Source organism: Streptomyces sp. NPDC040405 (assembly GCF_055595765.1).
Window position 1 is genome coordinate 1 of the sequence record NZ_JBVIVI010000005.1, and the last position, 57,671, is coordinate 57,671.

Consider the following 57,671-nt stretch of genomic DNA (forward strand, 5'->3'; position numbering starts at 1 on the left):
GACGCCTTCGACTGGAACCGCGAGGTCGTCTACTACCGGCTGAACCCGCACTGGATGACCGTCTACGCCCCCGACCTCGACAAGCTCACCGGCACGTGACGCCGGGCCCGTCGACGAGGGCCTGCACCTGCGCGTACGTGGGTGCGGGGCCGGTCGACGGCGCGCCGTCGCGTACCGCCAGCGCCGTGGCGACGGCCTCGCCCAGCGCCCGCCGGTACAGTAGCGACCCGAGGCTGCCCCGCGCCCAAGCTCTCAACTCCTTCCCCAAGCTCTCAACTCCGCTTCGCTGCGTTCGAGCAGGGGGCCGCTCGGCGTCTTGCCGGTCCAGGGGACCAGGAACGGCAAGGTCGCGAGTTGGCCCCGAACCCACGGAAGCAACTCCGCAGAGCACGACGACGGACCCTTGAGTTCCCACCGAGAACCGTTCAGTTTGCGTGAACTTACAGGACTCTTGGCCCCGGTCTCCTATCTCTGACCCACGGGGCAAGGTAATGCCACGTCCGCTGCCGGTTCCGGCGACGTGCGGCGGGGTCGCGCTCCGCGAGATGCCGGGCGACCGCGTCGCTGGCCGCAGCCAGCTAAAGCTCCCTGCATGAGCTGGGGTGCGACGAGCATGCAGGCGAGCAGGATTCGCCCGAACTTTGCTCAGCCCTCCACGGTTTCGAGTCCTCCATCCTGCCCATGTGGGCCCGTTCCTTCAACGAGGACACCTGGTCACCGGAGGTGATCACCCTTCCCGAGGAGCCGCTGACCGTGCCCGCTACCGGCGAGGCCCGACGCAGCGACTTGGCGCACCGGTGGAAGCAGTACATCGCCGGCAGGCAGTGAAAGTGACTGACGTCAGTGCCGGCTGACGTCGGCCAGGCACCTGTCGGGCCTGGCCTTCCACGGGGAGGGCTGGGCCCGACAGGGCGGACGGCACCGGCTCAGCGGGTCTCGGTGTTGCCCTGCGGCTGCACCGCCTGGGTGAGCGTGGGGTTGGTGTCGCCCTTCATTTCGGTCCCGATCAGCGCCTGGTTGGTGAAGGTGTCGACGAAGTCAGGATCAGGCGCCGGGGCCGGTGCGGGAGGGGCCGGTGCGGGGGCGGGCTGGCCGCTGCCCTGGTTCTGTTCGTTGCTCATGAGGTTCAAGTGTGCAGCAGTAGTGCGACAGTCGACAGGCCAAGCCCCAGGACCAGCGACCAGAGGCTGATGGCCCAGTACCGGGCCTTCAGCTCGTGACGCTCCTTGTTTTTCTCGAAGATCGTCGCCCGGGACGCTGCCAGTTCAGCCAGCACCCGACTTCTGGGCGAGCGGACGTGTGCCACGAGCATCGGGCGCGCTTCCAAGTCCTTGTGTCCAGCTACCCGGATCGTCTGCACGCCGGTGAGCAGGGTGACGGCGTAAGCGACGAAGGCACAGTAGGCGAGGACGTCGTGATGCCTGTGCGTCGCCAAGAACTGTGCAGCGGTGGCCGCGAATCCGATCAGGAACACAGCCTTGGTGTCGATCTTTGCCAGCGAGTCCGACTGGCGAGCCAGACGCGAGGCAGCCTCGTCGTTGAGGAGCTCAAGCGTGGATTCCTGCGCCTCGAGTTCAGCCGGTGTCATCGTCATGCCGAGAGCCTAGAAGCCGTAGGTGGGGCAGATGCGCCCGCTGGTACCAGGAGCAGCACCCTCCACCCGAGTCCAACCAGCGAAGACAGCTCAGGCGCCCTCGGACACGTCGTCTATGCGGCGGACTTCGCACTTGTCGAGCAGACGGGCGAAGTAGCTGTAGGCCGCGAGTCGTTCCATGCCTTCCTGCTCACTCAGCTCGTCACGGGTATGCGTCGTGACATTTCTGACGGTGAGGTTCAATCCGGTCGCCAGGCTGTTCAGCGCCTTGGCTAGCGGCTCCAATCCGCCGCGCATGCTCTTGGCCGTCTTGTCAGTGGGGTCGCCGGGCCATGTGAGCTTGGGCCTGCCAGGCTCAGGATCGCCCGTCGAAAGGGTCTGCTGCCAGAACGGGGTGTCGTCCACGTCATGGCGGTCCAGACGTGTCTTCCAATGCACGGTCAGCGCCTCCGACGCCTCCCGCACCGCGACCCGGTACTGGTGAGTTGTCCAGTGAGCGGCTGCCGCGGTCCAAATGACCGGATGGAGCTGAGACGGAGCGAACCCTGGCAGGGCGGACTCTGCAGCCGTTTCGGCCTCGTCGATCATCATGTTCAACCGGCCCCGGACCGTCGCCGCCGTGTTGCGGACATCCTGCGGCGCGAAGAGCGCCTTCGGAGCCGACATGAGCGACCAGTTCCCAATCGGATCGAGGGTGCCGAGACCGGCGACACCAATATGCGCCCCAGTGACGGCCACAGCCCGTGCAGCAGCACCCGCGGTCTCCGCCACGCCGAGCTCAAGCTCCCGCACCGTCCCCTGATCCTGCCCGTCCTTGATCCAGACCGTAGGAAACAGGCCACGAGAACTGAGGAGATCCGACTCGACCTGAGTTTCCATCCAGCGCTCGAAGGCCCGCTCGAACGTCTCCACGGTGGCGAACAGCCGCTTCAGGTAGTCAGCACCATACGTTGCCACGCGCTACCCCTCCTATGGTCATACGTGCGTGATGCCGAGAGCCTAGGAGAACACCGCGCGACGGCTGCTTGGCCATATGTGGCAAGGCGGTTCTCACCTACGCAGCCGCCCCCCTGCACGGTCAGTGGAGCGGGCGAGTCGTCGTATCGTGCCCTGTGCTCGATTCCTCCGCAGACCGGGGCCGACGGCTGCCGGTCGTGCCCATGCCCCTTCCGCGTGAGTCGCTCCTCAGCTGGCTGGGACACCTGAGCGCGGTGTACGAGATCCCCCGCATCCCTATGGCCACGGCGTGCGGGCTCCTGCGCCTGGGCGACAATGCCGCGCGCATCGCCGACTCGGGGCCAACGTCGCTCGTGTACGGCCTCAGCGACGAGGATGTTCTTCGCGTGGAGCAGGCAACGGGTCTGGCAAGTGACGAGCTGCAGGCAATGACCTGGCTGCGTTTCCTCGGAACCGCTGTGAAATCTGATCCACTCAAAGCCTCCCCGCGGAATCCATTCCGGGCGATGAAAGCGAGCTGGATCGACCCGCGTGAATTGAAGTTCTGTCCTTCTTGCGTCGAAGAGAATGATGGACGTTGGCCTCTGGAATGGTGCACGCCATGGATGTTTGCGTGCCTGAGGCATAGCTGCTATTTGTTAGCCGCATGCCCTGAGTGCCACACCCCCCTACCAGGAGCGCACATTAACCTCGGTCAGGGAAGTTGTCACGGCTCAGAAAAACACCGCCTGACGGATGTCAAGCTCTGGCAGTGTGGTATCGAGTACAAGAAGTGGAAAGCCCCTGACCTGCAAGATCAAATACTTGCTGACCTGCAACGCTTTCTTGAGGATCGCCTCAGATGGGCGCGGCCGGAGGCGGTCCAATTGCGAGGCGTCTTTGCTGACCTGGCGGCAATGGCAGACTTTGCGTTGCATGTGGCTTACCCGGAACACTTCGACGGCGCCGACCTCATCATCGCAGACAGTTTTGCCGAGTTCTGTGCCAGATCACACCAGGGAAACTACCGGACCAGGGTTGATCCGAAATCGATGGCCCGAACAGCGGCTCTGCGAGTAGCCGCCCAGATCCTATTCAGCGGCGACCCTTGGTCTGCCGCTCGGGTGATCGTGGACTTTGCTTCCCGTCCACTTCCGGTTCGAGCACTGCCACTGAATCAAGCGTGGCGTAGAACGCCGCCGCGGGACACGACGCCCCGCCTGGCTCGAATCGTGGAGTCAGTGCGTGTCGCCGCTCCCTCGGTGCGTGGTCCCGACGGTCGGGTCCTCAGGTAGAGGTCGCCTCGTCGCACTGGGGATCGGACTGGCGTCGCCATGTTGTCGAAACTGCCACGCAACTTCGGTGCGCCAGACGCTCGTTGCCGCTGACTGACCTGTTCTGATCGCTGTGAGTGACTGACCTCCGAGAGCTGATCTGTACGTAGGTCGGGCACTGAAATCTTTCGTGCGGCGAATGTGATACAAGTCACCGCACAAAAGATTTCAGTGCCCTGGTCAACGACGTGCCGACTGAAAACTTTCCTGCCGTCCGACAGCTGCGGCACCGTCCACGCCAATACGGCGGGGGACGTACCGGCCCGGCTGGAGGCGCTCGGCTCGACCGCGGGCCTGGACCGGGCCGCGCTGCACAGCCAGTTGGCGGCCGCCCTGTCGGTCGTCGTCCATCTGGTGCGGGACCGCGGCGGGCGGCGCAGGATCGCCGAGCTGCATGTGCTGGACCGGGACGGCGCGGGCTTCGTCACCACCGTCCCGGCCGCCGTGTGGAGCCCGCGGGGCTTCGAGCGGGCGGCGGGCTGGCCGCGGCTCCAGCAGCTGTGCGCACGAGGCGGAGGGGCGTCATGACCGGCACCGGAGGGAATCCCGGGGCGCTGCCCCTCGGCGCGGCGCTGCTGTGCGCCGCAGTGGCCGCGTGGCTGCTCTCCGGGCGGGACCGGGAGCTGCGCCGGGCCAGACTGCTGTTCGCGGGTGGCGGACCCGTCGTGCCCACCGGGCCGGACCCGGCGCGGCGGCTGTCCGACACGGTCGCGTCGCTCAAGGAGCGCTGGCGGGTCAGGTACGGCGGGCGGATGGGGCGTGAGCTGCTGTGCCTGCCGCTGGGCTGCGTGCTCGCGGTGCTCGGCGCTTCGGTCCTGCCGCTGCTCGTCTCGGTGGCGGCCGTGCCGGTCGTCGGCCGGTGGCTGAGGGCCCGGGAGCGCGTCCGGACCTGCGACCGGCGTGCGGCGGGGGTGATCGACCTGTGCGGCACCGTGGCGGGCGAGCTGCGGGCCGGGCGGCAGCCCGGCGAGGCGCTGCTGTCCGTGCCCTCGGGAGACCTGGGGGAGCGATGGGGGCTGGTGTCCGCCGCCGCCCGGTTCGGCGGGGACGTGCCCGAGGCGCTGCGCAGGGCGGCCCGGCAGCCGGGCGCGGAGGGGCTGACCGGGGTCGCGGCCTGCTGGCAGGTGGCCGTCGACGAAGGCGCGGGGCTTGCCGCCGGGCTCGACCGGGTGGCCTCGGCGCTGCGCGCCGAGCGCGAGCAGCGGGAGATTCTGCGCGCCAGGCTGGCGGGGCCCAAGGTCACCATCGCGGTGCTGGCCGTGCTCCCCGCCTTCGGGCTGGTGATGGGCGCCGCGCTGGGCACCGAGCCGCTGCACCAGCTCCTGCACACTCCGGTCGGGCTGGGCTGTCTGGTGGGCGGCTGTCTGCTGGAGTGGGCGGGGTTCGCCTGGCTCAGACGGTCGATGCGGGCGGCGCTCGCCCCCGGAAAGGCAGTCCGCCGATGAGCGCCGCCCTTGTCCACAGGCTGGGGATCGCGCTGTCCCTCATGACCGCCGCCGCGTATGTGGCGATGGCGGTGGTGGAGGCCCGGCGGGACCGTGCCGCCGGGCGGCGTCTGACGGCACTGCTGCCGAGCGGGCGAACGGACGCGGAGACCAGCACGGCCCGGAAGCGGACCCGGGCCCTGGAGCGATGGCGCGCCCGGGCGGACGAGGGCGCGGTCCTGGCCTGGGCGGCCTCGCTCGGCGTCCTGCTGGCCGGTGTCGTCCTCGTCGGAGGGCCGCTGGGGTGCGTGCTGGGGGCGGCGGCCGCGTACGGCCTCCGGCGGTGGCAGCGGCGACAGGCCGCCGCCGGTCGGTCCGGCGGTGCGGGGAGCCAGATGGCCGAAGCGGTGGGGCAGATCCCGCTGGCCGCCGACCTGCTGGCGGCCTGCCTGGCCGCCGGGGCGGACCCGCGCACGGCGGCGGACGCGGTGGGCAAGTCGCTCGGCGGCCCGGTCGGCGAGCGACTTGCCCGGACCGCTGCGGAACTGCGGCTGGGAGGAGAGCCCGCCGATGCCTGGGGGCGGCTCGGCGCGTTGCCCGGCGCGAGCGGACTGGCGCGCGCCCTGGAGCACGCCGGGACAACCGGCGCCCCGGCGGTGGGGCCGGTCTCCCGGATCGCCGCCGACTGCCGCGCCGAGCAGGGGAGGGAGGCGGGCCGACGTGCCGACCGGGCGAGCGTGCTGGCCACTGCCCCGCTCGGGGCCTGCTTCCTGCCCGCGTATCTGCTGATCGGCGTGGCCCCGGTGATGACCGGGCTGGCGGGCGGGCTGGCGGGCCACACCTGAGCGCGGTGCCCCGGGCCCGGCGCGGCGCGGGGACCGGTTTCTGTACGGCAAATGACAGCTACGAGGGGGACCAGAATGATGAAGCAGTGGTGGGTCCGACGGCGGGCGGCGGCGCGTGCGCGGGCAGAGGCGGGCATGGCCACCGTTGAGTACGCGATGGGCACGCTGGCGGCGTGCGCCTTCGCCGCGGTGCTCTACAAGGTGGTGACGAGCGGGACCGTCAGCGGCGCGCTGCGATCGGTGATCGGACGGGCTCTCGATGCGCCGTTCTGAGGCACCGTCCACGGCGGGGCGGCCGGACGCGCGGGCCGGGCTCCGCACGGGGTCGGACCGGGGGTTCGTCACCGCGGAGGCGGCGGTCGCGCTGCCGGTGCTGGCCCTGTTCGCCCTGATGCTGATCTGGGGCCTGATGGCCGCGTCCGCGCAGCTGAGTTGCGAGGACGCGGCCCAGGCCGGGGCCCGGGCGGCGGCGCGCTCGGAATCGCGCGACGCCGTGGTGGCCGCCGCCCGGGCGGCCGCACCGCGCGGCGCGCGGGTGGACCTGTGGCGGGACGGAGACCTGATGCGGGTCCGGGTCCGGGCCCATGCCGTCGGCCCCGGCCCGCTGGCGCTCCGACTGGACGGGGAGTCGGCAGCCCTTGACGAGGACACGGTGGGCGCGGCTGACGCGGGGCGGGAGACGGTCCCGTGAGGCGTTCGGCACGCGGAGCGGGGGTCGGTCCCAGCGGTCCTGTGAGGCGGTCCGTAGGCGGGGCGAGGGGCCGTCCCAGCGGCCTCGTGAGGGGCTCCGTACGCGGGGCGGGAGACGGTCCCATGAGGCGTTCCGAGCGCGGGACGGGGGAGCGTCCTGCGAGGTGCTCCGTACACGGGGCGGGGGACCGTGGGTCGGCGACGGTGTGGGCGGCGTTCGCCGCGACGGCGCTGTGCGCGGTGTTCGCGGTCGTGCTGGCGGCCGGGCAGGTCATGGTGGCGCGCCATCGGGCCGGTGGGGCCGCCGACCTGGCGGCGCTCGCCGCGGCGGACCACGGCCTGGAGGGGCCGGGCGCGGCGTGCCGCCTCGCCCGGCGGGTGGCCTCCGCCCAGGGCGCGCGCGTGGTGCGATGCGCTCTGAGCGGGGAGATCGCGGACCTCACGGCGGAGGTGCGGGCGGGGCCGTTCGCCCTCCGGGTCCGGTCGCGGGCAGGCCCGGCCGACACCCCCGTACCCGGCCGCGACGGGGGCCCGGCGGACCGGGCCGTCCGGGAGCCGGAGGCGGGCGCCTGGGCCCGGTCAGCCCTCGGCGGGCGGCTGGTCCGGGGCTTTGGCCAGGAGCGTCGTCAGCAGGCGGATGGCGGCCCGTTTGTCGAGCGGATCGTTCCCGTTGCCGCACTTCGGGGACTGGATGCAGGACGGGCAGCCCGCTTCGCACTCGCAGACCGCGATGGCCTCGCGGGTGGCGGTGAGCCAGCGGGCGGCCGTGTGGAAGGCGCGCTCGGCGAAGCCCGCCCCGCCGGGGTGGCCGTCGTAGACGAAGACCGTGGGCAGCAGCGTGTCGGGGTGCAGGGGGACCGACACCCCGCCGATGTCCCAGCGGTCGCACGTCGCGAAGAGCGGCAGTATGCCGATGGAGGCGTGCTCGGCGGCGTGCAGGGCGCCGCCGAGGGCCTGGGGGTGGACGCGGGCGTCCTCCAGCTGGTCCTCGGTCACCGTCCACCACACGGCCCGGGTGCGCAGCGTGCGGGGCGGGAGGTCGAGCTTGGTCTCGCCCAGCACCTCACCGGTGATCAGCTTGCGGCGCAGGAAGGAGACGACCTGGTTGGTGACCTCGACGGAGCCGAAGCACAGCCGCGCGTCCCCCCACGGGATCTCGGTGGTGGTCTCCAGGATGGAGATCGCGGTGGTGTCGCGGGCGGTGGTCGAGTACGGCGGACTGGCCTCCTCCACCAGCGCGACCGAGTCCTCCAGGTCGAGCTGCCGCACCAGATAGCTCCGGCCCTGGTGCAGGTGGACGGCGCCCTCGTGGACGGCGGTGTGGGCGGCCGAGGCGTCCACGGTGCCCAGCAGCCGCCCGGTCGCCGCCTCCACGACCTGGACCGGGCTGCCGCCCTCCCCGCGGATGTCGGTGAGGTCGGCGGCGCGCTCGCGGCGGGTCCAGTGCCAGGCGGTCGCGCGGCGGCGCAGCAGCTTGCGCTGCTCCAGCTGCGGCAGCAGCTCCTCGGTGGCGGGGCCGAAGAGGGGCAGGTCCGCCTCCGTGAGCGGCAGCTCGGCGGCGGCCGCGCAGAGGTGCGGCGCGAGGACGTACGGGTTGTCGGGGTCCAGGACGGTGGACTCGACGGGCTGCCGGAAGAGGGCGTCCGGGTGGTGGACGAGATAGGTGTCCAGCGGGTCGTCCCGGGCGACCAGGATCGCCAGCGCCCCCTGTCCCGTGCGACCGGCCCGCCCCGCCTGCTGCCAGAGGGAGGCGCGGGTGCCGGGATATCCGGCCAGTACGACGGCGTCCAGACCGGCGATGTCCATGCCGAGTTCGAGGGCGGTGGTGGCGGCGAGGCCGAGGAGGTCACCGGAGTGCAGGGCCCGCTCCAGGGCGCGGCGCTCCTCGGGGAGATATCCGCCGCGGTAGGCGGCCACCCGGTCGGGCAGGGACCGGTCGACATCCGCCAGCCGCTCCTGGGCGATCAGGGCGATCAGTTCGGCGCCCCGCCGGGAGCGCACGAAGGTGACGGTGCGGACGCCCTGGACGGCCAGGTCGGTGAGCAGGTCCGCGGACTCGGCGGTGGCCGTGCGGCGGACGGGAGCGCCCTGCTCGCCGTGCAGCTCGGTCAGCGGCGGCTCCCACAGGGCGAAGACCACCTCGCCGCGGGGCGAGGAGTCCTCGGTGACCGCCGTGACCGGCACTCCGGTCAGCCGCGCCGCCGCCACGGCCGGGTCGGCGGAGGTGGCGGAGGCGAGCAGGAAGACGGGCGAGGAGCCGTAGCGGGCGCAGACCCGCCGGAGTCTGCGCAGCACCTGGGCGACATGGGAGCCGAAGACGCCGCGGTAGGTGTGGCACTCGTCGATGACGACGTAGCGCAGCGCGCGCAGGAAGGAGGACCACCTGGGGTGGCCCGGCAGGATGCCCCGGTGGAGCATGTCGGGGTTGGTGAGCACGTAGTTCGCGTACTGGCGGACCCACTCGCGCTCCTCCACCGGCGTGTCGCCGTCGTAGACCGCTGCCCGCACCCCGGTGCCGAGCGGGGCGGTGAGATCGGCCACGGCGCGGCGCTGGTCGGCGGCGAGCGCCTTGGTGGGCGAGAGGTACAGGGCGGTCGTGCCGCGCCCGCTGGGCTCCTCCGAGCCGTCCAGCAGGGTGCTGAGCACCGGGGCGAGGTAGGCCAGGGACTTGCCGGAGGCGGTGCCGGTGGCCACGACCACGGATTCTCCGCGCAGGGCGTGGTCGGCCGTACGTGCCTGATGGGCCCACGGGCGCTCGATTCCGGCGGCCCGGACGGCGCCGATCACTTCCGGCCGGATCGGTGAAGGCCAGTCGGCATGGCTGCCGAGACGCGGGGGCAAGTGCTCCGTATGAGTGATGCGCGCGCCTCGGCCCGCTCCGGTGCCGAGCCGGTCGAGAACGGCCCGGGGCGAGGGGCGTATGCCCGCCTGCCGCGGGAGTTGGTTGTGGGCCATCGACACCGAGTGTGTCACTGGTCTGACGGACAATGGGCTCAAGGCGTCGTGCACGCCTGCTGGTAAGTGATTGAATGCCATCGCGGCTGCCGATCCATGGGGGGCGACCGCTCGATGCAAGGTGCTGGAGGATCCGTGGACCTGTCCCTGTCGACTCGGACCGTTGGCGACCGCACGGTCGTCGAGGTCGGTGGCGAGATTGATGTATATACCGCGCCCAAGCTGCGCGAGCAGCTGGTCGAGCTTGTCAACGACGGTAGCTACCACCTGGTCGTCGACATGGAGGGCGTCGACTTTCTCGACTCCACCGGGCTCGGCGTGCTCGTCGGCGGGCTCAAGCGCGTACGTGCCCATGAGGGCTCACTGCGTCTGGTGTGCAACCAGGAGCGCATTCTCAAGATCTTCCGTATCACCGGCCTGACCAAGGTGTTCCCCATCCACACCTCGGTCGAGGACGCTGTCGCGGCGACTGACTGACCAGTCGCCGCGGGAAGACCACCAAGGGGGTTCCGGGCGGTTTCGCCCGGCCCCCCTGATCTGCACGCCCATACGCCCGAGGGGGATGGCATGGCCACTGTCGAACTCCGCTTCAGCGCGCTTCCCGAGCACGTCAGGACCGCCCGGCTGGTCGCGGCTGCCGTGGCGCGTCGGGCGGGGGTGGACGAGGCCGTGCTCGACGAGGTGCGGCTCGCGGTCGGCGAGGCCTGCACCCGTGCGGTGGGGCTGCACCTGAGCAACGGGGTGGACGCCCCGGTGCGGGTGGCGCTCACCGAGGAGGAGAAGAAGTTCTCCATCGAGGTCGGCGATGAGTCCCCGACCTCGGCCGGGCACGCCCCCGGCTCCCACCCGGATGTGGACGACGACGGTGAGAGCGAAGACGAGATGGGCCTCGCGGTCATCAGCGGGCTCGTCGACGACGTCGAGGTGACGACCAGCGAGACCGGCGGTGTGATCCGCATGAGCTGGCCGGCCTCACCTCAGTCCCTCGTGCCGTAACGATCCGCCGCCATTTCGCTCCATCTGCTGTGACCTCCGGGCCGGCCGTCCTCGTGACGGCCGGCCCGGTCGTCGTGCTCCGGTCCTCCTTCCGGTCGTCGTTCCGGATGTCCGGAAAACCGCTCTGATCAGCACTTTTCATAGTGCACCGAGATCATTTATGGAGATCATTCCACCCCCGTCAGTGAATTGTTGACCTTCCTCCTTCCGGAGGAATTCCCTGGCCCAAACCTATTGATCTTCGCTGGTGCAGGCGAATTCCCATTCCTGCGCCCTGTTTTGATCGTGTGACGCTACTTACAATCCGTCCACATCTTGAGCTCAGGACGCCTGAGCGTGGCGGCTCTTCTGCGGTCGCAGAACTGCTGCGCGCCCATGTGCCAAACGTCAAGGAGGACGAATGGCGGGGCCTCTCACCCCTCATCAGCTGGATCTCACCACGACCCTGGCCGCCGCGGAGCTGACCGACGACAACCGGGTGATCGTGATGGTGATCGCCGCGGTCGCGGTCGCGGCGCTGGCGGTCGCCGTGGTGCTGGTACGACAAGTACTCGCGGCCGGCGAGGGCACGGACAGTATGAAGAAGATCGCCGAAGCCGTTCAGGAAGGCGCGAATGCCTATCTGGCGCGGCAGCTGCGCACCCTCGGCGGATTCGCCGCGGTCGTGTTCTTCCTGCTCATGTTGTTGCCGGCGGATGACTGGCCGCAGCGCATCGGGCGGTCGGCGTTCTTTCTGATCGGCGCCGGTTTCTCCGCGGCCACCGGTTATATCGGCATGTGGCTCGCGGTGCGCAGCAATGTGCGCGTCGCCGCCGCGGCCCGGGAAGCGACCCCCGCGGCCCCCGCCACCCCGGTCAACGGGGATTCCGCTTCGTCCGCTCCCGGGGCTTCCGGGAAGCCGGCCGTGGATCTGACGGCGGTCTCGCACAAGGCGATGAAGATCGCTTTCCGCACGGGCGGCGTGGTCGGCATGTTCACCGTGGGCCTCGGCCTGCTGGGCGCCTCCTGCGTGGTGCTCGTGTACGCGGCCGACGCGCCCAAGGTGCTGGAGGGCTTCGGCCTCGGTGCCGCGCTGATCGCGATGTTCATGAGGGTCGGCGGCGGCATCTTCACCAAGGCCGCCGACGTCGGTGCCGACCTGGTCGGCAAGGTCGAGCAGGGAATCCCCGAGGACGACCCGCGCAACGCCGCGACCATTGCGGACAACGTGGGCGACAACGTCGGCGACTGCGCGGGCATGGCCGCCGACCTGTTCGAGTCGTACGCCGTGACCCTGGTCGCCGCGCTGATCCTCGGCAAGGCGGCCTTCGGCGACGCGGGCCTCGCCTTCCCCCTGCTCGTCCCGGCCATCGGCGTGCTCACCGCCATGGTCGGGATCTTCGCCGTGGCCCCGCGCCGCGCCGACCGCAGCGGCATGACGGCCATCAACCGCGGCTTCTTCATCTCCGCGCTGATCTCGATGGCGCTGGTGGCGGTCGCGGTCTTCCTCTATCTGCCGTCCAGCTACGCCGACCTCGACGGTGTCACCAACCGCGAGATCCTCGGCCACAGCGGTGATCCGCGCGTCCTCGCGCTGGTCGCCGTCGCCATCGGCATCGTGCTCGCCGCCCTCATCCAGCAGCTCACGGGCTACTTCACCGAGACCACCCGGCGTCCCGTGCGGGACATCGGCAAGACCTCGCTGACCGGCCCGGCCACCGTGGTGCTCTCCGGTATCTCGGTGGGGCTGGAGTCCGCCGTCTACTCGGCGGTGCTGATCGGGCTCAGCGTCTACGGCGCCTTCCTGCTCGGCGGCACTTCGATCATGCTGGCGCTGTTCGCGGTCGCGCTCGCCGGGACCGGTCTGCTCACCACCGTCGGCGTCATCGTCGCGATGGACACCTTCGGCCCGGTCTCCGACAACGCGCAGGGCATCGCCGAGATGTCCGGTGACGTCGAGGGCGCGGGTGCCCAGGTGCTCACCGACCTCGACGCGGTCGGCAACACCACCAAGGCGATCACCAAGGGCATCGCCATCGCGACGGCGGTGCTCGCCGCGGCGGCGCTCTTCGGCTCGTACCGCGACGCCATCGCGGAGGCCGTCGCCGACGTGCACATCTCGGTGGCCGGGCAGATGAACCTCAGCCTGGACATCTCGCAGCCCAACAACCTGGTCGGTCTCGTCCTCGGCGCCGCCGTCGTCTTCCTCTTCTCGGGGCTGGCGATCAACGCGGTGTCGCGGTCGGCCGGTGCGGTGGTCTTCGAGGTGCGTCGGCAGTTCCGGGAGAAGCCCGGGATCATGAACTACACCGAGACGCCGGAGTACGGGCGGGTCGTCGACATCTGCACCAAGGACGCGCTGCGCGAGCTGGCCACCCCCGGTCTGCTGGCGGTCCTGGCGCCGATCGCCGTCGGCTTCGCCTTCGGGGTCGGCGCGCTCGGCTCGTTCCTGGCCGGGGCGATCGGCACCGGCACTCTGATGGCGGTCTTCCTCGCGAACTCCGGGGGCGCCTGGGACAACGCGAAGAAGCTGGTGGAGGACGGGCACCACGGCGGCAAGGGCAGCGAGGCCCATGCCGCGACGGTGATCGGCGACACGGTCGGCGACCCGTTCAAGGACACCGCGGGTCCTGCGATCAACCCGCTGCTGAAGGTCATGAACCTGGTGGCGCTGCTGATCGCCCCGGCGGTCGTGAAGTTCAGCTACGGCGACAACGCGAGCCCCGGGCTCCGGGCGGGGATCGCCGCGCTGGCCGTCGCGATCATCGTCGGCGCCGTCTACATCTCCAAGCGGCGTGGAATCGCCGTGGGTGACGAAGGCAACTCCGAGCGCGTGGCGAAGTCGGCCGACGCGGCGGTGGTGTCCTGACCCGGGAGCGGTCACGGGGCCGTATGAGCCCCCGCGGCGTGGGGGGGGGGGGGGGGGGGGGGGGGGGGGGGGGGGGGGCCCTCCCCCCCCCCCGCAGCCGTGCCCGCCTTTCCGGCCGTTGACCCGGCGATCACGATGAGGCGGATGGCACACCGAGCTTGGTTCAAATGGCTTTAAAAGTATCCATACAGGATGCTCGGCAGACGGTCCGAGCGGCTTGGCCGTGTATGTTCCGGGGCCGAGAGCCATGGAAGGGACCAATCCGGTGAACAAGAAGCTTGTGGCACTGTCCGGCGGTGCGGCACTCGTACTGGCGCTGAGCGGCTGCGGCGGCGGCGATGATGGTGACAAGAAGGTCAACGACTGGGCCAAGTCGGTCTGTGACCAGGTGCAGCCGCAGCTGAAAAAGATTCAGGGCGCCAACGCCTCGATTCAGGCGGCGTCCGACGAGCAGGACTCCAAGAAGCTCCAGCAGACGGACTCCAAGGCGTTCCAGCAGATCTCCGAGTCCTACGCGGCGCTCGCGAAGGCCGTGCAGAAGGCGGGCGCCCCGCCCGTCGACAACGGCGAGCAGACCCAGAAGCAGGCCGTGAAGGAGCTGAAGGCCACCTCCGGGGCGTACAACGACCTGAAGACGACCGTCGACAAGCTGGAGACCTCGGACAAGTCCAAGTTCGCCGAGGGCCTCAAGGGCGTCGCCGACGAGCTGGACAAGCTCAGCAAGTCGGGTGACCAGGCCCTGAAGCAGCTCCAGGAGGGCAAGGTCGGCACCGCGATGTCGAAGCAGCCCGGCTGCCAGAAGCCGAAGACCGGCGCCACCAGCGCCACGTAGGGCGCGGGGACCCGGCTGCACGCCCCTGTTGTCGAGCTGTCGAGTTATCCACAGGGTGGCTTTTCCACAGGCCGCCGCCCGTCGTCGCCGACGGTCGGCGGTTGCCCCGACAATGGGGGCGTGAGTACGCACCAGCCCTCGTCCCGCCTCCCGATTTCCGACCCCGAGCGCACCACCCGCCTGCGCGAAGCGCTGCTGGCCGCCTCGTTCACCGCTGACGGCCTGCTGGATCTGCTCGGCGCGTCCGCCTACGCCGCCCTGGCCCGCGGCGAGACCGTCCCCGCGCTGCGCGCGGCCCGGGGCGGCAGCCCGCTGGAGATCCTGGTGCGGCTCTTTCTGCTGCAGCGCCCGGTGCCCCACGAACGGGCCACCGAGGCCCTGCCGGTGACGGACTGCCTCACCGACGGATGGCTGGTGCGGGACGGCTCCGAGGTGAGCGCCAGCGTGGATGTGCGCCCCTACGGCGGCCCCGAGGGCCAGGACTGGTGGATCGTCTCCGACCTCGGCTGCGCGGTCGGCGGCGCCGCGGGCATCGGCGGGCCCGGCGGCGCCCGTGAGGCCGAGGACCGCTCGCGGCTCGTCCTCGGGGTCGGCGGCGCGTCCACCACGCTGGCCGGTCTCACCATCCGTACGCCCGTCAAGCGGGCGCTCGACCTCGGCACCGGCTCCGGCATCCAGGCGCTGCACGCGAGCCGCCACGCCGCGCGCGTCACCGCCACCGACCCTAATCCGCGCGCCCTCGACATGGCGCGGCTCACCCTCGCCCTGTCCGGGGCGCCGGAGCCGGATCTGCGCGAGGGGTCGCTCTTCGAGCCGGTCGGCGGCGAGACGTACGACCTGATCGTGTCGAATCCGCCGTTCGTGATCTCGCCGCGCTCCGCGGAGGGCGACCGGCTGGTCTACCGGGACGGCGGCATGGCCGGGGACGATCTGTGCCGGACCCTCGTCCAGCAGTCGGCCGCTCATCTCGGCGACGGCGGCTGGTGCCAGCTGCTCGCCAACTGGCAGCACGTCCGGGGCGAGGACTGGCGCGAGCGGCTGGCCTCCTGGGTGCCGCCCGGCTGCGACGCCTGGATCGTGCAGCGCGAGGTGCAGGATGTCGCGCAGTACGCCGAGCTGTGGCTGCGCGACGCGGGCGAGCACCTCGCCGGGCCCGAGGCGTACGCGGCGCGCTACGACGCCTGGCTGGACGAGTTCGAGGCGCGTGGGACCACGGCCGTCGGGTTCGGCTGGATCACGCTGCGCAAATCCGGCGCCGACCGGCCGTCGGTGACGGTGGAGGAGTGGCCGCATCCGGTCGAGCAGCCGCTGGGGGAGGCCGTGGCGGCTCACTTCGACCGGCAGGACTTCCTGCGCGCGCACGACGACGCGGCGCTGCTGACGGCCCGTTTCCGGCTCGCCGACGAGGTCTTCCAGGAGCAGGTCGGGCTGCCCGGCGCGGAGGACCCCGAGCATGTGGTGCTCCGGCAGAACCGGGGCATGCGGCGCGCGACCAAGGTCGACACGGTGACCGCGGGGTTCGCGGGGGTGTGCGACGGCACGCTGAGCGCGGGCCGGATCCTGGACGCGATCGCCCAGCTGCTCGGGGAGGACCCGGTGGTGCTGCGCGATCGCACCCCCGAGTCCATCCGGCTCCTGGTCGAGCAGGGCTTCCTGCAGCCGGTGGCCGACGAGGTTCCGTAGCGCGCGCCGGGCGTACGCCGGGGGCGTGGCCTCGCGCCCCCTTGCCCCCGCCTGGCGGGAAGCCGCCGCCGGGCACGTGAACGCGGCCGGAAAGGGCGGTCGCGCACCGTTCATCCGGGGTTCGCGCGTACGCCTCCGGCGCGTGTCACGCTCCGGGCATGGAGAGCGGACCTGCGATCTTCGCCGGAGCGGCATTCGTGTTGTTCGGCGCGGCCCTGCTGCTGTGGACAGCGGTGCGGCTGCGGCTGCGCGCGCCGGTCGCCGACGGTGTGAGTCCCGTCGCTTCCGCGGCCCTCTCCCTTTTCTTCGCCGCCGCCGCTCTGGGCGGCGGGATCTGGTGCCTGGGTTACGCCTGACAGGGCGCCTTCCGCGAGGCTTGTGCCGGTCCGGGCGGCAGACAGGACGCTTGTCGGGTTACCGTTCGAGTGGCGTTGCGGGCTTTTTCCGTTTGACACGGGGGCGGGATGTACCGTCACACTCCGCAGCGTCACCGTAGAGGGGCGTGTAAGCGTTACCCGCGCTGCAGCGTCCGTTCACCGAGCGTCGACCGGAGAGAAGAGCGAAGTTGTCCCCGACCACCAGCGAGACCGCACAGGGCGGCCGCCGACTCGTCATCGTCGAGTCGCCTGCCAAGGCGAAGACGATCAAGGGCTACCTGGGCCCGGGCTACGTGGTCGAGGCGAGCGTCGGGCACATCCGGGACCTGCCGAACGGTGCGGCCGAGGTACCCGACAAGTACACCGGCGAGGTGCGCCGCCTCGGCGTCGACGTCGATCATGACTTCCAGCCCGTCTACGTGGTGAACGCGGACAAGAAGAGCCAGGTCAAGAAGCTCAAGGAGCTGCTCGCCGAGTCCGACGAACTCTTCCTCGCCACCGATGAGGACCGGGAGGGCGAGGCCATCGCCTGGCACCTCCAGGAGGTCCTCAAGCCCAAGGTCCCGGTCCGCCGGATGGTCTTCCACGAGATCACCAAGGACGCGATCCGGGAGGCCGTCGCCAATCCGCGCGAGCTGAACAAGCGCCTGGTCGACGCCCAGGAGACCCGCCGCATCCTGGACCGCCTCTACGGCTACGAGGTCTCGCCGGTCCTGTGGAAGAAGGTCATGCGGGGTCTGTCCGCGGGCCGCGTCCAGTCGGTGGCCACCCGTCTCGTCGTCGAGCGCGAGCGCGAGCGCATCGCCTTCCGCTCCGCCGAGTACTGGGACCTGACCGGCACGTTCTCCACCGGCCGGGCCGGTGACACCAGCGACCCGGGCACCTTCGGCGCCCGGCTGTCCGCCGTGGACGGCCGCAGGGTCGCCCAGGGCCGTGACTTCACCTCGCTCGGGCAGCTCAAGAATGGGCAGCGCGAAGCCTCGACTGAGGGCGGTGGTGGGCGACGGGAGGGCGGCGCGAACGTCCTGCACCTGAACGAGGCGGACGCCCGCGCCCTGGCCGCCGGTCTCGCGGACACCGCCTTCACGGTGCGGTCCGTCGAGTCCAAGCCGTACCGCCGCTCGCCGTACGCCCCGTTCCGTACGACGACGCTGCAGCAGGAGGCCAGCCGCAAGCTCGGCTTCGGTGCCAAGGCCACCATGCAGGTCGCGCAGAAGCTGTACGAGAACGGCTACATCACCTATATGCGCACCGACTCCACCATCCTGTCGGACACGGCGGTGGCGGCGGCCCGGGCGCAGGTCACACAGCTGTACGGTGCCTCCTACCTGCCGGACAAGCCGCGGACGTACGCCGGGAAGGTGAAGAACGCGCAGGAGGCGCACGAGGCCATCCGTCCCTCGGGCGACCGTTTCCGCACCCCTGCGGAGACCGGGCTCACCGGCGACCAGTTCCGGCTCTACGAGCTGATCTGGAAGCGGACCGTCGCCTCCCAGATGAAGGACGCGGTCGGCAACTCCGTCACCGTCAAGATCGGCGGCCGGGCGAGCGACGGACGGGACGCGGAATTCTCCGCCTCCGGCAAGACGATCACCTTCCACGGCTTCATGAAGGCCTACGTGGAGGGCGCCGACGACCCGAACGCCGAGCTGGACGACCGCGAGCGCCGTCTGCCGCAGGTCGCCGATGGCGACCGGCTCGCCGCGGAGGAGATCACCGCCGACGGCCACGCCACCAAGGCCCCGGCCCGCTACACCGAGGCGTCGCTGGTCAAGGAGCTGGAAGAGCGCGAGATCGGCCGTCCGTCCACGTACGCCACGATCCTCGGCACCATCCTCGACCGCGGCTATGTGTTCAAGAAGGGCACCGCGCTGGTGCCGTCCTTCCTGAGCTTCGCCGTGGTCAACCTGCTGGAGAAGCACTTCGGCCGGCTGGTCGACTACGACTTCACCGCGAAGATGGAGGACGACCTCGACCGCATCGCGCGCGGTGAGGCCCAGGCCGTGCCGTGGCTCAAGCGGTTCTACTTCGGCGAGAGCGTGAACGGCGTCGACGCCGGAAAGGGCGCCGCGGCCGAGGCCGGGAACGGTGACGGCGATCACCTCGGCGGCCTGAAGGAGCTGGTCACCGACCTGGGCGCGATCGACGCCCGGGAGATCTCGTCCTTCCCCGTGGGCGACGGGATCATGCTGCGCGTCGGCCGCTACGGCCCGTATGTCGAGCGCCCCTCCCAGACCGAGGGCGAGACCGGCCACCGCGCCGACGTCCCCGACGACCTGCCGCCGGACGAGCTGACCGTGGCGTTCGCGGAGGAGCTGCTCGCCAAGCCGAGCGGCGACTTCGAGCTGGGCACCGACCCCGACACCGGGCGCCCGATCGTCGCCAAGGACGGCCGCTACGGTCCGTACGTCACCGAGGTGCTGCCCGACGACACCCCGAAGACCGGCAAGAACGCGGTCAAGCCGCGCACCGCCTCGCTCTTCAAGTCGATGTCCCTGGACACGGTGACCCTCGCGGACGCGCTCAAGCTGATGTCGCTGCCGCGCGTCGTCGGCACCGACCCCGAGGGCACCGAGATCACCGCGCAGAACGGCCGCTACGGCCCGTATCTGAAGAAGGGCACCGACTCGCGCTCGCTGGAGAGCGAGGAGCAGCTCTTCACGATCACGGTCGACGAGGCGCTGGCGATCTACGCGCAGCCCAAGCAGCGCGGCCGGGCCGCGGCCAAGCCGCCGCTGAAGGAGCTGGGCACCGACCCGGTCAGCGAGCGGCCGGTGGTGGTCAAGGATGGCCGCTTCGGTCCGTACGTCACGGACGGCGAGACCAACGCGACGCTGCGCCGGGACGACGACGTCGAGACGATCACGGCCGAGCGCGGCTACGAGCTGCTGGCGGAGAAGCGGGCCAAGGGCCCGGCCAAGAAGACCGCCAAGAAGGCCCCCGCGAAGAAGACCGCGGCCAAGAAGACGGCGGCGAAGAAGGCCCCCGCGAAGAAGACGGCCGCCAAGAAGACCGCGGCGAAGAAGACGACGACCGCGGCGAAGAAGACCACGGCCAAGAAGACGGCCGCGAAGAAGACCACCGCGGCCAAGACGGCCACCACGGCCAAGACCGCCGCGGCCGGGAAAACGGCGGCAAAGGCGGAGTAGCCGCCCGGATCGTCCGCACGTCATCCGCGTGCCCCCGCCCGTTTGTTCGGCCGGGGGGACGTGGATTCACGTGATCCGGATAGGCTGGCGGGATGACGCGAGAGCAGCCAACGGACGTGACCCCCACTTCCGGCGCCCTTGCCGCGGATTCCCGCGAGCGTGCCGTCCGAGCCCTCCTGCGCTATCCGCCGCTACGACGGCTCTGGAGCGCCCAACTCGTCGGCGGTACCGCGGACGCGCTGGCCGTGCTGGTGCTCGTACTGCTGTCGCTGCAGGCCGCGGTGTCAGCGGGCTCCTTCGGCGGGGGGTATCGGGGCGCGGCGCTGGCGGTCGCGGCCGTGCTGGGCGTGCGACTCCTGGCGACCCTGCTGTTCGGGGCGGTGCTGCTCGGCCCGCTTTCCGCGCTCATCGGCGCGTCCGGCCCGCTGGACCGCCGCTGGACCATGATCGGCGCGGATGGGCTGCGGCTCGTCCTGCTGCTCATCGCGCCGCTGTGGATCGACTGGACGCCTGACGACGCCGTCGCCTGGCTGCTCATCACCACCTTCGTGGTGGGCGTCGCCGAGCGCTTCTGGACCATCGCCAAGGACGACGCGGCCCCCGCGCTGCTCCCCGCGCCGCCCGTCGAGGGCGCCGCCGTGCGCCCGCTGCCGGACCACATGGACGCGCTGCGCCGACTCTCGCTGCGGACGAACTTCCTCAGCGTGCCGCTGGCCGCCGCCGGGCTTCTCGTTGTCATGCTCATCGGGAGGCTGCTGGGGACGGGCGTCAGCTGGTTCCACGCCCATCAGGCGGCGCTCGGCTCGTACGTCGGCGCCGGGCTGTTCGCGGCGTCCATCTCGGTCCTCTACTTCGTGGAGCTGCCGGGCGCGCAGACGCCTCGTACGCGCTCCCCGCTCGAAGGGCTGCGCCGTCCGCGCGCCCTCTCCGGTACCGGCGCCGACAAGGGCCGTACCGGCGCCGTACCGCTGCTGATCCTCGCCTGCGCCGGAGTGGCCGCCGCGATCGCCGCGGCCGTCGGCGTCGCCGCGCTGCAGGCCGTCGACCTCGGCGGCGGCCCGGTCGGCTTCTCGCTGCTGGTGCTCGTGCTCAGCGGAGGCCCGGCGATCGGCATCCGCTCGGCACCCAAGGTCCTCCCGGGGCTCTCGCGGCGTCGGCTGCTCGCCATGTCGGTCGCGCTGACCGGTCTCGCGCTGCTCGCCGCGGGCCTGGTGCACGACGCGACGACCGTCCTGATGATCGCGCTGCTCGCCGGTCTGTCGGCCGGAGTCGCGGCGAACACCGGCCACTCCCTCCTGGACCAGGAGCTGGAGGAGTCCCGTCGGCCCCGGATGACCGAGCACCTGCAGGCCATCGTCCGCGTCGCCGTCGGTCTCGGCGCCGTCGCCGCGCCGCTGCTCGCCGCCGTGATCGGGCCGCACCGGCTCGGCAGCGGCGACTTCGTGTTCGCCCACGGCGGCGCGGCCTTCACACTCATGCTCGTCGGCGCGCTGCTGCTGCCCATCGCGGCGCTGGTCCTCGGCCGCACCGACGACCGGCAGGGCGTCCCGCTGCGGCGCGATCTGCGCGAGGCGCTGCTGCGCGGCGGGGGCGCGGACGAGGCCCCGGCCGCGACCGGCTTCTTCATCTCCGTCGAGGGCGGCGACGGCGCGGGCAAGTCCACGCAGGTCGAGGCGCTGGCCGAATGGGTCAGGGCCAAGGGCCACGAGGTCGTCGTCACCCGCGAGCCGGGCGCGACCGCCATCGGCAAGCGGCTGCGCTCGATCCTGCTCGACGTCTCGTCCGCGGGCATCTCGCACCGCGCGGAGGCGCTGCTGTACGCGGCGGACCGCGCCGAGCACGTCGACTCGGTGGTCCGCCCGGCCCTGGAGCGCGGTGCGGTCGTCATCTCCGACCGCTACATCGACTCGTCCGTCGCCTACCAGGGCGCGGGCCGCGACCTCGCCGCGACCGAGATCGCCCGCATCTCCCGCTGGGCGACCAACGGCCTGGTGCCGCATCTGACGGTGCTGCTGGACGTCTCCCCGGAGACCGCGCGCGAGCGCTTCACCGAGGCGCCCGACCGGCTGGAGTCCGAGCCCGCCGAGTTCCACCAGCGGGTGCGCTCCGGGTTCCTCGCCCTCGCCGCCGCCGACCCGGCCCGCTACCTGGTCGTGGACGCCGGACAGGTGCCGGAGGCGGTCACCTCCGTCGTACGCCACCGCCTGGACCAGATGCTGCCGCTGTCGGAGGCGGAGCTGACGGCCCAGGAGGAGGCGCGGAAGGCGGCGGAGGAAGAGGCGCGCCGCAAGGCCGAGGAGGAGGCCGCCCGCAAGGCGGAGGAGGAGCGGCTGGAGCGCGAGCGCCAGGAGGCGCTGGCCAAGGCGCGCGCCGAGGAGGAGGAGCGCAAGCGCCGCGAGCTGGAGGAGGCGCGGCAGCGCGAGGCCGAGCGGCAGGCGGAGGAGGCCGAGAAGCGGGCCGAGGACGCGCGCCGCCGGGCCGAGGAGGACCGTAAGCGCATCGAGGCCGAGGACCGCGCCCGCGCCGCCGAGCAGGAGCGGCTCCGCCGCAAGGCGGAGGCGCAGGCCCTGGAGCGGGCCGAGGCGGCGGCGCGCCGCCAGGAGGAGCAGCGCAAGGCGGAGGAGGCGCTGCTGCGGGCGGAGCAGGCACGGCTGGCCGCGGACGCTCCGACCGTGGAGACCGAGCTTCCGGCGGCGCCGGAAGCGACGGATGCGCGGGATGACGACACGGCGGCGGACACGGAGGCCGGTTCGGCGGCTGACGCGGCGTCCGATGCGGGGTCCGGTTCGGCGGCTGATGTGGCGGAGACGGTCCAGACGCCGCGCTTTGAACCGCAGGCCCCCCGTGATTCCCGTGGGCGCGGTGATCGCCGTGCGCCCGACGCGGACGCCGACGAGACCGCCGTCATCCCGCCGGTGCGCCCCCGGCAGAATCCGGACGCCGAGGAGACCACGCTCCTTCCTCGGTCGCAGGCGCCGGAGCAGTCCGCTCCGGGGTCCTCCGCGACCGACGAGACGGCCGTCCTGCCGCCCGTACGGGACGAGCCGTCCGTACGGGAGGAGCGCTCGGCCGATCCGGCCGACCGGGTTCCGCCGTGGATGTTCCGCAAGGAGGAGCAGGGGCAGGATCAGGGTCACGGCCAGGCGCAGGGGAACGACCGTACGCGCGAGATGCCGCAGTTCGACCAGGGCCAGAGCCAGAGCCAGGGCCAGGACCAGTCGCGTCGTCGGCGTCCGCGCCCTGACTGGGCGGAGGAGACCCCGCTGGACGACCTCCCGACGCTCGCCGACGAACTCCTCGGCGACAGTGACCGCGACGACGAGGGCGGCGGCAGGCGCCGCCGCTGACCGCCCGGCGGCGTTGTCGGTGGGGTGCCCCACAATGGGACGCGTTGGGCAGATACGGCGGAGGCAGCCATGGCGGTATGGGACGACCTGGTCGGGCAGGACCGAGTAGCGGCCCAGCTGACCGCTGCCGCGCGTGACGCGGACGCGCTGGTCACGGCCGGTGCGTCGGCCGCGCCCGCTTCCGAGCGCATGGCGTCGTCCAAGATGACTCACGCCTGGCTGTTCACCGGACCGCCCGGTTCCGGCCGGGCCACCGCCGCCCGCGCCTTCGCCGCCTCGCTGCAGTGCGTGAGCCCCGACCGGGCGCTCGGCGGCATCCCCGGCTGCGGCTTCTGCGACGGCTGCCACACCGCCCTGGTCGGTACGCACGCCGACGTGGAGGTGGTCCGTACGGACATGCTCACCATCGGCGTCAAGGAGACCCGCGAGCTGGTCCGCCGCGCCCAGCTCTCCCCGGCGGGCGGCCGGTGGCAGGTGATCGTCATGGAGGACGCCGACCGGCTCACCGAGGGCGCGGGCAACGTCCTGCTGAAGGCCGTCGAGGAGCCCGCGCCGCGCACCGTATGGCTGCTGTGCGCGCCCTCCCTGGAGGACGTGCTGCCCACCATTCGCTCCCGCTGCCGCCTCCTCACCCTCCGTACGCCCCCGGTGGACGCCGTCGCGGACATCCTCGTCCGTCGTGACGGCATCGACCCCGAGCTGGCCGCCTCCGCCGCCCGCGCCACCCAGGGGCACATCGGCCGCGCCCGGCGGCTGGCCACCGACGAGCGGGCCCGGACCCGTCGCAGGGCGGTGCTGAAGCTCCCGCTCCGCATCGATGACGTGGGGGGCTGCCTCAAGGGGGCGCAGGAGCTGGTCGACGCGGCGGCCGAGGACGCCAAGCAGGTCGCGGAGGAGGTCGACGCCAAGGAGACCGAGGAGCTGCGCGCCGCGCTCGGCGCCGCCGCCGGTACGGGCGGGCGGTTGCCGCGTGGCACGGCCGGGGCCATGAAGGAGCTGCAGGACCGCCAGAAGCGCCGCGCGACGCGCACCCAGCGCGACAGCCTCGACCTGGCCCTGACCGAGCTGACGGGCTTCTACCGGGACGTGCTGGCCCTCCAGCTCGGCTCCCGGGTCGCGCTCGCCAACACCGACGTGCAGGACGCCCTGGAGCGGGTGGCGTCCGGCTCGAAGCCGGAGCGGACGCTGCGCAGGATCGAGGCGGTCTCGGCCTGCCGCGAGGCGCTGGACCGCAATGTGGCGCCCCTGCTGGCGGTGGAGGCGATGACCATGGCGCTGCGCGCGGGCTGACAGCGGCGTGGCCGCCGCGGCGTGCGGGTCGCCCGTGGCTGCGGGGCGCGTGCGGCTGCGGGGCGCGTGCGGCTTCCTCACTCGTCCGAGTGACTCCGGGGCCGCATGAAGCGTAGTCGGACGGATACGCTCCGTATCGCTGGCGGCTCCTCGCCAGCACTCGCGACCCGAGGGATCCGCCGATGGCCATCAGCCGCAGCAGCACGCTCACCACCATCGGCGCCGCCGTCGCGGGCGCGGCCCTGCTGTTCTCCGGCTGCACCGCCGGAGCCTCGGCGCCGCGCGCCGCGTCCATGCCGACGGCCGTCCCCACCGCGCTCAAGCCGTACTACGAGCAGACCCTGACCTGGCGCAAGTGCCCCGGCGGCGCGGGCTTCGACTGCGCCACGCTGAAGGCCCCGCTCGACTACGCCAGGCCCGGCACCGGCCATGACCTGAAGCTGGAGGTCTCCCGGAAGAAGGCGACCCGCTCCGCCCGCCGCATCGGCTCGCTCCAGGTGAACCCCGGCGGCCCGGGCGGCTCCGCGATCGGCTATCTGCAGAGCTTCGCCGCGATCGGCTACCCGGCCCCGGTCCGCGCCCGGTACGACCTGGTCGCGATGGACCCGCGCGGCGTGGCCGGGAGCGAGCCCGTCACCTGCCTGAACAACCGGCAGATGGACGCCTTCACCCGGACCGACCAGACCCCCGACGACTCCGCCGAGACCCGTCGGCTCGTCGCCGCGTACAAGAAGTTCGCCCGCGGCTGCGCGGCCCGCTCCGGCCGCGTCCTAGGCCATGTCTCGACCGTCGAGGCCGCGCGCGACATGGACCTGCTGCGCGCCGCCCTCGGCGACCGCAAACTCGCCTACGTCGGCGCCTCCTACGGCACCTTCCTCGGCGCCACCTACGCCGACCTCTACCCGGCCCGCGTCGGCCGCCTCGTCCTCGACGGCGCCCTCGACCCCACGCTGACCTCGCGACGCATGAACCGCGACCAGACCGCCGGGTTCGAAACCGCCTTCACCGCCTTCGCCCGGGACTGTCTCCGCCGCTCCGGCTGCCCCCTCGGCACCGGCACCGTGGGATCCGCCCGCAAGCGGCTCAGCGCCCTCTTCCGCCGCATCGACTCCCACCCGGTGTCCACCGGCGGCTCCCGCACGCTGACCGAATCCCTCGCCACCATCGGCGTGATCACCGCGATGTACGACGAGGGCGCCTGGCCCCAGCTGCGCACCGCCCTCCGCGCGGCCCAGCGCGGCGACGGCGAGGGCCTGCTGAACCTCGCCGACCTCTACTACGAGCGCGACACCGACGGCAGTTACGCCAACCTCATGTACGCCAACCCCGCCGTCAACTGCCTCGACCTCCCACCCGCCTTCCGCTCCCCCGCCGACGTCCGCGCCTCCCTCCCCGCCTTCCAGAAGGCTTCCCCCGTCTTCGGCAGGTCCCTGGCCTGGTCCGCCCTGAACTGCGGCTACTGGCCCGTCCGCCCGACCGGCCGCCCCCACCCGCTCCGGGCCAAGGGCGCCGCCCCCATCGTCGTCGTCGGCACCACCCGCGACCCCGCCACCCCGTACCGCTGGGCCCGCGCCCTCGCCTCCCAGCTCACCTCCGCCACCCTCCTCACCTACGACGGCGACGGCCACACCGCGTACTCCCGTGGCAGCCGCTGCGTCGATACCGCGATCAACACCTACCTCCTCACCGGCCGACCCCCCACCCCCACCCACCGCCGCTGCACCTGACCACCCCGTCCGCCGCCCGGAACCCCGTACGAAGCACCCCCCGGGACTGTGTAAACTTGGCGAAGCTGCTGCTGCCGATCAGGCACCACCAGCATGCCGCCTTAGCTCAGATGGCCAGAGCGACGCACTCGTAATGCGTAGGTCAAGGGTTCGATTCCCTTAGGCGGCTCCACTGGAACCCCAGGTCAGGCTTTTGACTTGGGGTTTCTTGTTTCTCTTGACCTTGGCAGTCTGACTAATTCGTGGCGGGGGCCGCCGGTAGGTACAGCAGGCCAGGACGAGAGCAGTCACCGTGAGGGCCGCGAACCACAGCGCCTGCCGCCGACTGCCAGGGACCTCAGGTGTTCGGTACGGTCGGTTTGCTGGCCGCTGCCCATGCCCCCTGCACTCCCGCCCATGCCGCTCATCAGAGCGGCGAGCGGATTGCTGCTGTTGCTCTGCGCCGGATGCGACCCGGCCGTCCACGAGGAACCGACGCCCAGGGTCAGGAACACCGCAAGGGCGTTCGGGCGGGCAACAGGGCGTCGGCCGCACTGCTCATCGGCGGGCTCATGTCACCGCCACCACCGCCGAACAGGGAAGCCAGGCCGCCCACCGACCCGCCGTCCCCGGACACATCGGAACAGGCGCTGGCCGAACCGCCGACGGCAATGGCTGTCGGTGCCATGGTCAGCGTGGCGGATGCCAGAGGTTCGACTTCCCCGGACTCCACACGGAAACACCCATCCACTCTACGGAAATGTAGGGCGGAGGGACGTTCGCCTGCCCCGAAGAGAGCGGGATCAGGCGGGTCAGAGCCAGCCTCTGGCGCGGGCGATCCGGACCGCGTCGAGGCGGTTCCTGGCGTCAGTCTTCTGTACGGCGGACAGCAGATGGTTGCGTATGGTTCCGACGGACAGATGGAGGTGGCTCGCCGTCTCCTCGGGGCTCTCGCCCTCGGCCGCCAGGTGGAGGATCTCTGACTCCCGCGGAGTCAGCGGGTTCGGCGTCCGGGCGCTGCCCATGACGGCGACATCGGTGCCGACGACGCGCCGGCCGCAGCTCAGGTGCCTGATCGCCTCGACAAGTTCGTCGACAGAGGCGTCGCCGGATATCACTCCCGCCACGTCGGCATCAAGGGCACGTTGTGTGCCGCCTGTGGAGAGCGCTCCCATGACCAGAAGGATCGCGCTCACGCGGAAGGCCTCACGCGCTTCGCAGAGCTTCTCGAACGCGGCTCTGCTGCCGTCGGCAAAGCAGAGGACCACCACATCGGGACGCAGCCGTCTGCTATCCGGTACGGAGGCGACGTCCTCCGCGTCCCCGAGCACCCGGATACCCGCCCGGGCGGAGATCATGGCAGCGATGCCGCTGCGTGTGAGGGCTCCTTGGGCGAGAATCATTACGTCGATGGTGTCCGGTTCAGCGTCGGCCAGGTCACTGCCAGGCAGCCGGTCCGCAGTCAGCAACGAGGATCTCGCCCCATGCCCCGCGAGGCTCTGCCGACTTGCTCCTCTGTGCGCGATGTTCACGAGAATCCCCCAACTAGACAAAGTCAGGCACGTGCTCGGCCGAGGCCCGTGTCGGACGCTGCCGCCCCTTTGTGTCCGTCGACCGTTGATTGCATCAACTCTTGAGAGCAGCAACAGGAGTTGATGCGATCCACAGGACGCTAAGCCGCCCGTCCTTGCCCGTCAACTCATGTGATCGAGACAGGGCATCGACGTACACACGGGTGTGCAACTACATTGAAGCGAGTACGGAGGTGCGATGTGACTGACGTGGAGGGGGTCGGTGGGCGTTCGCTCGCCGCCAAGTTGAACCACCTTTTTGAGACAGTTGTGCCGGTGGGTCGCGGTCCTTACAGCACAGAAGAGGTCGCACGCGCCATCTCCTCGAGTAGCGTGTCCATCTCCGGCAGCTACATATGGCTGCTCCGCAAGGGACAGCGGGACAACCCCACCCTCAAGCACGTCGAGGGGCTTGCGCGGTTCTTCGGAGTGCCGCCCGCCTACTTCTTTGACGACCGTACGACTGAAGCTGTCGACTCTGAACTGGCGTTGATGGTCGCGCTGCGAGCCGCCGGTGTGCAGCACGTGGCGCTTCGGGCGGCCGGACTCTCTCCCAAGAGCCTCCGGAGCATCAAGGAGATCATCGAGCACGCCCGCGACCTGGAGGGGCTGCCGCGGACGGCCGCGCACGAGTAGCGCGCACACGGCAGCCGACGATGACATCAGGCCATCATCTTCGAGCGGGAGCCCACGGCGGCGGCTACGATCCCAGGGCTCAAATGTTTGTGCGGGCCGATGACTTCCACGGGCTTGGAGGGCGCATGCCGCAGGTGCGGATCCGGGAGCTGTCTCTCCGCAGAGAATGCCGCCGGGCCTTCCCTGCGGGCGAGAGCGGTCGGCGGCAGTAACGGTGTCTGCCCTGCCCCGATTATCCCGCTGGTGGTCCGACCGCAGGAGGTTCAAAAGGCTGCACCGTACCTCCGAAGAGCTCCTCGACCGCCTGGACCTGCCCACCGGAAGTGGCATTTCCACGCTCATCGACCGGCTGAGTCGCCAGCGCGACCGCCCCATTCACGTGATGCCAGCGGCGCTTGGCGCAGGCGAGCCGTGCGGGATATGGCTGGCGACGGAAAGCGTCGACATCATCGTCGTCGAGGCCGACACCACCCCGTTTCACCAGGACCACATCATCGCGCACGAGCTGGCGCACATGCTGTGCGCCCACTCCGACTCACTGAGAGCCGAACCGGAGAGCATGGCGCTCCTCTTTCCCCACCTCGATGTCCAGCGCGTCAACGAGGTCCTGGGCCGGACCACCTATCCCACCGAGGACGAACAAGCGGCGGAAATCGTCGCCTCGTTGATACTGGAGCGGGTCACACGCCCTCCGATGGAGTTCAAATGGGCGGTGCCCTCCGATGACGCGGCCACCGTCGCGCGGATCGACCAGTCGCTGAGGCCGCCGGAGTGAACGGTGTGAAGGGCGTGGTGTTTCCCCTCTGCGCCGCGATATGTCTGCTGGTCTTGCTCTACAAGGTGCGCGACATACGCACCCAGCGTAACGATCCGGCGCTTGTGGCCCTGCTCATCGCGTTCTCCTGCAAGGCGGCGTCCTTCACGCTGTCCACCCCGTCGGTGTCGGCGGCCGTGGACTCCCGCACCGGAATTCCCAATCTGGGCGCGCTCGGCATCCATCTCTTCGGCGGAGTGGCGTCCAGCGCGGCCCTGCTCATCGCGATCGCCTACTGGGTGTATCCACCCGAGGAGGCCCGCCGTAAGGCCTTCTGGCGACTGGCGAGCAGCGGGCTGTGCGCCGCCGTCATGCTGACGATGTGGTTCGTCGCCGGCTCGGCGGGCGGCGGGCGGGCCACCCACTATCTGCTCCAGCAGGCGCATCGGCCGCCGGTCGCCGTCTATCTGCTCGTGTACGTGACCGCCTTCGGCTCCGGAATGGTCGAGATCATCCGGCTGTGTCGGCGCTTCGGGCGCGTGGCGGGGCGTCAGTGGCTGCGCCGGGGGCTGTACACCACCGGGATCGGCGCGGCCGCGTGCCTCGTCTACTGCATTGATCGCGCATCCGCGGTGCTCGCTGTGCAGTTCGGCCTCGATCCGCTGCGCTGGGAGCTGATCACGCCGCTGGCAAACGGCATCGGGATCTTCTTCCTCGCGGTGGGACTGACCATGCCCTCGTGGGGGCCGACCGCCTCGGAGTGGCACCGCAGGGTCCACAACTTCATCAACTACCAGCGGCTGTACGCGCTGTGGCGCGCCCTGACCCAGGCATATCCGCACGTCGTCCTGGAGCCGCAGAGTTCTGCCCCGCTCGTCCGCATCATGCCCCGGAACATCAGTTACCGCCTCTACCGCGAGGTCATCGAGATCCAGGACGGACTCCTTGCCCTGCGGCCCTACATGGATGCGGAGATCACTGCGCGCGCCCGGCAGAGCGCCCGGCAGACGGGCCTGTCGGGAGAGGCCCTCCAAGCGGCGGTGCAGGCCACGGTGGTGCGTCAGGCCCTGCGGGCCAAGTACGCGGACCCCGGGCCGAGGTCCGGAGAAGAGCCGCCCGCCGTGGAGCCGTACGGAAGCAGGAGCGGCGACTACGGTGCGGAAGTGGCGTGGCTGCTCGGCGTGGCCCGGGCCTTCTCGAACCTCCCGTCCGACAGAAGGAGTTCTTCGTGAAACACCGCACGCTCGGCACCCACGGCCCGAGGGTGTCATCCGTGGGGCTCGGCTGCATGGGCATGTCCGTCGCCTATGGAGTGCCGGACATCGCCGAGTCGGAGCGCACCCTGGACCGTGCCCTCGACCTCGGGGTCGACTTCCTCGACACGGCGGACGCGTACGGACGCGGCGTCAACGAGGAGCTCCTGGGCGCCTGGCTGCGCCGCGGGTCCACCGAGCGGAGCCGCGTGGTGCTGGCCACCAAGTTCGGGCTGCGCCACGACCCGGAGTCGGGCCGTGTGGATGGCGTGGACACGTCGGCCGGGTACGTACGGACCGCCTGCCATGCGTCGCTGCGCCGCTTGGGCGTCGACCACATCGACCTCTACTGTGTGCACCGCCGCGATCCCGCGACTCCCATCGAGGAGACGGTCGGCGCGATGGCCGAGCTGGTGGAAAAGGGTGACATCCGGTACCTCGCCCTGAGCGAGGTCGGCACCGACACCCTGCGCCGGGCCCACGCCGTCCACCCCATCAGCGCGGTCCAGCTGGAGTACTCGCTCTTCACCAGGGATGTGGTCGAGGGCGACATGCTGGACACCTGCCGGGAGCTCGGCATCTCGGTGGTGGCGTACTCGCCGCTTGGGCGCGCCCTGCTGACCGGGAGCATCACATCGGTGGACGAGCTGGGCAGCGGGGACAACCGCAGGCGCTGGCCCCGGTTCGCCGAGGAGAACCTGGGGCACAATCTGACGCTGGTGGAGGCCGTGCACCGGGCCGCCGACGAGATCGGCTGCACGGCCGCACAGGCGGCCCTTGCTTGGCTGCTGGCGCAGGGCGACGACATCGTCCCCATCCCCGGTACGAAGAAGCGGTGCTACCTGGAGGAGAACGCGGCGGCCGCCGACGTGACCCTGACGAAGGAGCAATGCGAGCTGCTGCGTAACGCGGTGCCGGACGGCGCGGTGGCTGGCGGCCGTTATCCGGAGCAGGCCATGTCCCGCCTGGGCCACTGACTCCCCGTGGCCATACGGGGGATGTAGCCGATGCGCAACTCCCCATGGATAAACCACGATTGTGCCGCCGAGTAGTGTCCCGGCTGCCCGATCGACCGATCCTGTAGTGGCAGGACGCGTCGGATGAGGGGATACAGCGGCATGGGGTTCAGGGAAAGGACCGCGCAGGGTGGCGCCGCGTGGCGGCGCATCGGCGGTCTGCTCGTCGTGGTGGGGCTACTCCTTCCCGGCATTGGTCCGGCCTCGGCGGATACCGTCGGCCGCGCGCGGACTGCCGACGCCTCCGGCGCGCGCGAGCCCTCGATAGCCGTGCCCTACCGCGTGGATGAGCTGTGGCGGCACGGGATCACGGGCCGCGGCACCACGGTCGCGGTGCTCGTGTCGTACGGCGATCCGGGCCTGGAACGGTTCATGGCGGACTACGACGCGCAGTACGGGCTTCCCGCCGCCGACATCCGGCGGGTCGAACCGTTGGGCAAGCCACCGTCCTGCACCTCCCCCGGCGTCGACACGGAGAGCTGTCAGACCTGGGTGTCGGAGACCCGGCTCGATGTCGCCATGGTCCACTCGCTGGCCCCGCAGGCCCGCATCCTGGTCGCGGCCTCGCCCGTGGACGAGACGCAAGGTGAGAGCGGCATGCCCGAGATGATGAGCGTCCTGGACCACCTCACTCGGCACCGCCTGGCGGACGTGGTGTCCATGAGTTTCGGCTCCGTCGAGCAGAACTTCGCCGACCCCGCGTCCATGCTCGCCTACGGCGCCGCGTTCGACCGGGCCCGCGCGGCGGGGACCACCCTGGTCGCCTCCTCGGGGGACACGGGGGCCAGCGGCCCGCTGCGCGACCACCCCGATCAGCACCACCCCCGGCGCGTAGTGGCCTGGCCCGCGTCCGACCCTCGGGTGACCGCCGTCGGCGGGGTCCTGCTCCACGTCGATCCACAGGGCCACCGCACCTCTCCCGACACACTGTGGCCCAAGTCGGGGGGCCGGGCACTCGTCGCTGTTCGCCCGCCCGGCATGGCAACGCCCGGCTACGGCTGGTGATGTGGCACCCGGCCGTTCGGTTCCGGACATCGCGATGCAGGGAGCGGCCGGCACCTCCCAGTCGGCCCCGCTCTTCGCCGGTGTGCTCGCCCTTGCGGCGCAGCTTCACCACGGGCCGCTGGGCGACATCAACCCCACCCTCTACCGCCTGGGCGCGGCCGGGAGTGCCGCCGGGATCGTCGACGTCACCGAGGGCTCCAACACATACGCCGAAGTCCCCGGGTTCGCCGCGAGCCCGGGCTTCGACACGGCCAGCGGCTGGGGGACGGTCGACGTGCCCCGGTTCGTCCGGGCCCTGGCGCGAGCCGTGACGTGAACCGACCGGTGGGCCGCCCCGCGCCCGCGCTGGGCAAGACCGCGTGATGGTGGCCGTGCTATGACGAGCGGAGCCTTGTTGTGGGTGGCCACCGGTCACCGGGCGTACGTACGGAAGCGAGAGAGCGCACGTGAGTGAGCACGCAGGCGCCGGAGCCGGCCATGACTTAGGCCGGGCCGCACAGCATCGACCGTGGGGCGGCGCCGAACCGCCACCCGCGGAGGGACCCTGGGCGGTGCGCCTCGACGGTGTGCGCAAGGTGCACGGAAGCGGCAGGTCCGCCGTGACGGCACTCGACGGGGTCACCGCGCAACTGCCGTACGGGACGTTCACCGCCGTGATGGGCCCCTCCGGCTCCGGCAAAAGCACCTTCCTGCACTGCGCGTCGGGACTGGACCGCCCCGACCACGGCACCATCGAGATCGGTGGCCGGGACCTGGGCCCGCTGGGCGAGCGGGAGTTGACCGTGCTGCGGCGCGAGCGGATCGGCTTCGTCTTCCAGGGATTCAATCTGCTGCCCGCGCTGACCGCCGAGCAGAACATCACGCTTCCGGTGCGGCTGGCCGGCCGGCGCACCCGGCTCGACCGGCCCTGGCTGGAGCGGCTGCTCGACTACACCGGGCTCAGCGAGCGGCGCGGACACCGGCCGGCCGAACTCTCCGGCGGCCAGCAGCAGCGGGTGGCCGTCGCCCGCGCGCTGATCACCCGCCCCGAGGTGGTCTTCGCCGACGAGCCCACCGGCGCCCTGGACACCACCTCGGCCCGCAAGGTCCTCGAACTGCTCCGCGGACTCGTGGACGATGTCGGCCAGACGGTCCTGATGGTCACCCACGATGCCGTGGCCGCCTCGTACGCCGACGCTGTACTGATCCTGGCGGACGGCAAGGTCACCGAGACCCTGCACGGGGCGTCCGCCGGCACCATCGCCGAGCACATGGCGCGACTGGGGGCCTGAGTCATGCTGTTCCTCCTGGCGTGGTGGTCCATCCGCGCCCGCAAGGTCTCGTTCGCCGGATCCTTTGTGGCCATGCTCTGCGCGCAGACCCTGATCACGGCCTGTGCCGTGCTGCTTGACGCTGGCCAACGGGCCGCGCCGGGGCAGGGCGGCGCGGACGTGGTGTCCTTCGTCGTGCCCTTCGGCTTCATCTGCCTGTTCGTGATGGCCTTCGCGGTCTCGGGCGCCTTCGCCCTGTCCGTCCAGCAGCGGACCAGGGAGGTCGCCCTGCTGCGGGCCGTCGCCGCGACCCCCGGCCAGGTCCGTCGGCTCGTCGCGTACGAGGCGCTGGTCGTGACCGCCGTCGCCGCTGTCCCCGGCTGCGGGCTTGGCCTGCTGCTCGCCGTAGGACTGCGTGCCTGGCTGGTCGCCCAGGGCCTGATCCCCGGTGCCTTTCCTCTCGACTTCGGCCTGGTGAGCATCCTGATCGCCGTGCTGATCTGCTGGGTGACCGCCGAGGTCTCGGTGTGGAGCAGCGGCCGGCGGGCCTCTCGGGTGCGCGCCGTCCAGGCGCTGGGCGAGGCCTCGGTGCCGCGCCGCCGGGTGGGCGTGGCCCGCACCTGCCTCGGGTTCGCGGTCTTGGCCGGGGGTGTCTGGGGGCTCGCGGCGGTCAAAAGTTCGGAGGGCTCCGACGCGGCGAGCACGGCCGGGGTCATGGTCTTGGTTCTGATGACCGCTGTCGGGCTGCTCGGCCCCTGGGTCGGCAAGCTGGCCGGCGCGGTGCTCGGTCTGCTCTGCCAGGTCCTGTTCCCGGTGGTGGGGCTGCTGGTGAAGACCAACCTCACCACGGGCTATCGGCGGCTCGGCGCCGCGGCCACCCCACTGGCCCTCACCGTCGCGTTCGCCGCTGTGGCCCTGTTCGTACCGCAGATGAAGTGGCACGAGCTGTCGCAGCAGGACCGGCAGCGCATGGTGGCCGACCGGATCGTGCAGAGTGCCGGCGACGGACTTCCGGCCTCGGCCGCGTCAACGATCCGCGGCGCGGCGGGGGGTGGCGCCGCGGTCGCCACCACGGGCACCTATGTGACGGTCGTCGACGACTCCGAGTCCGCGCAGCTTGGCCCCAGCGGCAACGCGCAGGCCGTCTCGGACGGACCGCTGGACGAAGTCCTCCATCTGGGTGTCGTCCAGGGGCGGATCGGTCGGCTGGGGGCGCGGGACGTCGCGTTGAGTGAGGACCTGGCCCGGCGCGCCCACGTCCGGGTGGGCGACGAGGTGCGCCTCGCCTTGGAGGACGACCACGTGGAGAAGGTCAGGGTCGCCGCCGTGTACAGCCGCTCCCGCGGATTCGGTGACGCCGTCCTGTCTCAGCGTCTCGCAGCCGGGCACCTGTACCGCAGGCCGCTGCTCCTGGACGCCGTGTACGTACGCGCCCGGCCCGGCCGGGAGCGGCAACTGGCCGACAGCCTCGCGACGCTGCACCGGGCCGAGCCGTCCTGGCAGGTGCTCGACCGCGCCGCCTACCGGGCCGAGGCCCTGCGCCGTCAGGACGCCTCCATGACCGCCACCTATCTGCTCCTCGTGGTGGTGACGGTCTTCACCTCGATCTCGGTCGTGAACACCCTGGTGATGACCACGATGGAACGCTCCGGCGAGTTCGCGCTGCTGCGTCTCGTGGGCGCCACCCGCAGACAGGTCGCCCGCATGATGCGTCTGGAGAACGCGGTGATCGTGCTGGCCGCGCTCCTGGTCGGATCGCTGGTCGCGGGGGTCGTTCTGTCGGTGTTCAGCCAGGCCCTGACCGGCTCGTCGCGCCCGCGCCTCGACGGCGCCACGCTTGCCCTCATCCTGGGCGGCGCGGGCATCCTCGCCCTTACCACCGGCGTGTCCACCACGCGCATCGCCCTGCGCCAGCGCCCGTCCGCCGCGCTGCGCGGAGCCGAGTAGCGGGCGGGCGGCGCAGGCCGGGCAATACCGGGGCCGTCGGCCCGAGCGGTGAGATCCGTTCGGGCCGACGGCCTTTACGCTGCCCGGAAATCCACCCCGCGACAGATCTGTGGACCGGCTCGCTCCCCGCATGTGAAATCCATGTGTGCAATCATGAGGAACACGCTTGTTTGACGTCTCTCACCGATCGAAGATAGTCCCGTCAGCAAAACGCCGGGAGATCCCAGGGGGAATGGTGGACAAGCGCTACGACGTCTACTGTCTGGCAGACCGCTATTTCTACGACCTGTCGGATCGGAAGGCGACCGCCGACGAGCTGGCCAAGGTCGCCTTCGCCGCAGACGCCATCGAACTCCCCTCTGGCTGGACCAAGTTCGCCAAGGGGGACTGGACTGTCTGCAATCCGCCCGAGCAGCAGCTTCCGATGCAGGGATGGAAGATCCACGTCTCGGCCACAGGCGCGAACGCGGATGCCGTGCTGGAATCCGTGTACAGCTACTGCGTACCGCGCGAGATAGCCTTCAAATATCTCTCCGGACGCCACGTGCTGAAGAATCGGAATCTCAAGTACTCCGACCGCGGATCCAGCGGAAAATTCATCACCATCTACCCGTTGGACGAGAAAATCCTGCGGACCACTCTTGAAGAACTCGGCAAGGAGCTCGACGGCCAGGAAGGGCCGTACATCCTGAGCGATTTACGCTGGGGAAACGGTCCTTTGTACGTGCGCTACGGCGGATTCATCGAGCGGCACTGCATATCGGAGACGGGCGCACTCGTCAGTGCCATCGAGGACGACCACGGTGCACTGGTGCCCGACCGTCGCGACCCGGTCTTCCACGTCCCGGCGTGGGTCACCGTGCCGGAGTTCTTCGCCCCCCATGTCGAGGCGCGCAAGAGCGGCAACACGAACGACATCCCCTACACCGTCGAACGGGCCGTGCACTTCTCCAACGCGGGCGGCCTGTACGAGGCCCGTCACCGGGAGAGCGGTCGCAAGGTAATCCTCAAGGAGGCCCGCCCCCACGCAGGGCTGACCATGGATTCGACGGACGCCGTGCACCGCCTGCGCCATGAGCGGGACATCTTGGAGCGACTCGAGGGCGTCACAGGTGTACCCGAACTCATCGACTACTTCGAGTGGGGCGGCCACCACTTCCTGGTGCAGGAGTTCATCGAGGGGCAGCCGCTCAGCAAGACCTTCGCCCTGCGCTACCCGCTCAACGAGGGGGAAACCGACCCCGACGAGGCAGCGCGTTACACCGAGTGGGCCCTGGATGTGTCACGGCAGACCGAGGCCATCGTCGCCGAGATCCACGGGCGCGGCATCGTCTTCGGAGACCTGCACCCCTTCAACATCCTGGTGGGCGAGGACGGCAAAGTCTCGCTGATCGACTACGAGGTGGCGTCGGACGCCGAGGCGGGGGTGAAGCCCAGCCTTGTGAACCCCGCGTTCGCGGCGCCGGCCGATCGCGTCGGATTCGACCATGACCACTACGCGCTCGGCTGTCTGCGGCTCTCGCTGTTCATGCCGCTCACCACCTTGCTCCGACACGACTTCGGGAAGGCACACCACTTCGTCGAGTACATCCGGCAGGTGTTCCCGCTGCCCCCGGGTTATCTCGACGAGGCCGTCGAAAGGATCACCGGGGCCGGCCGGATGCCCACCACGCGTCGTCGGCGGGAGACCGCGCTGGACCGGATACCCCGGATCACCGCCGACCCCGAACAGTGGCCGCGGTTGCGTGACGCGCTCGGCCGGGCCATCGCGTGCAGCGCGACCCCCTCACGCGACGACCGGCTGTTCCCCGGTGACATCGAGCAGTTCCACACCGGGGCCCTGAATCTCCAGCACGGCGCCGCCGGAGTGCTCCTCGCGCTCCTCGACGCCGGGGTCGACTTCCCGCACGAATACCGCACTTGGCTCGCACACCGCGCCCTGACGCCCCGCCCGCAGGACCGACTCGGCCTGTACGACGGCATGCACGGGGTGGCCCACGCCATGATGAGGCTCGGCGACGAGGACACCGCACGCGAACTCCTCGCCGTGTGCCTCAAGGAGAAGTGGGAGATGCTCGGTGCCGACCTCAAAGGCGGTCTGGCCGGCATCGGGCTCAACCTCCTGGCATTCAGCGAGGTGACAGGCGACACCGAGTACCTGCGTGCTGCCGAGCTCATATCCGACCGGCTGGGCACCGCCGACTCCGTCGTCACCACCAGCGGGGGCGCGCACCCCCACGCCGGGCTGATGCGTGGCTCCTCCGGCCCCGCCCTCTTCTTCCTGCGCCTGTACGAGAGGACCGGCGACGGCGAGTACCTGCGGCTGTCCCGCACCGCCCTCGAACAGGATTTGCGCCGCTGCGTCACACGCGACAACGGGATGATGCACGTGAACGAGGGGTGGCGGACCATGCCGTACCTCGCGACCGGCAGCGTCGGCATCGGTCTCGTCCTGGACCAGTACCTCCAGCACGACGCGGACGAACGACTGGTCACTGCCTCGGACGCGATCGCACGCGCCGCCTCGGCCCAGTTCTACATGCAGTCCGACCTGTTCAACGGGCGGGCCGGAATCATCCTGTACCTCGCCGAACGCGGCAGGACGCGCCCCAGTGAGGCCGGGCGCGCCGATCTCGACCGTCAGCTCGGCCTCCTCAATCTGCACGCCCTGTCGTATGAGGACGGCCTCGCCTTCCCCGGCGAGATGCTCATGCGGTTGTCCATGGACCTGGCGACTGGAAACGCGGGTGTACTCACCGCCCTTGCGGTGGCCCTGGGCCGGGAACACCCCGGACTCCCCTTGCTGTCCGCCGCCCGCCCGAGTGGCACTCCCAAGACTTCCCGCCCGGTCCACGGGCGGGGCGGCACGAATCGATCCACGAAGGGAGGTGAACACGATGGCAATGCTCGATCTTCAGGGACTTGAGCTGCCCGAGGGCGACACCATGGCGCCCATGAGCAGCGTGAGCAACAACTGCAGCAACTCCAGCTACATCTTCTGCTGACTCCGAGTCGGCCCACGGCCGCACGGGGCGTGACGACGAGAGACGAACCGAGGGGAGGGAAAACCCATGGCGATCCTCGACCTTCAGGGACTTGAGCTGCCGGACACGTCCGCGCAGCCCCTGGGCAGCTCGAACAGCGCGACCTGCTCCAGCCACAGCTGGGTGTTCTGCTGAGGCTGATCGAGATGTCCGTCCGGGTGAACGGCGGCCCACCGTGACCGCTGCCCGGGCTTCTGGCAGCGCCTCGGGGAGACAAGAGGTCCCCCGAGGCGCTGGCCACATCAGGGGCCGGTGCACGGCCCCCGCGAGCCGCACGAGTGAGGTGGAGGCAAGTGGTGGGTGGTACGGGAACACGACTGCTGCGCACCGCGGCGCGCGCCCAGGCCGCCGGCGCGGCCGTGCTCGTCGCCACCGGGTGTGTGAGCGCCGCCGCCCAGCTCGCCCTGCCGGCCGTGCTGGGCAAGGCGGTCGACGCACTCATCGGAGGCGTCGGCTTCGGCCGGTGGCTGGCGGCGTGCTTGGCCCTGGTGGTCGTCTACGTGGCGTTCGAGGCGTACAGCGACTACCGGGCCGGCGTGGTGCAGGCGCGCTCCGCGCTCTTCTTCCGGCGGACGGCCGCCGGCCGGCTCGTGGGCGCGGGCCCGCGCGTCCGGACCGACGGAGGGTCGGGCAGCTTCGCGGCCTGCATCCTGGAAAGCGCGGCTGCGGCCGCCACGGGGACCAACGCGGCGGTGTGGCTGGCGCTTTCCCTGCTTCCGGCGCTGGTGAGCCTGTTCATGTTGTGGTGGACGGACGTGTGGATCGGGCTCGTCTTCAGCTGTGGCCTGCCCGTCGTCGCCTGGTGTCTCAGGTCGTTTGCCGTCGACAGCTCGCTCCTGGTCACCCGCTACCTGGAGGAGCAGAGCACGGTGTCGAGCCGGCTCGCGGAGGCGCTCGGCGGCGCCCGCACCATCGCCGCGTCCCACACTCTGGAGCGCGAAGTGGCCCGCGTGGTGGAGCCGCTGCCGCGGCTGCGCCGCAGCGGGGACGCGCTCTGGCGGCTCCAGGCCAAGGTCACCGTACAGAGCAATGTGCTCTTCCCCCTCCTGAACATTGCCGTCCTGGCCACCGCCGGGCTCGAACTCGGCCGCGGCCGCATCTCCTCCGGGCAACTGCTGGCCGCATCGGAGTACGCGGCCATGGGCACCGGCCTCGGCATGACCGTGCTGTTCGTCAACCAGCTCGCCCGTGCGCGGTCCGGGGCGGAACAGCTGGAGACATACGCGGCGCTGCCGCCCATGGAGTACGGCGCGGCGGAACTGCCCGGGTCCGCCCCTTCCACGGGCCTGGGCGTCGAGCTCAGGGACGTGACCGTGCGGCGTGCCGGGCGCACCGTACTGTCGGGCGTCGACATCGCCGTGCCGCCCGGGGGGATGGTGGCGCTTGTCGGGCGGTCGGGATCGGGAAAGTCCACGGTGGCGGCGCTCATGGGCCGCCTCTTCGACCCCGACCGCGGCTCCGTGCTCCTCGGAGGTGTGCCCGCCCGGACGCTGTCGAGGGCGGCGCTGCGACGCTCGGTCGTCTTCGCTTTCGAGCGGCCCGAGCTGATCGGTGACGACATCGCGGACACCATCGTGGCCGGTGCGCCGAACGCGACGCTCGACGACGTGGTCCGCGCCGCCGGGCTCGCCCGCGCCGCGTCCTTCATCGAGAAGACGCCGGACGGATACCGTACCGGCGTCGAGTCCTTGGTCCTGTCAGGCGGCGAGATGCAGCGGCTCGGCCTGGCCCGGGCCTTCGTACGGCCCGCCCGGCTCGTGCTGCTCGACGACGCCACATCGAGCCTGGACATGGCGACGGAATATGAGATCGACCGGGCGCTGGCCGCCGACACCTCGGGGGCGACGCGGGTGATCGTCGCCCACCGGGCCTCCAGTGCGGCCCGCGCCGATACGGTGGTCTGGCTTGATGCCGGGCAGGTACGCGCAACCGGAACGCACGGCGAGCTGTGGGCGCTGCCCGGCTACAGGGCAATATTCCAGGAACCGCCCGAGCCCCGCGCCCCCCTGGACGCGGTGGGAGCGACCCGATGAGCCCCGCCGGGAGCCGCACCGCTGCGCGGTACCTGCGGCAAAGGCTGCGCGGTGACGGCCGCAGGCTGATCCGCGTCCTTGTGTGGACGGGCGTTGAGTCCCTGCCCGCCTTCGTGGCCGGGCGCGCCGTGGCTCTGGCCGTCGACCGGGGGTTTCTGGCCGGTGAACCACTGGTGGGAGTCGGGTGGTTGGTCCTGCTCGCCGTGGTCTCGGCGGTGGGTGCGTTCGGGGCTCGCGGAGCGCTCCTGAGCACCGCGGCTATCGTCGAGCCCCTGCGGGACGCGCTGGTGACCCGCACGGTGGAGGCCACGCTGCGGCACGCGCTGATCAGCGGCCGCATGGAGCAGGACCGGTCGGGCGTCGCACGGCTCACCCGCCAGGTCGAGATCGTGCGGGAAGCGGCGGGCAGCCTGCTGGCGGTGGTGTGCCGCTTCGCCTTCTCCTTCATCGGCGTGTGCGTCGGCACCCTCACCCTGGAGCCGACGGCCGCCCTGCTGGTCTTCGCCCCCGTGGCCGTCGGCGTCGGCTGCTACCTGGTGTCCCTGCGCAGTGTGGTGCGCGCCCAGATGCGCAGCACACTGGCGACCGAGTCCCTCGCACATGAGGCCTGGCGGCTCTCCGCGGGACTGCGGGACATCACGGCGTACGGCCTGGAGGAAGCGGCTCTGCGGCGGCTCGACGACGCGGCGAAGGAGAACCTGCGCGCGGAGACCGCGCTCGCCCGCCTGACCGCGCTGCGCACCCTCGCCCTCGGAGCGGGCGGCTGGGTGCCGCTGGTCCTGGTCCTGATGTGGGCCCGGTGGGGCGGCCAGGGCATGAGCGCGGGCACGGTCCTGGGCGTACTGACCTACATCGCGCAGAACCTGCGCCCGGCGGTGCAGACCCTGGTCCAGGGCGTGGGCACCACGGGCATCAGGCTGTTCGTCACGCTCGGGCGGCTGCTGGATCCTCTGAGCTCGCGGCCGGGCGGCGCCGGGTCGGTGCCCGCACCGGCTGTCCCCGCCTCCGCGTCCTCCACCAGAGTCGGGAAGGAAGATTCCGGGGTCGAGGTGGTCCTGGACTCGGTGTCCTTCTCTTATCCGGGGAGTGAGAACGACATCCTCAGCGGCATTGACCTGCGCGTGGCGCCCGGCGAGCACATCGCGGTCGTGGGCCCCAGCGGCATCGGCAAGTCAACACTGGCTTCCCTGCTGGCTGGCACGCACAGACCCACCCGCGGCCGGGTCCTCCTCGACGGCGTCGACCTCACCTCGCTCGCACCCGGCCGGCAGGCCACGCTGCGGGTCTATCTGCCCCAGGAGGCGTACGTCTTCACCGGGACGCTCCGGGAGAACCTCGGCTACCTGGCAGACGATCGGGCGGACGACCGTCGGATCGACCGCGCGGTCACGGAGTTCGGCTTGGCGGACCTGGTGTCCACGACCGGCGGCTACGACGGTCTCGTGGATCCCGGTGCCCTCTCAGCCGGCCAGTGCCAGTTGATCGCCCTGGCACGTGCCTACCTGTCGCCGGCCCGGCTGATCGTGCTCGACGAGGCGACGTGCCATATGGACTCAGCGGCGGAGGCCCGCGCAGAGGAGGCGATGCGTGAGCGCCCCGGCACCTTGGTCGTCATCGCCCACCGGATCAGCTCGGCCCGGGCTGCGGACCGGGTGATGGTGCTGGACGGCGGGGCCCCGCGGATCGGGAGCCACGACCGGATGCTCGCGGAGTCCGATCTCTACCGCGATCTCGTCGGACTGTGGACTGCGAAGAGCGCCGCCCCTTGACCCGCGGAGATGTTCCTGACCGATACGGCCGCCGGAGGCGCTGTGGGCGTCTCGCGTTCTGTTCAGCCGCCCCCTCCGCCACCACCGCCGCCTCCGCAGCCACCACCGCCGCCTCCTCCTCCGCCTCCGCAGGACGAGCTGCCGCCGCAGGAGGAGCCGCCGCCGCATGAGGAGCCTCCGCCGCAGGAGGACCCGCCGCCGCCTCCGGCCCACCAGCCGCCGGAGCCGCGGCGGCGTCGGTTGCCACCGAGGGGGCTGTCCCTCGATCCGGTCTTGGACGCTTTCGCGAAGAGCATGATGATCACCACGAACGGCACGGCGATCAACACCGCCTTGAGCAGGGAACTCATCGAGTCCTCACCTTCCTTAGCTGGTCACCGTCGTAGACGAGTGAGGGAAGGCCGGTGGTTCGCCGCGACGTGGGGCCGTTGCGTGAAGGGTGCAACGGAGCTGTGGCGGTCAGGCGCCCTTCAGATGGCGCATCAGGCGCTCGAAGTCCTGCCAGCCCGAGAGGTCCGACGGGTCGCCCGGGAGGGGGTAGTAGAGGGCGGGGCGGGTGGCGGGGCCGAGTTGGACCGGGGCGTCGGCCAGGGGGGTGCGGCGGGCGCGGTCGCCGGGGAGTTGGCGGACTTCCTCCGCGCCGAGGACGAAGGCCAGCGGGACGCCGGGCCCCTCGAAGCGCGGGGGGACGGCCAAGTCCCGGCGGGCGTTGCGGAGCTGGACGAGCATCGACTGGAGGTGGTGGCGGGTGGCCAGGATCTCGGCGGTCCGGGGGAGGGCGTCCAGCGGCGGCTCTTCGTCGGGGCCGTAGCCGAAGGCCAGGGTGACGTCCTCCTCGACGCCCGCCGTCGTACGGCTGATGCGGACCGTGGCCAGGCCGGGGCGGGCGGGGGTGCCGACGACCACGAGCCAGGTGGGGTCGGGGGAGCGGTCGTGGGCCAGGTCGGTCAGCTGGCGCAGCGACCAGGGGAGGTTGGCGGGTTCGGCCGTGCCCCAGCCCGCCGGGGGTTCGCCGGTGAGTTCGCGCCAGACGGATTCCAGGGCGCCGCCGAGGACGAGGCGGTCGTCGGCGGGGTGGACGGTGCGGTAGGAGACGGCCAGTTGGCGCTCGCCGGTGTGCGCGACCTCCTGATAGGAGGCGGCCACCGGGGTGCGCGGGTCGTCGGGGGTCGCCTCGGCGGACTCGACGGTGGCGAACAGGCCGTTCTGCCAGGCCAGTACGGCGCCGGACAGGCCGTCGTAGTAACCCTCCCGCTCGTCCTGTACGACCCAGCGCGACGGCCAGCCGCTGAGGCTGTTGCGGACGGCGGGGGAGAGGACGGCGCCCGGGGAGGTGACGATCTGGAGGCCCAGTTCGGCCTGGCCCGCGGCCCGGTAGGCATCCGAGAGCCACGCCGTCATGGAGACTACGGGGCGGTCCTGGATGACGACCGCGACCTTGTCGGTGAGGACGTCGACGGCGGGCTGCGCCGCGGCGGGCGTGGGCGCGACGCTCACGCCGTCGGTCTTCACCACGGCGAGGGAGCGCGCGGCCTCCGGCGGCCACGCGGAGCCGCCGGTCAGGGAGATGAGCCGGGCGGCGAAGGCGCCCGCGAGCCGCTCGGCTTCCTCGACGCCGGTGGTGGCCCGGACCTCCGTCCACCAGAACGGAACCGGGGGCGCGGCGGCCCCGAGCAGCCGTTCGGCCTCGCCCGCGACCTGTACGAGCACCGGTGCCTCGACCGCGACGAGGGGACGGCCCTCCGCGTCGCAGAGCTGTACGACGGCGTCTTCACCCGTTGTCCCGACCAGCTTGTCGGGGCCTCCGGCGAGCAGCCCCGCGAGGACGCTCAGCGGGTCGGGCATGTTCGGGGTGAGGGCGATGACGTCCTTGGTCATGGGTCCTGTCCGGTCCTTCGTGGTCCGTGGTGTGGTCCGTAGCGTCGTCCGGGGAAGCCTCGATGGCGTGCGTGCGTGCGTGCGGGCGGGCGCCTGTGTGAACGCCCCCCGCGTCCTCACCCGTCCGTGTACACCGTCTGGATCAGGCGGTTCGGGCGGCCCCTGCGGATGAACACACCGCGCCCGGCCGGCTGCTGGCCCGCGTACACGCCGGGGAACAGCTGGCCCTCGCTGCGGTCGCCCGACATGAGGACGGCCGACGCCCCCGACTCGCGCAGGCCCAGCATCAGCGGCTCGTACATGCCGCGTGAGGCGCCCGCGACGCGGCGGGTCACGACGAAGTGGAGGCCGATGTCGACCGCCGAGGGGATGTACGGCAGGAAGGGCGTGAGCGGCGCCTGCCCCGCGGTGGTCAGTACGTCGTAGTCGTCGACCAGGACCACGATCCGCGGACCGCTGCCCCAGCTGCCCGGCTCCAGGTCCTCGGTGTCCGCGCTTTCGTCGGGCAGCCGCTTCTCCAGCTCGGTCGCGATACCGGTGGCGAGGCCCGCGCACATCTTGGCGTTGTACGCGTAACCGCCGCGGAACTCCTCGGGGATCGCGCCGCGCAGGCTGCGCCGCGGGTCCATGACGGCGAAGACCAGGTCGTCCTCGCCGTAGCGTTCGATGAGGCCCTGGGAGACGGTCTTGAGCAGGTTCGTCTTGCCGCATTCGCTGTCGCCCAGCACCAGCAGATGCTGGTCGTACTCGAACAGGTCGAGCAGGACGGGAGCGAGCGCCGTCTGGTCCAGGCCGATCGGCACCTGCTTCGGCTCGGCGACCAGCCCGGGCAGCAGATGCGGTTCCAGGACGCGCGGCAGGACCCGTACCGGCTGGGCCACTTCACCGCTCCAGGTGGCCCGGACGGTGCGGGCGGTGCGCTCCAGGACCGACCCCAGCGCCGAGGCGTCGGCGAGCCCGTCCGTGCGGGGCAGCGCGATCTGTGCGAACTGCTTGCCGTCGGTGAGGACGCGGCCGGGCTCGTCGGGCGACAGGGTCTGGGCGAGCTTGCGGTCGATGCTGGACTCGCTGGGGTCGTTCAGGCGCAGCTCGACGCGGGTGCCGAAGTTCGACTGGGCCGCGATGCGGACGTCGTTCCAGCGGAGCATGCCCGCGACCACGTGGATGCCGTAGCCGCTGCCGCGCTTGAGGATGTCCACGACGGCGTCGTCCAGCTCCTCGAAGTCGTCGCGCAGCGCGCCGAAGCCGTCGATGATGAACACGATCTCGGCCGAGGCCAGCTGGGGCAGCCGGCCCGCCGCGTGCAGGGTGCGCAACTGCTCGACGGAGTCGATGCCGTGCAGGCGGAAGAGGTCCTCGCGGGCCGCGAGCATGTTCCGCACCTCTTCGACGGTGCGCCCGGCGCGCTCGCGGTCGGCGCGGCCCGCCACGCCACCGACGTGCGGCAGGTCCGACAGCGCCTGCAGGCCGCCGCCCACCAGGTCGAGGCCGTAGACGCCGATCTCCTGCGGGGTGTGGGTCAGCGCGATCGACAGCGCGAGGGTGCGCAGCAGGGTCGTCTTGCCGGACTGCGGGCCGCCGATGACGGCGGCGTGGCCGCCCGCCACCGTGAGGTCCAGATACCACTGGCCCTGCCACTGCTTGGTGGGGTCGTCGAGCAGGCCGAGCGGGATCTGCAGCGGGCCGCGGCGGGTGGCGAGCTGCATGCCGCGGGCGCCGACCTCCACCGGGCCCGCGGCCTTGTCCAGGGCGATCGCCTCGGGCAGCGGGGGCAGCCAGATGCGCCGGACCGGCGCTGCGGCGTTCTCCAGCTGTCCGACGACGACGTTCATCTCGGTGGGGCCGGTCTCGCGGCGCCGCATCGACGGTCCCTCGCCCGAGGTCTCCGGCTTGGCGAGGGTGTTGAACGCGTCGTACTCCAGGGCGAGCGGACCGGTGTCCTCCTTCTCGGCGCGCTGCACCGGGCCGTGGTAGGCGCCGGACACATAGCTCGCCTTGAAGCGCTCGTAGTGCGTGGTGTCGACCTTGAGGTAACCGAAGCCGGGCAGCGGCGGCAGATGGAAGGCGTCCGTGGTGTCCAGGACCGTGCGGGACTCGTCGGCGGAGAAGGTGCGCAGGCCGAGCCGGTACGAGAGGTAGGTGTCCAGCCCCTTGAGCTTGCCGCCCTCGATGCGCTGGCTGGAGAGCAGCAGGTGCACACCGATGGAGCGGCCGATGCGCCCGATGGACAGGAACAGGTCGATGAAGTCCGGCTTGGCGGTGAGCAGTTCACCGAACTCGTCGATGACCACGAACAGATGCGGCAGCGGGTCGAGGTCGGGGCGCTTCTCGGCGCGCAGCGTGGCGTAGTCACCGATGTCGGCGACGTTGCCCGCGTCCTTGAGCACCTGCTGACGGCGCTTGACCTCACCGGCCAGCGAGGCGTGGACGCGCTCCACGAGACCGGCCTGGTTCTCCAGGTTGGTGATGACACCGGCCACATGCGGCAGGTTCGCGAACGGCGCGAAGGTCGCACCGCCCTTGTAGTCGACGAGGACCATCGCGAGGTCCTCCGGCGGGTGCGTGGCGACCAGGGCGAGGACGAGGGTGCGCAGCAGCTCCGACTTGCCGGAACCGGTGGCGCCGACGCACAGCCCGTGCGGGCCCATGCCCAGCTCGGACGACTCCTTGAGGTCGAGGAGCACCGGCTCGTGGGAGTCGCTGATACCGATCGGCACGCGCAGGAAGGCGCGTTCGCCGCGCGAGGCCCACTGGCGGGAGAGGTCGAGATCCGCCACGTCGTCGATGCCGAGCAGCCCGGCGAAGTCGACGGGGCCGGTCAGGGGGGCGTCGACGAGCGACTCGGCGGAGAGCCGCATCGGCGCGATCATGCGGGCCAGGCCCTCGGCGAACGGGATGCTGACCTCGTCCACGGTGCCATGGGCGTTGACCGGTTCCGGCCCGCGCAGGTCCTCGATGACCACCCGGCCGCCGTCGACGGTGATCCGGACGCTGACGTGCCCGGGCTCCTGGACCCGCTCCTGGAGCAGATGCAGGACGGTGACGCCCATGTCGCGCAGGCCGACCGCGTCGTCGGGGCGCGGCAGGTCCACGGCGTCCTCGCCGTGCCCGTCGGAGACGACGACCAGGCGGGACGACATGGCCAGGGCGTCCTTGTCGGACAGCCCCCGGCGCACCTCGGCCGCGTACGAGGCGCGGCGGCGCAGCTCAGCGCCGATCTGCTGGGCGAGCTGGGGCGGTGAGGGGGCGATACGGCGGGCGGCGACGGGGCCGTCGAGCTGGTCGGGATCGAGGAGGTGCGGCATCCACTTCGCCCACTCCCAGTCGCCGAGCCGCTCGCCGGGCACGGCGAGGGCCAGGCCCACGTCGTCCGGCGCGTGGGTGGCGGCGGTCTGGACGAGAAGGGCGCGGACGACGCGCAGGCAGTCCTCGCGCGGGCCGATGACGCTGACGTTGCCGACCCGGTCCAGGGGCGCGGTGAGCGGGAGTTCGGTGCCGGTGCGGAAACGGCCCCGGAGCGCCGACGCCTCGTTGAGCATGAACTGGTCGGGCGGAGTGAGGACCGACGAGCTCTGCTGGGCGATGTTCAGGTCGCGTACGGGTATCTCGCCGGTGCCGATGCGCACGCTCAGGAAGTCCCCGTCGACGCGGCGGCGCTCCCACAGCCGGGCCGGATCGCGCACGATGTCGTACAGGGCGTCGGGCGGCGGGTTGAGGACACCGGCCTGTTCACGCCGCTCGCGCTCCTCGCCGGACAGCTCCTCGCGCAGGTCCTCCAGATAGCTGAGGTACGCCTCGCGCTGGGTGCGGCGGGTGCGCTGTGCCTTGCCGCGCTGGGAGAAGACGAGCCCCAGGGAGCCGATGAGGGTGACGACGACGATGATCGCTCCGAGCCCGGCGAACTGGCTGTTGCGTACGACGGTCATCATCACGACGGACGACAGGACACCCGCGACGGGCAGCAGCGACATCGCGATGTTGCCCGTCTTCCCCTCGGGGAGGTTGGGCGGGGCCTCGATCGTCCGCGCCTCGGGCGGCGCGGCGGGCCGGGTGGTTCTGGCCGGGCGGTGGATCAGTCGGGTGCTCATCGTCGTCCGTCACTCACGGTCGGGCTCGGCATCGGGATCAGTGGCGCTGCTGGGAGAGCCGGAACACGTCCGCGGCGATACGGGTGGCGGCATCCCTGGTCGAGCGGGCGAGGAGTTCGCTGTGGATCGCGCCGCCGGACGCCAGATGGCGGTCGTACGGCAGCACCTGGACGGTCGCTCCGGTGGACGTGAGCTTCCGGGCGGCCTTGCCGAGGTCGAGGCCCGAGTGCGGCACGAGTTCGCTGAGCACGACGACCGTTCCGGCGATCACATGCGGGGGCAGCCCCTGCATCCATTGCAGCACCGAATGGGTGCTGGTGATGCCCTCCAGCGTGGCGGGAGCGGTCAGGATGCGGGACTGAGCGGCGGAGAGGGCGACCCGGGCGACCTCCGCGGGCAGCGTCTCGCAGTCGACGACGGTGACGCCGAAGTAGCGCCGCAGCGTCACCATGACCTGCTCGTACGCCCTGGTCTCCAGCATCGCGCCGATCTGGCCCTGGCTGCCGGGCAGCAGCCAGGCGTTGTTGGGGAGCTGGACGAGATAGCCGGTGACGTCGAGCAGCGACATCTGCGGTTCGAGGATGCCCGCCACGTCGCCGGTGGTCCAGCGCAGCGTCTCGGCGCCGAGCCGGATGGGGAGCGAGCCGAGCGACGGGTCGGCCTCCACCACGAGCACCGGGTCCTGCCGGTAGTGCGCGTACGTCATGCCGAGCAGCGCGGCGACCGTCGACTTGCCCGCGCCGCCCCGGATGGAGGTGACCGCGATCTGCCGACCGGTCGTCACGGGCTGCTGGAGGACTTCGGCGGTGGCGGTGGCGTCGGCGACCTCGCGCGCGGCCGAGGAGGAGACGGTACGGCGCAGGGAGCGCCCGATCCGCGCGGCGAAGGGCTCGCCGTGCCGCGGCTTGCGCCCGGTGACGGCGAGGTCGTCGGCCACCACGGGCCGGGAGTCGGGGGTACGCGGCCGGGGGCGCGCCCCCGGGGGGTAGCCGGTCCGGGTGTCCGGCGGCGGCTGGTGTGCGGGTGGCGTGGCGTACCCGGGAGGAGCCGCCTCGTGAGCCGGGGCGGCCTGGGCGGTGCCTTGTGCGTCGTGCATGCCCGGTGTGCCCTGCATGCCCTGCGTGCCCTGCTGCGGCGCGCCCTGTGGGGCGGCGCCGTCCCGCAGGGAACGCAGCACATCGCCCTGCCAGTTGTCTCCGTTGGCCATGTCAGCCCTTCTCCTCCACGTGCTGCCCCGCCCGGAGCGCCTCGCTCATTGACTCAGAACCTGTCGAGCAGCTGCCCGTACACGCCGAACGCGCCGACGGCGAGCGGGAACAGCGCGATGACGCCGATGGATTCGACCAGGTCGGCCACGCGTCGCAGCCGGACCTGCACATGCTCGGGTGGCCGTACCGCCAGGACCAGCAGGGGCAGCACCGCGGCCGCGCCCAGCACGACGAGCGGTCCGGCGCCCCCGGCATGCCCCATCCACAGCATCACGAGGCGTACGACGAGGACCGCGGCGGCGATGAAGAGCGCCACCACCTCGGCGACCAGCGGGAACGCGCGCGCCCGGGAGAGCAGCACCAGGGCCACGACGGCGGGGAGCGCCACCGTCCACACGGTCGGTTCGTCGGCCTGGGTGAGCAGCCACGCCCCGGCCGCGGCGGAGACCGCGGTGACGATCGTCGCGAGGGCCAGGCCCCGGTGGGTGGCCGCGAGTGCGTTGTTCACCTGGTGGCGGCTGACGGAGACGCCCCCGGAGCGGCGGTCGTCGAGCGCGGTGAGCCCGGAGGCCATCAGGGCGAGCCGCGGCAGCAGACCGAGGAGGATCACCGAGAGGACGGCCATCACGGCACCGAGCCGGGACGGGTCGCCCTGGATCGCGGCGACGGCCTCCCACACCAGGGCGATAGCGGCGGTCGCCGCGGCCCCGATGAGTCCGCCACGGCCGAGCGGTGAGAAGTAGCCGAGCATGGCCAGGGCCAGGATGAGCGCGCCCGCGACGGCGGCGAGCCGCATGGTCTCCGACCAGTCGTAGGCGTCGGCGGCCGTCCAGGCCGTGAGGGTGCCGAGCCCGCCGGAGGCGAGCAGGAGCGCCGTGGCGAGCCCGCGGTTACCCTCGCCGACCTTGGCGGCGAGCGCGCCGGAGGCGAGGAGGAGCAGCGTCACCACGGCGAGGACGCCCGCGAGGGCGTCGAGGGAGAACTCGCGGCGGGCGAGCAGCGCGGCGATCACCGTGAAGATGACGGTGGCCACGCCCGCCCCGGCCCGGCGCGTGGCGGGACGCCAGCGCCAGGTCTGCAGGTCCAGGTCGTCGGCCACGACGTCGGAGACATCGTGCACGACGGGGGCCGGGGGAGCCGCGTGGACCCGTACGAGCCGCAGCACGGCGCCGTCCGTGACCTCGGCCGACGACAACGTGCTGTCGTGCGGCAGCGCGGAGCCGTCGGACGTGATCAACTGCCGGGTCATCGGCCGCGACGCCGCCCGGTCGTCCAGCAACTGCAGGATGTCCGGCAGCAGCTGCCCGATCGGCGTGTCCGAGGGCAGGACGATGTCGGCCCGGCGTCGCTCGCCGACCAAGGTCACCCGGCTGAGTTGCGCCCGGGATGTCGTTGCTGTGCTCACCACTTACGGGAACCTATCGTCGCGAGGTTGAGGGCTCGGGCCCGTTCGGCGTGGTCATGTTACTCGTGCCCCCCGTTCCCCTTTTTTGCCTGGAATTCCTGGCCCGAGGTGCCGGAATCCCGTTCCGGGCACGTGAGTTGTGGGCCGCCGTAATGCTGAAGAGCGCTATGAATTCCCAGAATTCTTCGCACTCTTCCCTGGATCTTCCGGTTTCGATGTTTGCGCGGGCTGCTGGTACTGCTGTTCCTGGCGCTGCTGCTTCTCCTGCTCGGCCTTCTGCTTCGCCAGCGTGTGCTGGAGGAAGGACCACCCGACGCAGCCCGCGCACAGCACGGCCGCGATGGCGATCCCGGCGAACACCTTGCCGAGCCGCTCGTCCGCCGTACGCCGCGCCCGCTGCGCGCCGAACAGCAGCGCGTCCCGCATCCTGCGACGGCGTACCGCCACCGACTCCAGCAGCTGGCTGTCGTAATCCCGTGCCATCCGTCTTGTCGTCCGTTGCCTCAGTCGTGCGTTGCGTGGGTCGTGGTCTTTGGAACATATGGCATGGGCGAGTGAGCAGTACACCCCAGGGTCAGGACTGGGCGAGGCCCGGGAAGATCACGAAACAGCCCGTGGCTCGCCCGGGTGACGAGATTCGAGATCACCGTGAACGGCGCGCAATTGAACGGCGAGCACGGGCTCCACCAGCCCTGCCGCGCGCAAGGGCACGCGCGCGGCGGGCATTCCTCCACCGAACCTGTACGCCTTCTGCCCGGTCAGCTGGCCTTGGCGAGGGCCTCGACCGCGGCGGCGTTCGGCGCGTCGGCGAGGGAGCCGGAGAGGGGGCGGCCCTTGCCGGGCGGTTCCTGGCCGTACAGCTCGGCGAGGGTCTGGCTCGGGCGGAGGCCGCGTGCCTTCCTCTCGCGCAGCCGCTCGATCCAGACCATGCCCTCGTTCGCCGCGCGGGAGCCACCTGCCTCACGCGGTTCGTAGGCGGCGGCGTCGTCCTCGTCACCGGCCCACACGTAGCCGAGGACCGACCCGTCGTTCTTGTCGATCACGGTGAAGTACCGCACGGGCTTCTCGGTCCAGTTCTGGTAACGCGCCGGACCGCCCGGCTTCTCCCTGAACTGCATGTCTTCTTCGAAGCGCGACGGCTTCGGTTGCTCACTGCTCACAGGTCCACATTCCTTGAGTCGTCTGCCCGGCCGGGAATCCGGTTACGGCTTCGTCTTGGGCAGGACCTCTCCGTAGACCTGCCACTTTCCGGCCTCGTCCTTGAAGACGCGCGTCACCCTATATTCCGTACCACGAGCGAGGAGCAGCTCCCGCTCCCCCTTGTTCGCGGAGATGTGGTCGATCCAGAGAGCAGGTGTGCCCTTGGGCACCCGCAGATGCATCTGTACAGGCTTGAACTCCATGGCCGCGTCCTTGCCGAGCGACGTGGAGGTGTATCCCAGGTCGTCGTAGACATTGCCCTGCATTTCGAGTGGCGACCGCAGATCGAGGTGGTCGACCTTGGTGCCTCGGACCACCATGATGTCCTCGGGCACGGGGCGGGAGCCCAGGACCCGGTCCATGCTGTCGACGAGGTGCTGGATGTTGGGGTGCAGGTCCAACCCTTGGCGAAGCGGGCCGTTGATCTGTGTGTAGTAGAAGTCGCTGTACATGTGCAGCGCATTGTGGGAGTCGACGTCGAGGTTGTCGAGGTAGTCGTTCCAGTGTGCGTCGCCGTACGCCTGCCCTGCCTCGTTGCTGGAGCTGGGCCGGGGGTTCGTCCCCCGCTCCAGCTCCGCCGCGGCCGCCGCGTGCTTCTCCGCGTCGGTGGCCAGGTTGTTGAAGTCGGCCGACGACATGTGCGGCTTGTACTCGAACGGCTCTGCCGCACCGCTGCCCGGTACGTCCGCGCCCCCGTGGCCCGGGGCGACCGGCGTATCGGTGCCGTGGTGCGCGGCGGCTTCCGCCACGTCGTCCACGTGGTCACCGGCGTGCGCCGCGTCGTCCGCGTGACCGGGAACGTCGTGGTCGTGCACGCCGGGGCCGTCGTGGCCCGGGCCGTGCGGGGTGTCGGGGGTGTGCGGGTGGCCGGTGCCCGGGACATCGTGGGCGGGGACATGGGGGCCGGTGTGGCCCGGGACGTGGCTGCCCACGTCGCCCGGTACGTGACCGGCCGGGGCGCCAGGGACGTGGTTCGACGGGGTCTGGTGGTACCAGGGCGTCGATGTGCCGTGGCCGCCCGCGGGCACGTGTCCGGCGTTGCCGCCCGCGGCGTTGTCGAAGGACGTGGGGGCGGGACCGAAGGAGCCCGGTGCGTGCGCGGGGCCGCCGGTCGGCACGTGGCCGCCGGTGGGTACGTGACCGCCGGTGGGTACGTGCCCCGGGGCGCCGCCGGTCGGTACCTGGTGGTCCATGCCGCCCGGGACGTGACCGGTCGGGGTGCCCGGGACGTGGTTCGACGGGGTCTGGTGGTACCAGGGCGTCGATGTGCCGGGGACGCCGTGGGTGCCCGGCTGCTGGATTTGCCAGGAGTCCGGCAGGCCGGAGGCGCCGTGGCCCGTGCCGTGCGCGGCGGGGGCCACGTCGACGGAGCCCGGCGGCGGGGGGACGAGGTTGCCGTTCGGTTCCAGGAGGGATCCGTTGGGCAGTTGTACCGCGCCATCGGGGAGCGTGGGCATATCGACCTTGCCGATGCCCTTCAGTCCCTTGGCGATGTCGCCGATCTTGGACAGGCCCGCTCCGGCGCCCTTGGCGACGTAGGTCATGGGGTCGATGACCCGGCCCGCCTTGCCTGCGACGGAGAGGGCCTTGGCGACCGCCCCGGCCTTGCCCGCGCCCGCGGCGGCGCCGCCCGCGCCGCCGGTGAAGACGGTGGTGACGACGTTGAAGGTGACCGCGCCCGCCGCCCGGCCGGGGTTCTTGCCCCATTCGTCCCAGGCGACGAGGGCCTTGCCGGTCTCCTTCATCGCGGTGCGGGAGTCGCGGAGCCAGGAGGGGAGTTTGTCGTCCGGCAGGCCCCAGAAGGCTTCCCTGGCGCCGGGGATGGTGCTGATGGCGAGGCCGGTGCCCAGTTGGGCGAGGCCCTTCCAGGCTTTGCCCATGGCGTCCCAGCCGCCGCAGCCGACGAGGGTGCCCAGGCCCTTGATGGTGCCCCAGACGCCGTCGACGATCAGGCCGTCCCAGACGAAGGACTTGACCCAGTGGCCGACTTCCCAGACGTGGTGCTTCTCCTCGACCGGGTCGCCCCAGGGGAGCTTGGCGTTCTTGAGATCGTCGGCGTTGAAGCCGTACTGGTTCTTGGCCTTTGATCCGTCGCCCGCGACCATCTGGGTGCCGCCGAAGACGGCGGTGATCTTGTTGTGGCAGGTGCGTTCGGCGGCCCAGAACGCGGCGACGGTGGCGGTGATGTCGTCGCGGAGCTGGTTGTGCTCGTCGACCTTGTCGCCGTCGTACTCCCAGTCGTCGTCGTCCTTGTTCTCGTTGACGAACTTGGTCGCGTCGGTCTTGAGCTGGGTCAGCTTGGTGACCAGGGGACGGATCTCGGTGGCGTACTCCGACAGGGCGGAGGACACCGTACCGAGATCGTCGGCGAAGCCGTCGGCGCGGTCCTTGACCGGCTTGGTGGTGGCGAAGAGCCGTTCGGCTTCGGGGGCCTTGTAGTAGGCGGACAGGCCCTGGAAGTGGCTGTGGACATCCGCGCCGGTGTCGCGGATGTGCCCGGCATCGGTCTTGAGGTTGCCGTGGGCTTTTTCCAGCAGTTCCAGATTGCCAGTGTATTGAGGGATTTCCTCAGGCTTGATCATCCGGTCTGCTTCCCCGGCTTCTTCGGGTCCAGGTCCGGCGCGCTCAGAGCCTTGGTCTGGGCCTGCTGGGCCCGTTCGGCCATGTGCTGCCCGCCGTTGAGGTACGCCGTCGTGGCGTCCATCGCCCCGTTCAGCGACTTGCCCGCACGCGCCGCGATGAACTTCAGATCCGGAGTGGTGTGCTCCGCGAACTGGGACAGGGCGAGAGCGACGAGACCACCCTTGGCCTCTTCCCCACCCTTACCGCCGCCACCGCCGCCGTCGGCGCTGATGGTGCCCGCATGCTCCGCAGCGGACTGCAGATGCTTCCCGTACGACGTCGCGTGCTTCTCGATCTTCGCGGCGAACTCGCCCGTCGTCTTCAGCACGCTCGAAATACCCTGCGGCTGCAGGTCCCAGCCCGTCATGCGTTATCCGTGCTCCCCGTTACCGTCCGGCGCTCGCGCGCACCGGATCAGCCGATGTTGTCAACCGCGGACTTCGCACGCGAAAGCGTGTGCTGCGCCGTCCCGTCGTTCTTCTCCAGCACCGTCTTCAGCAGCTGGATGATGCTCTTGACCTCCTGAGAGGCACGGTTCCAGCGCAGTTCCTTGCCGTGGTACTCATCCGCCACGCCGTCCGCGGTGAAGTCGGCCATCGCCGCCTTCACCTGGCCATCGCGCGCCGTGATGACCTGCTCCAGCCGCGCGATCACCGACTGGATGTTGCCCTGGGCGTCCGCCGAAGCGCCCGTGTCGTACGAACGGCGGTCATTGCCAGCAGCCATCAGTCACTCACTCCCCGTCAAGTCCCGCAAAGATCAGCGGCCGCCGAAGCGGGCCGCATCGAAGTTCGCCGACGACATCTGCTGCCGCGCGTTGTCACCGTGCTCCTGGTCGCCCGTGCGGAACGCCGAGTCCATCCCCGACTGACCACCCAGGATTCCCGACAGCGAGCTCTGCAGCGACGACGCGATCTCGTCCGACCGCGCCTTGAAGGAGTCGAAGGCGGCCTTGCCGCCCCCGTTGAACTTCCCCTCCAGCGGCTCCGCCGCTTGCACCAGCTGCTGGATGAGCGTGCGCAGGTCGTCGCTCGACCCGCGCGATTTCGACGTCAGAGTCGAGAGGACCTGCGATCCCATGTCGAACTTCATCTGGACTCCCCCTGCCAGGCTGAGCGGCTATATATGCAGAGCCCATTTCTATCAAGGGCCGGAAGGGCGCTGCAATGCGGGTTGGCTGATTGTGACACGGCCATGGCTGATAGAGCAGTGGCCATTATTGCTCAATGGGGAGATATGTCTGGATTCTTTGGCGTAGTCGTGCCGCTGGGACGGCGGTTACGGGCGGAACGGCCGAGCGTCGTCTTTGACGGCGGTGACGAACGACGACCAACTGGCCGCCGGGAAGACGAGCGCGGGGCCGTCAGGCGTCTTGGAGTCGCGGACGGGGACGCCTGACGGGTGGTCGTCCAGCACCTCGACGCAGCTTCCCGCGTCGGACCCGCTGTACGACGACTTGCGCCACCGGCTCAGCGAGGATGCTTCCGGTATGGAGGGGTGCTCAGTCATCGTTTCCGTAGTCCTTCGCCGTCGCCCGCAACAGGGCCAGTGACTCCTTCAGCGGTAGTGCGTCGCCCAGTGCGAGATGGTAGGCGCCTTGAAGCTGTTCGACCATGGCTGGGGAGTCGACCACCTTGCCCATGTGCAGGGCCTCGATATAGGCCACCGGGGGCTGATCATCGAACCACATCAGCGTCAGCATGCCCTGCAGCAGCGGGTGATGGCCCACGCCGAAAGGCAACAGATGTACGCGTAGACGTCCGGCTTCGGCCAAGCGGACGATGTGCATGATCTGTTCCGCCATGACGTCCGGGCCGCCGATCGGGCGGCGCAGTACCGCTTCGTCCAACAGTGTCCACACTACGGGCGTCACCGGGTCGTCGAGGATCTTCGATCGGTCAAGACGTGCGACTACGGTCTTGTCACGTTCCGCCTCACTCCGCGGAGGGAACGCGGCGCCAAGGACTGCCCCCGCGTACCTCTTCGTCTGGAGGATGCCGGGCACGTAGGAGAGAGCGAATTCGCGGATCATGGTGGCTTGCTGTTCGAGGTGCCGTGCTGCCGCGAAGTGGTCGGCGACCGCCGAGTCGTCCCCCGGCAGGAAGCTGCTGAGCACATTGCCCGTGTTCAGGGCCTGATCCAGCCGCCGTGCGTCCTCCTTGGACGGGATGCGGCGGCCGGCCTCGATGTGGGAGATGTGCGAGCGGGTCATGATCGCCGCGTCGGCCAGCTCCTGTTGGGTCATGCCCGCCGCTTCGCGTTGTTCCTTGAGCCAGTCGCCGTAGATGCTGCCCACCGGTCAACCCCCTTGCGACGGAACCTCTGTCACCTGCTGATTACTGGCGAGCCTAGCCCGCGTCGTCTCACTCTGTGAGTGCATCGCTACATAGCGATGCACGGGAATGTCGATGACATGGAGGTAGCCGCGTGATCAGCCTGCCGGGCGGGGCCCGATTGCTCCCTTGGTCCACTGCGGAGGGCAAGCCCTGTTACGTGATCGGCGACGGGACCGGGTACGTGTCCCGCGTCGCCGACAACGTCGAGTGCGTGCAGCTCGGCATGGCCGCGGAACTCCTCGACCACGCCGCCGACATGCTCGGCGAAGGCAAGGCCACCCCCGTGCAACTCCGGTATCTCGCCGCGCGGCTGGCCGAGGCCCTGCGCGATGCGCATCGGATCGCCGAGAGCCGGGGTGACCGCCTGTCTGAGTTCACGCCTTCTGCGGATGGTGCGTGAGGCGTTCGGAGTCCTGCCAGCCGGACAGGTCCGCCGGGCCTCCCGGTCGCGAGGTCATTGCTCGGCGCCACGCCTCTTTTCGATGGCCGCTTCAATGAATTGGGCGACTTCGATGTCCCCAATCTGCGTATATGCGGCGTAGTTCTGCTCGCGTTCGGAGCGTTGTAGTTCCTCTGTCGGCTCCCAGCGAAGGCTCCAGGTGAAGACCTCGTCGCGCCTTTCCGTTCCCCCTTTCAAGAGGCGTTGCCTC

General features: G+C 70.9%; 50 protein-coding genes, 1 tRNA gene and 3 pseudogenes (1 of these 54 running past the window's edge). 34 read left to right on the top strand and 20 right to left on the bottom strand.

The genetic code is table 11. From position 1 onward, the window contains the following. A pseudogene (locus ACZ59A_RS21140) lies at positions 1-99 on the top strand (pyridoxamine 5'-phosphate oxidase family protein); the annotation flags it as partial. On the opposite strand, the gene ACZ59A_RS21145 reads toward ACZ59A_RS21140, so the two are convergent. Further along, complete coding sequence (locus tag ACZ59A_RS21145) at positions 86-256, bottom strand: hypothetical protein (RefSeq protein WP_252368524.1); 171 nt, start codon at positions 254-256, stop codon at positions 86-88. The pseudogene ACZ59A_RS21140 and the gene ACZ59A_RS21145 sit on opposite strands and share 14 nt — an antisense overlap. A 425-nt stretch (positions 257-681) precedes the next feature. On the opposite strand from ACZ59A_RS21145, the gene ACZ59A_RS21150 reads away from it, so the two are divergent. After that, positions 682-828 carry a hypothetical protein gene (locus ACZ59A_RS21150; RefSeq protein WP_470960649.1) on the top strand — a complete coding sequence of 49 codons (147 nt, stop codon included), beginning with the start codon at positions 682-684 and terminating at the stop codon, positions 826-828. A gap of 98 nt (positions 829-926) precedes the next feature. Here the strand turns inward: ACZ59A_RS21150 and ACZ59A_RS21155 are convergent, their stop codons facing one another. The 3 genes from ACZ59A_RS21155 to ACZ59A_RS21165 form a co-directional block, all read right to left on the bottom strand. Then, entirely contained in the window at positions 927-1,121 is a 195-nt protein-coding gene (locus tag ACZ59A_RS21155; RefSeq protein WP_470960650.1) for a hypothetical protein, read from the bottom strand. A 5-nt stretch (positions 1,122-1,126) separates the two neighbouring features. Further along, positions 1,127-1,594: a hypothetical protein gene (locus ACZ59A_RS21160; protein WP_470960651.1), complete on the bottom strand. Its 468-nt coding sequence runs from the start codon at positions 1,592-1,594 to the stop codon at positions 1,127-1,129. A 90-nt stretch (positions 1,595-1,684) separates the two neighbouring features. Next, positions 1,685-2,551 carry a TIGR02391 family protein gene (locus tag ACZ59A_RS21165; RefSeq protein ID WP_470960652.1) on the bottom strand — a complete coding sequence of 289 codons (867 nt, stop codon included), beginning with the start codon at positions 2,549-2,551 and terminating at the stop codon, positions 1,685-1,687. A gap of 203 nt (positions 2,552-2,754) precedes the next feature. On the opposite strand from ACZ59A_RS21165, the gene ACZ59A_RS21170 reads away from it, so the two are divergent. The 7 genes and pseudogenes from ACZ59A_RS21170 to ACZ59A_RS21200 form a co-directional block, all read left to right on the top strand. Further along, complete coding sequence (locus ACZ59A_RS21170; protein WP_470960653.1) at positions 2,755-3,825, top strand: TniQ family protein; 1,071 nt, start codon at positions 2,755-2,757, stop codon at positions 3,823-3,825. A 261-nt stretch (positions 3,826-4,086) separates the two neighbouring features. Beyond that, positions 4,087-4,392 (top strand): annotated as a pseudogene (locus ACZ59A_RS21175) (TadA family conjugal transfer-associated ATPase); the annotation flags it as partial. Next, the gene (locus tag ACZ59A_RS21180) at positions 4,389-5,309 is read left to right on the top strand and encodes a type II secretion system F family protein (RefSeq protein ID WP_470960654.1); all 921 of its coding nucleotides are present in this window, start codon (positions 4,389-4,391) and stop codon (positions 5,307-5,309) included. The pseudogene ACZ59A_RS21175 and the gene ACZ59A_RS21180, both read left to right, overlap by 4 nt. Next, positions 5,306-6,133: a type II secretion system F family protein gene (locus ACZ59A_RS21185; protein ID WP_470960655.1), complete on the top strand. Its 828-nt coding sequence runs from the start codon at positions 5,306-5,308 to the stop codon at positions 6,131-6,133. Before ACZ59A_RS21180 ends, ACZ59A_RS21185 begins: the two co-directional genes overlap by 4 nt. 75 nt (positions 6,134-6,208) lie before the next feature. Beyond that, complete coding sequence (locus ACZ59A_RS21190) at positions 6,209-6,406, top strand: DUF4244 domain-containing protein (protein WP_470960656.1); 198 nt, start codon at positions 6,209-6,211, stop codon at positions 6,404-6,406. Continuing rightward, a complete protein-coding gene (locus ACZ59A_RS21195) occupies positions 6,393-6,824 on the top strand; it encodes a TadE family type IV pilus minor pilin (RefSeq protein WP_470960657.1) in 432 nt (143 codons plus the stop codon). The genes ACZ59A_RS21190 and ACZ59A_RS21195 overlap by 14 nt, the downstream gene beginning before the upstream one ends. A 122-nt stretch (positions 6,825-6,946) precedes the next feature. Then, a pseudogene (locus ACZ59A_RS21200) lies at positions 6,947-7,261 on the top strand (Rv3654c family TadE-like protein); the annotation flags it as partial. Between the two features lie 141 nt (positions 7,262-7,402). On the opposite strand, the gene ACZ59A_RS21205 reads toward ACZ59A_RS21200, so the two are convergent. Further along, complete coding sequence (locus tag ACZ59A_RS21205) at positions 7,403-9,859, bottom strand: DEAD/DEAH box helicase (RefSeq protein ID WP_470960658.1); 2,457 nt, start codon at positions 9,857-9,859, stop codon at positions 7,403-7,405. A gap of 54 nt (positions 9,860-9,913) precedes the next feature. Here ACZ59A_RS21205 and bldG point away from each other — a divergent pair, with 54 nt between their 5' ends. The 11 genes from bldG to ACZ59A_RS21260 all read left to right on the top strand — a co-directional run bounded on the left by bldG (position 9,914) and on the right by ACZ59A_RS21260 (position 26,199). Next, the gene (bldG, locus tag ACZ59A_RS21210; RefSeq protein ID WP_009716787.1) at positions 9,914-10,255 is read left to right on the top strand and encodes an anti-sigma factor antagonist BldG; all 342 of its coding nucleotides are present in this window, start codon (positions 9,914-9,916) and stop codon (positions 10,253-10,255) included. Between the two features lie 90 nt (positions 10,256-10,345). Beyond that, on the top strand, positions 10,346-10,774 hold the full coding sequence (locus tag ACZ59A_RS21215) for an ATP-binding protein (protein ID WP_470960659.1): 429 nt from the start codon (positions 10,346-10,348) through the stop codon (positions 10,772-10,774). Positions 10,775-11,174: 400 nt separating this feature from the next. Continuing rightward, positions 11,175-13,622, top strand: a complete 2,448-nt coding sequence (locus ACZ59A_RS21220; protein ID WP_470960660.1) for a sodium-translocating pyrophosphatase — start codon at positions 11,175-11,177, stop codon at positions 13,620-13,622. 265 nt (positions 13,623-13,887) lie between these two features. Then, positions 13,888-14,454: a small secreted protein gene (locus ACZ59A_RS21225; RefSeq protein WP_468043651.1), complete on the top strand. Its 567-nt coding sequence runs from the start codon at positions 13,888-13,890 to the stop codon at positions 14,452-14,454. Between the two features lie 120 nt (positions 14,455-14,574). Then, positions 14,575-16,137: a DUF7059 domain-containing protein gene (locus ACZ59A_RS21230; RefSeq protein ID WP_470960661.1), complete on the top strand. Its 1,563-nt coding sequence runs from the start codon at positions 14,575-14,577 to the stop codon at positions 16,135-16,137. 158 nt (positions 16,138-16,295) lie between these two features. After that, positions 16,296-16,493: a hypothetical protein gene (locus ACZ59A_RS21235; RefSeq protein ID WP_468043655.1), complete on the top strand. Its 198-nt coding sequence runs from the start codon at positions 16,296-16,298 to the stop codon at positions 16,491-16,493. A 209-nt stretch (positions 16,494-16,702) separates the two neighbouring features. Then, entirely contained in the window at positions 16,703-19,663 is a 2,961-nt protein-coding gene (gene topA / locus ACZ59A_RS21240) for a type I DNA topoisomerase (RefSeq protein WP_470960662.1), read from the top strand. Between the two features lie 92 nt (positions 19,664-19,755). Then, positions 19,756-23,010, top strand: a complete 3,255-nt coding sequence (gene tmk / locus ACZ59A_RS21245) for a dTMP kinase (protein WP_470960663.1) — start codon at positions 19,756-19,758, stop codon at positions 23,008-23,010. Positions 23,011-23,079: 69 nt separating this feature from the next. Beyond that, the gene (locus ACZ59A_RS21250) at positions 23,080-24,300 is read left to right on the top strand and encodes a DNA polymerase III subunit delta' (protein ID WP_470960664.1); all 1,221 of its coding nucleotides are present in this window, start codon (positions 23,080-23,082) and stop codon (positions 24,298-24,300) included. Positions 24,301-24,482: 182 nt separating this feature from the next. Then, positions 24,483-26,027 (top strand): alpha/beta hydrolase, encoded by a 1,545-nt coding sequence (locus ACZ59A_RS21255; RefSeq protein WP_470960665.1) that lies wholly within the window; start codon positions 24,483-24,485, stop codon positions 26,025-26,027. 95 nt (positions 26,028-26,122) lie between these two features. Further along, positions 26,123-26,199: transfer RNA gene (locus tag ACZ59A_RS21260), tRNA-Thr, on the top strand. Between the two features lie 619 nt (positions 26,200-26,818). Here the strand turns inward: ACZ59A_RS21260 and ACZ59A_RS21265 are convergent. Then, positions 26,819-27,475 (bottom strand): response regulator transcription factor, encoded by a 657-nt coding sequence (locus ACZ59A_RS21265; protein ID WP_470960666.1) that lies wholly within the window; start codon positions 27,473-27,475, stop codon positions 26,819-26,821. A 303-nt stretch (positions 27,476-27,778) separates the two neighbouring features. On the opposite strand from ACZ59A_RS21265, the gene ACZ59A_RS21270 reads away from it, so the two are divergent. The 13 genes from ACZ59A_RS21270 (at position 27,779) to ACZ59A_RS21330 (ending at position 42,284) form a co-directional block, all read left to right on the top strand. Beyond that, a complete protein-coding gene (locus ACZ59A_RS21270) occupies positions 27,779-28,213 on the top strand; it encodes an XRE family transcriptional regulator (RefSeq protein WP_470960667.1) in 435 nt (144 codons plus the stop codon). Between the two features lie 214 nt (positions 28,214-28,427). Then, positions 28,428-28,988, top strand: coding sequence for a hypothetical protein (locus ACZ59A_RS21275; protein WP_470960668.1), 561 nt, complete (start codon positions 28,428-28,430; stop codon positions 28,986-28,988). A 14-nt stretch (positions 28,989-29,002) separates the two neighbouring features. Next, positions 29,003-30,199, top strand: coding sequence for an MAB_1171c family putative transporter (locus ACZ59A_RS21280; protein ID WP_470960669.1), 1,197 nt, complete (start codon positions 29,003-29,005; stop codon positions 30,197-30,199). Continuing rightward, positions 30,196-31,197 (top strand): aldo/keto reductase, encoded by a 1,002-nt coding sequence (locus ACZ59A_RS21285; RefSeq protein ID WP_470960670.1) that lies wholly within the window; start codon positions 30,196-30,198, stop codon positions 31,195-31,197. The genes ACZ59A_RS21280 and ACZ59A_RS21285 overlap by 4 nt, the downstream gene beginning before the upstream one ends. Positions 31,198-31,338: 141 nt before the next feature. Then, positions 31,339-32,241 carry a S8 family serine peptidase gene (locus ACZ59A_RS21290; RefSeq protein ID WP_470960671.1) on the top strand — a complete coding sequence of 301 codons (903 nt, stop codon included), beginning with the start codon at positions 31,339-31,341 and terminating at the stop codon, positions 32,239-32,241. A 1-nt stretch (position 32,242) separates the two neighbouring features. Then, entirely contained in the window at positions 32,243-32,557 is a 315-nt protein-coding gene (locus tag ACZ59A_RS21295; RefSeq protein WP_470960672.1) for a hypothetical protein, read from the top strand. 235 nt (positions 32,558-32,792) lie between these two features. After that, a complete protein-coding gene (locus ACZ59A_RS21300; protein WP_470960673.1) occupies positions 32,793-33,512 on the top strand; it encodes an ABC transporter ATP-binding protein in 720 nt (239 codons plus the stop codon). Positions 33,513-33,515: 3 nt separating this feature from the next. Then, entirely contained in the window at positions 33,516-35,438 is a 1,923-nt protein-coding gene (locus ACZ59A_RS21305) for an ABC transporter permease (protein WP_470960674.1), read from the top strand. 232 nt (positions 35,439-35,670) lie between these two features. After that, on the top strand, positions 35,671-38,364 hold the full coding sequence (gene lanKC / locus ACZ59A_RS21310; RefSeq protein ID WP_470960675.1) for a class III lanthionine synthetase LanKC: 2,694 nt from the start codon (positions 35,671-35,673) through the stop codon (positions 38,362-38,364). Further along, positions 38,336-38,443 carry a SapB/AmfS family lanthipeptide gene (locus ACZ59A_RS21315; protein WP_470960676.1) on the top strand — a complete coding sequence of 36 codons (108 nt, stop codon included), beginning with the start codon at positions 38,336-38,338 and terminating at the stop codon, positions 38,441-38,443. Before lanKC ends, ACZ59A_RS21315 begins: the two co-directional genes overlap by 29 nt. A gap of 66 nt (positions 38,444-38,509) precedes the next feature. Continuing rightward, entirely contained in the window at positions 38,510-38,617 is a 108-nt protein-coding gene (locus ACZ59A_RS21320) for a SapB/AmfS family lanthipeptide (RefSeq protein ID WP_360349727.1), read from the top strand. A 158-nt stretch (positions 38,618-38,775) separates the two neighbouring features. Beyond that, on the top strand, positions 38,776-40,515 hold the full coding sequence (locus ACZ59A_RS21325; protein WP_470960677.1) for an ABC transporter ATP-binding protein: 1,740 nt from the start codon (positions 38,776-38,778) through the stop codon (positions 40,513-40,515). Continuing rightward, the gene (locus ACZ59A_RS21330; protein ID WP_470960678.1) at positions 40,512-42,284 is read left to right on the top strand and encodes an ATP-binding cassette domain-containing protein; all 1,773 of its coding nucleotides are present in this window, start codon (positions 40,512-40,514) and stop codon (positions 42,282-42,284) included. Before ACZ59A_RS21325 ends, ACZ59A_RS21330 begins: the two co-directional genes overlap by 4 nt. Before the next feature lie 62 nt (positions 42,285-42,346). Here the strand turns inward: ACZ59A_RS21330 and ACZ59A_RS21335 are convergent, their stop codons facing one another. The 13 genes from ACZ59A_RS21335 to ACZ59A_RS21395 all read right to left on the bottom strand — a co-directional run bounded on the left by ACZ59A_RS21335 (position 42,347) and on the right by ACZ59A_RS21395 (position 56,981). Next, the gene (locus ACZ59A_RS21335) at positions 42,347-42,634 is read right to left on the bottom strand and encodes a hypothetical protein (RefSeq protein ID WP_470960679.1); all 288 of its coding nucleotides are present in this window, start codon (positions 42,632-42,634) and stop codon (positions 42,347-42,349) included. A 109-nt stretch (positions 42,635-42,743) separates the two neighbouring features. Further along, a complete protein-coding gene (locus tag ACZ59A_RS21340) occupies positions 42,744-44,162 on the bottom strand; it encodes a DUF6177 family protein (protein ID WP_470960680.1) in 1,419 nt (472 codons plus the stop codon). A gap of 116 nt (positions 44,163-44,278) precedes the next feature. Then, on the bottom strand, positions 44,279-48,250 hold the full coding sequence (gene eccCa / locus ACZ59A_RS21345; protein WP_470960681.1) for a type VII secretion protein EccCa: 3,972 nt from the start codon (positions 48,248-48,250) through the stop codon (positions 44,279-44,281). A 37-nt stretch (positions 48,251-48,287) separates the two neighbouring features. Next, on the bottom strand, positions 48,288-49,457 hold the full coding sequence (locus ACZ59A_RS21350) for a MinD/ParA family ATP-binding protein (protein ID WP_470960682.1): 1,170 nt from the start codon (positions 49,455-49,457) through the stop codon (positions 48,288-48,290). Between the two features lie 53 nt (positions 49,458-49,510). Then, complete coding sequence (eccD, locus tag ACZ59A_RS21355; protein WP_470960683.1) at positions 49,511-50,866, bottom strand: type VII secretion integral membrane protein EccD; 1,356 nt, start codon at positions 50,864-50,866, stop codon at positions 49,511-49,513. Positions 50,867-51,028: 162 nt separating this feature from the next. Beyond that, entirely contained in the window at positions 51,029-51,346 is a 318-nt protein-coding gene (locus ACZ59A_RS21360; RefSeq protein ID WP_470960684.1) for a hypothetical protein, read from the bottom strand. 275 nt (positions 51,347-51,621) lie between these two features. Beyond that, positions 51,622-52,023 carry a hypothetical protein gene (locus ACZ59A_RS21365; protein WP_470960685.1) on the bottom strand — a complete coding sequence of 134 codons (402 nt, stop codon included), beginning with the start codon at positions 52,021-52,023 and terminating at the stop codon, positions 51,622-51,624. Between the two features lie 42 nt (positions 52,024-52,065). Next, positions 52,066-54,645: an ADP-ribosyltransferase gene (locus ACZ59A_RS21370; RefSeq protein WP_470960686.1), complete on the bottom strand. Its 2,580-nt coding sequence runs from the start codon at positions 54,643-54,645 to the stop codon at positions 52,066-52,068. After that, on the bottom strand, positions 54,642-55,052 hold the full coding sequence (locus ACZ59A_RS21375) for a DUF6507 family protein (protein ID WP_470960687.1): 411 nt from the start codon (positions 55,050-55,052) through the stop codon (positions 54,642-54,644). Before ACZ59A_RS21375 ends, ACZ59A_RS21370 begins: the two co-directional genes overlap by 4 nt. A 47-nt stretch (positions 55,053-55,099) precedes the next feature. After that, on the bottom strand, positions 55,100-55,411 hold the full coding sequence (locus ACZ59A_RS21380) for a pore-forming ESAT-6 family protein (RefSeq protein WP_470960688.1): 312 nt from the start codon (positions 55,409-55,411) through the stop codon (positions 55,100-55,102). Positions 55,412-55,444: 33 nt separating this feature from the next. Further along, entirely contained in the window at positions 55,445-55,777 is a 333-nt protein-coding gene (locus tag ACZ59A_RS21385; protein ID WP_468043683.1) for a hypothetical protein, read from the bottom strand. 186 nt (positions 55,778-55,963) lie between these two features. Further along, positions 55,964-56,194 carry a DUF397 domain-containing protein gene (locus ACZ59A_RS21390; RefSeq protein WP_470960689.1) on the bottom strand — a complete coding sequence of 77 codons (231 nt, stop codon included), beginning with the start codon at positions 56,192-56,194 and terminating at the stop codon, positions 55,964-55,966. Continuing rightward, on the bottom strand, positions 56,187-56,981 hold the full coding sequence (locus tag ACZ59A_RS21395; protein WP_470960690.1) for a helix-turn-helix domain-containing protein: 795 nt from the start codon (positions 56,979-56,981) through the stop codon (positions 56,187-56,189). Before ACZ59A_RS21395 ends, ACZ59A_RS21390 begins: the two co-directional genes overlap by 8 nt. A gap of 131 nt (positions 56,982-57,112) precedes the next feature. On the opposite strand from ACZ59A_RS21395, the gene ACZ59A_RS21400 reads away from it, so the two are divergent. Continuing rightward, positions 57,113-57,421: a hypothetical protein gene (locus tag ACZ59A_RS21400; RefSeq protein WP_470960691.1), complete on the top strand. Its 309-nt coding sequence runs from the start codon at positions 57,113-57,115 to the stop codon at positions 57,419-57,421. Between the two features lie 54 nt (positions 57,422-57,475). Here the strand turns inward: ACZ59A_RS21400 and ACZ59A_RS21405 are convergent, their stop codons facing one another. Next, on the bottom strand, positions 57,476-57,671 hold the 3' end of the coding sequence (locus tag ACZ59A_RS21405; protein WP_470960692.1) for a hypothetical protein. Its footprint extends 572 nt past the window's final position; 196 of the gene's 768 nt are visible here — the last part of the coding sequence; its start codon lies beyond the right edge, outside the window; the stop codon is at positions 57,476-57,478.

Bases quoted from the DNA above. Each gene is read 5' to 3' on its own strand.
- ACZ59A_RS21185 (WP_470960655.1), top strand. From the start codon at position 5,306: ATGAGCGCCGCCCTTGTCCACAGGCTGGGGATCGCGCTGTCCCTCATG.
- lanKC (WP_470960675.1), top strand. From the start codon at position 35,671: ATGGTGGACAAGCGCTACGACGTCTACTGTCTGGCAGACCGCTATTTC.
- ACZ59A_RS21155 (WP_470960650.1), bottom strand. From the start codon at position 1,121: ATGAGCAACGAACAGAACCAGGGCAGCGGCCAGCCCGCCCCCGCACCG.
- ACZ59A_RS21375 (WP_470960687.1), bottom strand. From the start codon at position 55,052: ATGACGGGCTGGGACCTGCAGCCGCAGGGTATTTCGAGCGTGCTGAAG.
- eccCa (WP_470960681.1), bottom strand. From the start codon at position 48,250: ATGAGCACCCGACTGATCCACCGCCCGGCCAGAACCACCCGGCCCGCC.
- ACZ59A_RS21290 (WP_470960671.1), top strand. From the start codon at position 31,339: ATGGGGTTCAGGGAAAGGACCGCGCAGGGTGGCGCCGCGTGGCGGCGC.
- ACZ59A_RS21170 (WP_470960653.1), top strand. From the start codon at position 2,755: ATGCCCCTTCCGCGTGAGTCGCTCCTCAGCTGGCTGGGACACCTGAGC.
- ACZ59A_RS21305 (WP_470960674.1), top strand. From the start codon at position 33,516: ATGCTGTTCCTCCTGGCGTGGTGGTCCATCCGCGCCCGCAAGGTCTCG.
- ACZ59A_RS21220 (WP_470960660.1), top strand. From the start codon at position 11,175: ATGGCGGGGCCTCTCACCCCTCATCAGCTGGATCTCACCACGACCCTG.
- ACZ59A_RS21370 (WP_470960686.1), bottom strand. From the start codon at position 54,645: ATGATCAAGCCTGAGGAAATCCCTCAATACACTGGCAATCTGGAACTG.
- ACZ59A_RS21340 (WP_470960680.1), bottom strand. From the start codon at position 44,162: ATGACCAAGGACGTCATCGCCCTCACCCCGAACATGCCCGACCCGCTG.
- ACZ59A_RS21360 (WP_470960684.1), bottom strand. From the start codon at position 51,346: ATGGCACGGGATTACGACAGCCAGCTGCTGGAGTCGGTGGCGGTACGC.
- ACZ59A_RS21150 (WP_470960649.1), top strand. From the start codon at position 682: ATGTGGGCCCGTTCCTTCAACGAGGACACCTGGTCACCGGAGGTGATC.
- ACZ59A_RS21205 (WP_470960658.1), bottom strand. From the start codon at position 9,859: ATGGCATTCAATCACTTACCAGCAGGCGTGCACGACGCCTTGAGCCCA.
- ACZ59A_RS21235 (WP_468043655.1), top strand. From the start codon at position 16,296: ATGGAGAGCGGACCTGCGATCTTCGCCGGAGCGGCATTCGTGTTGTTC.
- ACZ59A_RS21190 (WP_470960656.1), top strand. From the start codon at position 6,209: ATGATGAAGCAGTGGTGGGTCCGACGGCGGGCGGCGGCGCGTGCGCGG.
- ACZ59A_RS21315 (WP_470960676.1), top strand. From the start codon at position 38,336: ATGGCAATGCTCGATCTTCAGGGACTTGAGCTGCCCGAGGGCGACACC.
- ACZ59A_RS21250 (WP_470960664.1), top strand. From the start codon at position 23,080: ATGGCGGTATGGGACGACCTGGTCGGGCAGGACCGAGTAGCGGCCCAG.
- ACZ59A_RS21390 (WP_470960689.1), bottom strand. From the start codon at position 56,194: ATGACTGAGCACCCCTCCATACCGGAAGCATCCTCGCTGAGCCGGTGG.
- ACZ59A_RS21330 (WP_470960678.1), top strand. From the start codon at position 40,512: ATGAGCCCCGCCGGGAGCCGCACCGCTGCGCGGTACCTGCGGCAAAGG.
- ACZ59A_RS21335 (WP_470960679.1), bottom strand. From the start codon at position 42,634: ATGAGTTCCCTGCTCAAGGCGGTGTTGATCGCCGTGCCGTTCGTGGTG.
- ACZ59A_RS21320 (WP_360349727.1), top strand. From the start codon at position 38,510: ATGGCGATCCTCGACCTTCAGGGACTTGAGCTGCCGGACACGTCCGCG.
- ACZ59A_RS21385 (WP_468043683.1), bottom strand. From the start codon at position 55,777: ATGAAGTTCGACATGGGATCGCAGGTCCTCTCGACTCTGACGTCGAAA.
- ACZ59A_RS21180 (WP_470960654.1), top strand. From the start codon at position 4,389: ATGACCGGCACCGGAGGGAATCCCGGGGCGCTGCCCCTCGGCGCGGCG.
- ACZ59A_RS21215 (WP_470960659.1), top strand. From the start codon at position 10,346: ATGGCCACTGTCGAACTCCGCTTCAGCGCGCTTCCCGAGCACGTCAGG.
- ACZ59A_RS21350 (WP_470960682.1), bottom strand. From the start codon at position 49,457: ATGGCCAACGGAGACAACTGGCAGGGCGATGTGCTGCGTTCCCTGCGG.
- ACZ59A_RS21195 (WP_470960657.1), top strand. From the start codon at position 6,393: ATGCGCCGTTCTGAGGCACCGTCCACGGCGGGGCGGCCGGACGCGCGG.
- ACZ59A_RS21255 (WP_470960665.1), top strand. From the start codon at position 24,483: ATGGCCATCAGCCGCAGCAGCACGCTCACCACCATCGGCGCCGCCGTC.
- ACZ59A_RS21380 (WP_470960688.1), bottom strand. From the start codon at position 55,411: ATGGCTGCTGGCAATGACCGCCGTTCGTACGACACGGGCGCTTCGGCG.
- tmk (WP_470960663.1), top strand. From the start codon at position 19,756: ATGACGCGAGAGCAGCCAACGGACGTGACCCCCACTTCCGGCGCCCTT.
- ACZ59A_RS21160 (WP_470960651.1), bottom strand. From the start codon at position 1,594: ATGACGATGACACCGGCTGAACTCGAGGCGCAGGAATCCACGCTTGAG.